51 protein-coding genes and 1 pseudogene (2 of these 52 cut by a window edge) are annotated in these 57,671 nt (G+C 39.3%); 25 read left to right on the top strand and 27 right to left on the bottom strand.

Annotated features, from left to right (window positions below; genetic code table 11):
* Together H4O18_RS11695 and H4O18_RS11690 are read right to left on the bottom strand one after the other, a co-directional pair.
* Window positions 1-733 carry the 5' portion of a response regulator gene (locus tag H4O18_RS11695; RefSeq protein WP_187584758.1) on the bottom strand. It extends 320 nt beyond the left edge of the window, so the window shows 733 of its 1,053 coding nt (coding positions 1-733); its start codon is at window positions 731-733; its stop codon lies beyond the left edge, outside the window.
* A gap of 7 nt (window positions 734-740) precedes the next feature.
* Entirely contained in the window at window positions 741-2,252 is a 1,512-nt protein-coding gene (locus H4O18_RS11690) for a sensor histidine kinase (RefSeq protein WP_187584756.1), read from the bottom strand.
* Between the two features lie 92 nt (window positions 2,253-2,344).
* On the opposite strand from H4O18_RS11690, the gene H4O18_RS11685 reads away from it, so the two are divergent.
* The gene (locus H4O18_RS11685; RefSeq protein WP_187584754.1) at window positions 2,345-2,746 is read left to right on the top strand and encodes a hypothetical protein; all 402 of its coding nucleotides are present in this window, start codon (window positions 2,345-2,347) and stop codon (window positions 2,744-2,746) included.
* 37 nt (window positions 2,747-2,783) lie between these two features.
* On the opposite strand, the gene H4O18_RS11680 is transcribed toward H4O18_RS11685, so the two are convergent.
* Complete coding sequence (locus tag H4O18_RS11680) at window positions 2,784-3,608, bottom strand: universal stress protein (protein WP_187584752.1); 825 nt, start codon at window positions 3,606-3,608, stop codon at window positions 2,784-2,786.
* 28 nt (window positions 3,609-3,636) lie between these two features.
* Window positions 3,637-3,783 carry a hypothetical protein gene (locus tag H4O18_RS11675; RefSeq protein WP_187584750.1) on the bottom strand — a complete coding sequence of 49 codons (147 nt, stop codon included), beginning with the start codon at window positions 3,781-3,783 and terminating at the stop codon, window positions 3,637-3,639.
* Between the two features lie 247 nt (window positions 3,784-4,030).
* Here H4O18_RS11675 and H4O18_RS11670 point away from each other — a divergent pair, with 247 nt between their 5' ends.
* The 6 genes from H4O18_RS11670 to upp all read left to right on the top strand — a co-directional run bounded on the left by H4O18_RS11670 (window position 4,031) and on the right by upp (window position 10,797).
* Window positions 4,031-4,669, top strand: coding sequence for a WG repeat-containing protein (locus tag H4O18_RS11670; RefSeq protein WP_187584748.1), 639 nt, complete (start codon window positions 4,031-4,033; stop codon window positions 4,667-4,669).
* 2 nt (window positions 4,670-4,671) lie between these two features.
* Complete coding sequence (locus tag H4O18_RS11665; protein ID WP_187584746.1) at window positions 4,672-5,433, top strand: SDR family NAD(P)-dependent oxidoreductase; 762 nt, start codon at window positions 4,672-4,674, stop codon at window positions 5,431-5,433.
* 10 nt (window positions 5,434-5,443) lie between these two features.
* Window positions 5,444-5,962, top strand: coding sequence for a hypothetical protein (locus H4O18_RS11660; protein ID WP_187584744.1), 519 nt, complete (start codon window positions 5,444-5,446; stop codon window positions 5,960-5,962).
* Window positions 5,963-6,209: 247 nt separating this feature from the next.
* A complete protein-coding gene (locus tag H4O18_RS11655) occupies window positions 6,210-7,298 on the top strand; it encodes a site-2 protease family protein (RefSeq protein ID WP_187584742.1) in 1,089 nt (362 codons plus the stop codon).
* Between the two features lie 181 nt (window positions 7,299-7,479).
* Window positions 7,480-10,044: an alpha-glucan family phosphorylase gene (gene glgP / locus H4O18_RS11650; protein ID WP_187584741.1), complete on the top strand. Its 2,565-nt coding sequence runs from the start codon at window positions 7,480-7,482 to the stop codon at window positions 10,042-10,044.
* A 99-nt stretch (window positions 10,045-10,143) separates the two neighbouring features.
* The gene (gene upp / locus H4O18_RS11645) at window positions 10,144-10,797 is read left to right on the top strand and encodes a uracil phosphoribosyltransferase (protein WP_187584739.1); all 654 of its coding nucleotides are present in this window, start codon (window positions 10,144-10,146) and stop codon (window positions 10,795-10,797) included.
* Window positions 10,798-10,830: 33 nt separating this feature from the next.
* Here the strand turns inward: upp and H4O18_RS11640 are convergent, their stop codons facing one another.
* On the bottom strand, window positions 10,831-13,335 hold the full coding sequence (locus H4O18_RS11640) for a cation-translocating P-type ATPase (protein WP_187584737.1): 2,505 nt from the start codon (window positions 13,333-13,335) through the stop codon (window positions 10,831-10,833).
* A 218-nt stretch (window positions 13,336-13,553) separates the two neighbouring features.
* On the opposite strand from H4O18_RS11640, the gene H4O18_RS11635 reads away from it, so the two are divergent.
* Both H4O18_RS11635 and H4O18_RS11630 read left to right on the top strand, forming a co-directional pair.
* Window positions 13,554-14,018: an Hsp20/alpha crystallin family protein gene (locus tag H4O18_RS11635; protein ID WP_187584735.1), complete on the top strand. Its 465-nt coding sequence runs from the start codon at window positions 13,554-13,556 to the stop codon at window positions 14,016-14,018.
* A gap of 109 nt (window positions 14,019-14,127) precedes the next feature.
* Complete coding sequence (locus H4O18_RS11630) at window positions 14,128-16,782, top strand: cation-translocating P-type ATPase (protein ID WP_187584733.1); 2,655 nt, start codon at window positions 14,128-14,130, stop codon at window positions 16,780-16,782.
* Between the two features lie 252 nt (window positions 16,783-17,034).
* Here the strand turns inward: H4O18_RS11630 and H4O18_RS11625 are convergent, their stop codons facing one another.
* Window positions 17,035-17,844 (bottom strand): patatin-like phospholipase family protein, encoded by an 810-nt coding sequence (locus H4O18_RS11625; protein WP_187584731.1) that lies wholly within the window; start codon window positions 17,842-17,844, stop codon window positions 17,035-17,037.
* A gap of 274 nt (window positions 17,845-18,118) precedes the next feature.
* Between H4O18_RS11625 and H4O18_RS11620 the strand changes: the two genes are divergently transcribed.
* Both H4O18_RS11620 and H4O18_RS11615 read left to right on the top strand, forming a co-directional pair.
* The gene (locus H4O18_RS11620) at window positions 18,119-20,872 is read left to right on the top strand and encodes a sensor histidine kinase (protein ID WP_187584729.1); all 2,754 of its coding nucleotides are present in this window, start codon (window positions 18,119-18,121) and stop codon (window positions 20,870-20,872) included.
* On the top strand, window positions 20,850-21,917 hold the full coding sequence (locus H4O18_RS11615) for a response regulator (protein ID WP_187584727.1): 1,068 nt from the start codon (window positions 20,850-20,852) through the stop codon (window positions 21,915-21,917). Before H4O18_RS11620 ends, H4O18_RS11615 begins: the two co-directional genes overlap by 23 nt.
* A gap of 30 nt (window positions 21,918-21,947) precedes the next feature.
* On the opposite strand, the gene H4O18_RS11610 is transcribed toward H4O18_RS11615, so the two are convergent.
* Genes H4O18_RS11610 through H4O18_RS11600 form a run of 3 tightly spaced genes read right to left on the bottom strand, consistent with a single transcriptional unit; the run spans window position 21,948 to window position 22,854 of the window.
* Window positions 21,948-22,169 carry a DUF6327 family protein gene (locus H4O18_RS11610; protein ID WP_187584725.1) on the bottom strand — a complete coding sequence of 74 codons (222 nt, stop codon included), beginning with the start codon at window positions 22,167-22,169 and terminating at the stop codon, window positions 21,948-21,950.
* A gap of 4 nt (window positions 22,170-22,173) precedes the next feature.
* Window positions 22,174-22,518 (bottom strand): hypothetical protein, encoded by a 345-nt coding sequence (locus H4O18_RS11605; protein ID WP_187584723.1) that lies wholly within the window; start codon window positions 22,516-22,518, stop codon window positions 22,174-22,176.
* 6 nt (window positions 22,519-22,524) lie between these two features.
* Window positions 22,525-22,854, bottom strand: coding sequence for a YtxH domain-containing protein (locus H4O18_RS11600; protein ID WP_187584721.1), 330 nt, complete (start codon window positions 22,852-22,854; stop codon window positions 22,525-22,527).
* Window positions 22,855-23,024: 170 nt separating this feature from the next.
* Here H4O18_RS11600 and H4O18_RS11595 point away from each other — a divergent pair, with 170 nt between their 5' ends.
* From H4O18_RS11595 to H4O18_RS11580, 4 genes are all read left to right on the top strand, one after another.
* Entirely contained in the window at window positions 23,025-23,516 is a 492-nt protein-coding gene (locus tag H4O18_RS11595; protein WP_187584719.1) for a hypothetical protein, read from the top strand.
* A 136-nt stretch (window positions 23,517-23,652) separates the two neighbouring features.
* Window positions 23,653-24,420, top strand: a complete 768-nt coding sequence (locus tag H4O18_RS11590; RefSeq protein ID WP_187584717.1) for an RNA polymerase sigma factor — start codon at window positions 23,653-23,655, stop codon at window positions 24,418-24,420.
* A gap of 27 nt (window positions 24,421-24,447) precedes the next feature.
* The gene (locus H4O18_RS11585; protein ID WP_187584715.1) at window positions 24,448-24,846 is read left to right on the top strand and encodes a hypothetical protein; all 399 of its coding nucleotides are present in this window, start codon (window positions 24,448-24,450) and stop codon (window positions 24,844-24,846) included.
* Between the two features lie 243 nt (window positions 24,847-25,089).
* Window positions 25,090-25,455 (top strand): hypothetical protein, encoded by a 366-nt coding sequence (locus H4O18_RS11580; protein WP_187584712.1) that lies wholly within the window; start codon window positions 25,090-25,092, stop codon window positions 25,453-25,455.
* Here H4O18_RS11580 and H4O18_RS11575 read toward each other — a convergent pair.
* The 3 genes from H4O18_RS11575 to H4O18_RS11565 form a co-directional block, all read right to left on the bottom strand.
* Window positions 25,452-26,216 (bottom strand): exodeoxyribonuclease III, encoded by a 765-nt coding sequence (locus H4O18_RS11575; RefSeq protein WP_187584710.1) that lies wholly within the window; start codon window positions 26,214-26,216, stop codon window positions 25,452-25,454. The genes H4O18_RS11580 and H4O18_RS11575 overlap by 4 nt on opposite strands.
* A gap of 173 nt (window positions 26,217-26,389) precedes the next feature.
* Entirely contained in the window at window positions 26,390-28,072 is a 1,683-nt protein-coding gene (locus tag H4O18_RS11570) for an ABC1 kinase family protein (protein WP_187584708.1), read from the bottom strand.
* Between the two features lie 5 nt (window positions 28,073-28,077).
* The gene (locus H4O18_RS11565) at window positions 28,078-28,464 is read right to left on the bottom strand and encodes a hypothetical protein (protein ID WP_187584706.1); all 387 of its coding nucleotides are present in this window, start codon (window positions 28,462-28,464) and stop codon (window positions 28,078-28,080) included.
* Between the two features lie 277 nt (window positions 28,465-28,741).
* Here H4O18_RS11565 and H4O18_RS11560 point away from each other — a divergent pair, with 277 nt between their 5' ends.
* Window positions 28,742-28,951, top strand: coding sequence for a YgaP family membrane protein (locus H4O18_RS11560; protein ID WP_187584704.1), 210 nt, complete (start codon window positions 28,742-28,744; stop codon window positions 28,949-28,951).
* Window positions 28,952-29,045: 94 nt separating this feature from the next.
* On the opposite strand, the gene H4O18_RS11555 is transcribed toward H4O18_RS11560, so the two are convergent.
* Together H4O18_RS11555 and pta are read right to left on the bottom strand one after the other, a co-directional pair.
* Window positions 29,046-30,242: an acetate/propionate family kinase gene (locus tag H4O18_RS11555; protein ID WP_187584702.1), complete on the bottom strand. Its 1,197-nt coding sequence runs from the start codon at window positions 30,240-30,242 to the stop codon at window positions 29,046-29,048.
* A gap of 23 nt (window positions 30,243-30,265) precedes the next feature.
* On the bottom strand, window positions 30,266-32,359 hold the full coding sequence (gene pta, locus H4O18_RS11550; protein ID WP_187584700.1) for a phosphate acetyltransferase: 2,094 nt from the start codon (window positions 32,357-32,359) through the stop codon (window positions 30,266-30,268).
* A 251-nt stretch (window positions 32,360-32,610) separates the two neighbouring features.
* Here pta and H4O18_RS11545 point away from each other — a divergent pair, with 251 nt between their 5' ends.
* Complete coding sequence (locus tag H4O18_RS11545; RefSeq protein ID WP_187584698.1) at window positions 32,611-33,474, top strand: universal stress protein; 864 nt, start codon at window positions 32,611-32,613, stop codon at window positions 33,472-33,474.
* A 67-nt stretch (window positions 33,475-33,541) separates the two neighbouring features.
* Here the strand turns inward: H4O18_RS11545 and glk are convergent, their stop codons facing one another.
* The 5 genes from glk to H4O18_RS11520 form a co-directional block, all read right to left on the bottom strand.
* Window positions 33,542-34,618, bottom strand: coding sequence for a glucokinase (gene glk / locus H4O18_RS11540; protein ID WP_187584696.1), 1,077 nt, complete (start codon window positions 34,616-34,618; stop codon window positions 33,542-33,544).
* An 86-nt stretch (window positions 34,619-34,704) separates the two neighbouring features.
* On the bottom strand, window positions 34,705-35,646 hold the full coding sequence (locus tag H4O18_RS11535; protein WP_187584694.1) for a 1-phosphofructokinase family hexose kinase: 942 nt from the start codon (window positions 35,644-35,646) through the stop codon (window positions 34,705-34,707).
* Between the two features lie 449 nt (window positions 35,647-36,095).
* Entirely contained in the window at window positions 36,096-36,662 is a 567-nt protein-coding gene (locus H4O18_RS11530; RefSeq protein ID WP_187584692.1) for a cupin domain-containing protein, read from the bottom strand.
* 220 nt (window positions 36,663-36,882) lie between these two features.
* Entirely contained in the window at window positions 36,883-39,291 is a 2,409-nt protein-coding gene (gene ppsA / locus H4O18_RS11525) for a phosphoenolpyruvate synthase (protein ID WP_187584690.1), read from the bottom strand.
* A 102-nt stretch (window positions 39,292-39,393) separates the two neighbouring features.
* Entirely contained in the window at window positions 39,394-39,846 is a 453-nt protein-coding gene (locus H4O18_RS11520; protein ID WP_187584688.1) for a pyridoxamine 5'-phosphate oxidase family protein, read from the bottom strand.
* A gap of 278 nt (window positions 39,847-40,124) precedes the next feature.
* On the opposite strand from H4O18_RS11520, the gene H4O18_RS11515 reads away from it, so the two are divergent.
* From H4O18_RS11515 to H4O18_RS11500, 4 genes are all read left to right on the top strand, one after another.
* A complete protein-coding gene (locus tag H4O18_RS11515) occupies window positions 40,125-40,634 on the top strand; it encodes a nicotinate-nucleotide adenylyltransferase (protein WP_187584686.1) in 510 nt (169 codons plus the stop codon).
* 383 nt (window positions 40,635-41,017) lie between these two features.
* A complete protein-coding gene (locus H4O18_RS11510; protein ID WP_187584684.1) occupies window positions 41,018-42,100 on the top strand; it encodes an efflux RND transporter periplasmic adaptor subunit in 1,083 nt (360 codons plus the stop codon).
* Entirely contained in the window at window positions 42,097-43,359 is a 1,263-nt protein-coding gene (locus tag H4O18_RS11505) for an ABC transporter permease (RefSeq protein ID WP_187584682.1), read from the top strand. Before H4O18_RS11510 ends, H4O18_RS11505 begins: the two co-directional genes overlap by 4 nt.
* 9 nt (window positions 43,360-43,368) lie before the next feature.
* A complete protein-coding gene (locus H4O18_RS11500; RefSeq protein ID WP_187584680.1) occupies window positions 43,369-44,043 on the top strand; it encodes an ABC transporter ATP-binding protein in 675 nt (224 codons plus the stop codon).
* A 38-nt stretch (window positions 44,044-44,081) separates the two neighbouring features.
* Here the strand turns inward: H4O18_RS11500 and H4O18_RS11495 are convergent, their stop codons facing one another.
* Window positions 44,082-45,458 carry a Gfo/Idh/MocA family protein gene (locus H4O18_RS11495; RefSeq protein ID WP_187584678.1) on the bottom strand — a complete coding sequence of 459 codons (1,377 nt, stop codon included), beginning with the start codon at window positions 45,456-45,458 and terminating at the stop codon, window positions 44,082-44,084.
* Window positions 45,459-45,575: 117 nt separating this feature from the next.
* On the bottom strand, window positions 45,576-46,286 hold the full coding sequence (locus tag H4O18_RS11490) for a DUF1003 domain-containing protein (protein WP_187584676.1): 711 nt from the start codon (window positions 46,284-46,286) through the stop codon (window positions 45,576-45,578).
* Window positions 46,287-46,398: 112 nt separating this feature from the next.
* On the opposite strand from H4O18_RS11490, the gene H4O18_RS11485 reads away from it, so the two are divergent.
* The gene (locus H4O18_RS11485; RefSeq protein ID WP_187584674.1) at window positions 46,399-48,129 is read left to right on the top strand and encodes an APC family permease; all 1,731 of its coding nucleotides are present in this window, start codon (window positions 46,399-46,401) and stop codon (window positions 48,127-48,129) included.
* A gap of 154 nt (window positions 48,130-48,283) precedes the next feature.
* On the top strand, window positions 48,284-48,541 hold the full coding sequence (locus H4O18_RS11480; protein ID WP_187584672.1) for a heavy-metal-associated domain-containing protein: 258 nt from the start codon (window positions 48,284-48,286) through the stop codon (window positions 48,539-48,541).
* Window positions 48,542-48,562: 21 nt separating this feature from the next.
* Here the strand turns inward: H4O18_RS11480 and H4O18_RS11475 are convergent, their stop codons facing one another.
* From H4O18_RS11475 to H4O18_RS11460, 5 genes and pseudogenes are all read right to left on the bottom strand, one after another.
* Window positions 48,563-50,551 carry an amylo-alpha-1,6-glucosidase gene (locus H4O18_RS11475; protein WP_187584671.1) on the bottom strand — a complete coding sequence of 663 codons (1,989 nt, stop codon included), beginning with the start codon at window positions 50,549-50,551 and terminating at the stop codon, window positions 48,563-48,565.
* 7 nt (window positions 50,552-50,558) lie between these two features.
* On the bottom strand, window positions 50,559-53,195 hold the full coding sequence (locus H4O18_RS11470) for an MGH1-like glycoside hydrolase domain-containing protein (protein WP_187584669.1): 2,637 nt from the start codon (window positions 53,193-53,195) through the stop codon (window positions 50,559-50,561).
* Between the two features lie 301 nt (window positions 53,196-53,496).
* Complete coding sequence (locus H4O18_RS22590; RefSeq protein ID WP_425489135.1) at window positions 53,497-53,709, bottom strand: hypothetical protein; 213 nt, start codon at window positions 53,707-53,709, stop codon at window positions 53,497-53,499.
* Between the two features lie 90 nt (window positions 53,710-53,799).
* A pseudogene (locus tag H4O18_RS11465) lies at window positions 53,800-54,765 on the bottom strand (NAD(P)/FAD-dependent oxidoreductase); the annotation flags it as partial.
* Entirely contained in the window at window positions 54,762-55,112 is a 351-nt protein-coding gene (locus H4O18_RS11460) for a hypothetical protein (RefSeq protein WP_187584667.1), read from the bottom strand. The pseudogene H4O18_RS11465 and the gene H4O18_RS11460, both read right to left, overlap by 4 nt.
* Before the next feature lie 231 nt (window positions 55,113-55,343).
* Here H4O18_RS11460 and H4O18_RS11455 point away from each other — a divergent pair, with 231 nt between their 5' ends.
* A complete protein-coding gene (locus H4O18_RS11455; protein ID WP_187584664.1) occupies window positions 55,344-55,853 on the top strand; it encodes a hypothetical protein in 510 nt (169 codons plus the stop codon).
* A gap of 243 nt (window positions 55,854-56,096) precedes the next feature.
* Window positions 56,097-57,413, top strand: coding sequence for a Gfo/Idh/MocA family protein (locus tag H4O18_RS11450; protein WP_187584662.1), 1,317 nt, complete (start codon window positions 56,097-56,099; stop codon window positions 57,411-57,413).
* Window positions 57,414-57,501: 88 nt separating this feature from the next.
* On the opposite strand, the gene H4O18_RS11445 is transcribed toward H4O18_RS11450, so the two are convergent.
* Window positions 57,502-57,671, bottom strand: the final stretch of a protein-coding gene (locus tag H4O18_RS11445; protein ID WP_187584660.1) for an alkaline phosphatase D family protein. Its footprint extends 2,449 nt past the window's final position; only the last 170 of its 2,619 coding nucleotides appear in the window; the start codon falls outside the window, past its right edge; it ends in the stop codon at window positions 57,502-57,504.

The raw sequence follows: 57,671 nt of genomic DNA, 5'->3' as shown, positions 1-57,671 counted from the left end.
CCAACACCTGCTTTAAATTTTCTTTGGAAATACCAGCCAGTTCCACATTTTCAATGGCCGTTGCCGATTCCTGATACGGAACATTATCTAGAAAAGATGTAAATCCCAAAAAGTCGTCCGCCCTGTAAAGCGAGGTGATCAATTCCTTCCCATCCTCGTCCATGGTATGGCATTTTACCACTCCTTTTAAAATAAGGTATATTTTATGGCTATATGAACCTTCTTGATATATGGTGCCACCCTGCGCAATATTTACAGGTTCACCGTTATCGTCAAAAAAGTTCTTCAACTCGTTTAAAGTGCGTATTTGGTTGTCAGTGGCCAGTGGATTTAATGCGCCCTCTTGCGACATCCTCCCCAGAAGCTCCACTTTCGCCAAACGGCTTTCAATGGCGCTTATTAAATCCTCTTCTTCAAAAGGTTTGGTAAGGTAGTCGTCCGCACCCAGATCCATTCCTTTTCGTATTTCTTTGTGTTCCGTTTTGGCAGACAGAAATATAAAGGGAATTAGCCTAGTCTTTTCATCGGAGGACAGATCTTTTAAGACCCCATAACCATCCAACTCTGGCATCATAATATCACAGACAATGATATCCGGTATTATTTCCTTGGCCATTATAATGCCAACTTTTCCGTTAGGTGCCGTTGTCACGGAATAACCTGAAAGTTCCAATAGCTCTTCGGTGTTCTCGCGTAAGGCCCTATCGTCCTCGATCAATAAAATAGTCTTCATTGTTCTCTTAATTTATGTTTTCCAGGGGGATAACTATTGTAAAAATAGATCCTTTGTTTTCTTCACTGCTAAATTCAATGGTAGAGCCAAGATTCTCCAAATGTTGTTTGGCAATGTTAAGGCCAATGCCAGTACCTTGGTTCAACAAGGCATTTTCTGCCCTAAAATAACGATTGAAAATATATTTTTGTTCTTTGATAGGAATCCCAATACCACGATCAACGACCTGTATTAGTATATTACCGGCTCCATTGCTCACCACCAGATCAATGGTCGTGTCCTCTGGGGAATATTTTATGGCGTTGTGAATTAGGTTGGACAAGGCGAGTTCCAAGGTTCTTTCATCAAATCTGATGAAAATATCATCTATATTCTCGGGGTATGTGATTTGCTGTCCCGATTTAAGCAGCATATTGGCCCCGTAAACCACTTCGTTTATAACTTTGCTTAGAGGGAAGTCCTCGATGTTATAATTTACCTTTCCGGAATCCAAACGCTCTACCGAAAGAAAATCGGTTAGAATGGTATCCAAGTACCGCACTTTGTTCTTTATAGTATCTACATGTTTGTCCCGTTTTTCCTGTTGGTGGCCCTCAGTGTATTTGGCCAATAAAGTTATAGAGGTCAGAATACTGCTCAAAGGGGTCTTAAATTCATGGGAAACCAAGGACAGAAAACGTGTTTTTAATTCGTTCAGTTCTTTCTCCTTGGCGAGGGCTTCCGTGAGTTGTTTGGTACGTTCCTGAACCTTTTTCTCTAGTTTTTCCGTGTAATTTTTTCGTTCTGTTATATCGAGTATTATGGCAACAAAAACCTGCTCTTCTCCAAGAATTGATAGTTGAATATGCACCTCTACGGGATAAATAGATCCGTCCTTTCTTTTGTGGTCGGTTTCAAACTTAACCTTATCCCTTTCTCCCCTCAACAACGGGTCTATAAGAAGCTTAAATTGCGGTGGATCCATATTGGGTTTAATGTCCAATGGAGTCAGGGCCTTAAATTCCTCTAGGTCATAGCCCATATTCCGCTGAGCTTCCTTGTTGACATTTAAAAAATGTAATGAGATAGCATGGAACACGTAGATTTCATTCAGTGATTCATCAAATATCCTGGCCCAATGGCTAAGTTCCTTTTCCTTGATCTTACGTTCCGTAATATCAATAACAAGGGCCATAACATAGGTCTCGTCATATAGTTTAAAGGGATTAAGCCCTGCTTCGACCGGAAATTCATCTCCATTTTTACGTACTCCATGTAGGTCCCTTCCCTGGCCCATTTGCCGTCGTTCGCTTTTTTCAATAAAGTGTTCCACGTTTTGACCGTGGTTATGATGGTACCTTCGCGGTATCAGGGTCTCCAAAGGTTTTCCCAGAAGTTCACCCTTTTTGTAACCAAACATTCGCCCCGCCGAGGAATTGGTAGCGACTATTAGCTGTTCGGTGTTAACAACTATAATCCCTTCGGATACACCTTCAGAAAGAAGATTGAATATTTCACTGTTTTTTTGAAAGGCCTGCATTATCCAAAGATAAAATTTTAAAACTGATTATTGTCATAGAAAATAACTACGTCATTCTCTATTTTTAAATTATTCACTTCAATCATTTAAAAATGGAAAATATAAAGAAAGTTGGTAAGAAGTTCTATGAGAATTTAGGAAAGTTGTTCTACGCTGTAGCAATGGCAGACACACGTATACATAGGCAGGAAATTGACAAGTTAAGGGCCTTTATTCGAAAATATTGGTTGGAGGTAGATGAATTGGAGGATGAATACGGTACCGATGCCGCCTTTCAGATAGAATCGGTGTTCGATTGGTTAGTGGACAATGAAAGGGATGGGGATGAATGCTTCGAGGAATTTAGGGAGTTTTATAAGGACAATGCCAGCATATTTAGCCCATTCATTAAGGTGTTGATTATGGATACGGCCAACGCCATTTCCAATAGTTTTGCTGGAAAAAATAAAGCGGAATTGGTACTGTTGGGAAAATTGGAAATATTACTAAAGTAACAATACTGGGTTACTGGAAGGCAATTCCCATATATAATCAGATCTTAAGCGTCATCACAGGTAACTTGGCATGGTTGGCAATATCCTCGCCAATACTTCCGAGTAGGAAATGTGCAAGACCTTTTCTGCCATGTGTAGGTAGGGCCAATAAATCAAATTTTTCCGTCTTGGTGAAATTTAGCAAACCGTTTTCCACAGTATAATCGTTGTAAATTTCCACTTTATAGTTGGTCTCCTGGGCCTTCGACATAAAATCTGCTATACGTTTCTCGGCTTCCGGGGTACTTAAGAAATCCTCAAAAGGGGTGTTGATGTATACCAATTTAAGTTTGGCGGAAAATTTTTGAGCCATGGACTTAACCTTTCTATAGGCCAAAACCATATCCTCCGAAAAACTACATCCAAAAAGGATGTTCTTAATTCTAAAATCTGAATTTTGCTGCTTAATAATCAAAACGGGGACATCGGAAGTACGCACAACCTTTTCTGCATTGGAACCTATAAAAATCTCGTTGAAACCTGTGCTACCGTGGGAGCCCATTACAATTAAATCTATATTTTGTTCCTTGGCTACATGATTAAGTTCACTAAATACCTTATAGTTCTGCACTATTTTATGTATCACAATACCCTTTAAATAAGGCTTGTCCAAGAAACTTTTAAATCTTTGCTTGGCTAGTCCCATAAAGTATTTGGCCTCCTCATACTCTAAAAATTCCTCTTCGGCAATAACCGCCTCCGAAATTCCAATCATATGAATAACTGTAATATCGGCCTTCTGCTGCCTTGTAATGCCTGCAGCAACCTCCAACGCATAGGCGGAATGTTTGGAAAAATCTACAGGGACCAATATGTGCTTCATCTTAGTGTACTTTAAAGATTGCTTTAGTTTAAGGCGGCTTACCAAGGCCATTGCTGTCTACTACTACTACTACTACTACTACTACTACTACTACTACTACTACTACTACTACTACTTTATAGGCCTTGGGTTCCTGACACTTCCTTGCTCTTGCACTACGGAGTAGTAGTATCAAAATTAAAGAGTTTCAGTATCAACTGACATGATATTGGTCATTAGCTATGTTTTTAATACAAGGCGATCTAAATAACTTATAATTGTTGGGAAGCCTTCTCTCGTCTAACTAATACTTTACAACCTTCTTCAAACTGGAACACCGTAAAAACATAAGGATTAGGGTTATTTATTTGTGGGCTACTGACATTGGTCATTTTGTACTGGTATTCTGTAAACTACTTTAGTGGAAACTAAAATTCGAAGTCATGAAAATATATTTTATTACGGCATGTGCAATGCTAATGCTTTTCAATATTATGTCTTCCCAATCAGTCAAAAATATTGATGAAATTGCTCCCTTTAGTGAAGGTTTGGCGGCTGTTCGACAAGGAGATCAATGGGGATTTATTAATGAAGAGGGGACTATGGTCATCAATTTTCGGAACGATATCTATTGGAACAAGGATGCCGATACTTCAAAAGATGATATTTCTGGGGTCCGATGGCCAATGTTCAATGAGGGCAGGTGTTTGATTACCAAAAATGTCGAGGAGGATGTTCCCGTTTTTGGATTTATCGATACAAAAGGAAATGTAGTCATTGAACCTGAACTATTAAATGTGTATCCCTTTAAGGATGGCTATACCACAGCTGTTCTATTTGAGAAGGCCATGAAAGGCAAAAACGAATTCAATCTGAATATTTACGAATTTAAATTTCACGATGTTATGCTGGACACTTCTGGGGAAATCATTGAATTTTTCAATAGAAGGTACAATATCCAAATGACCAAAAAAAGATATCAGAGGCCTACAATAGGGGTAAAGAGATTGTCCGACGGTCTTGTTGCGGTACATACTCAGGATCAAGGTTGGGAATTAAGAAATATAACTTTAAACAAGTGATAATGTCAGGATTAAAAGATAAAGTAGCCGTAATTACTGGAGGTGCAGGTGGAATAGGACTGGCCACAGCCAAACTCTTTTTGCAAGAGGGTGCCAAGGTGGTCATCGTGGACATAAGTAAGGAAGTTCTGGAAAAGGCGAGCTACGGGTTAGATCATAAGAACCTGTCATATTGTGTGGCCGATGTTTCAAAAGTTAAGGACACGGAGAAGTTTGTGGAAAATTGCCTAGAGGTTCATGGAAAGATCGACATTTTCTTTGCAAATGCTGGGATCGAAGGTACTTCAAAGCCAATAACGGATTATCCGGACGAGATTTTCGATAAGGTTATAGGTGTAAACCTAAAAGGGGTTTGGTTGGGATGTAAATATGTGATCCCAAAAATGAAGGATGGAGGTAGTGTAATAATCACCTCGTCGGTTGCGGGTTTAAAGGGTTTTGCCGGACTAGGAGCCTATGTGGCCAGCAAACATGCCGTGGTTGGTTTAATGAGGGTAGCAGCCCAAGAAAATGCAAAGCGTAAAATTCGCGTAAATACTATTCATCCGGGCCCGGTTAACAATAATATGATGCGGCGTATAGAAGTGGATATGTCGCCCAGCAGTCCCGATGAGGTTATGAAAGGATTTGAGGCGGCCGTACCTTTGGGGCGTTATGCGGAATCCAGCGAAATTGCTGAGATGGCTCTTTTTCTGGCCTCGGACCAGAGCAAATATATTACCGGAACTATCCATGTGGTAGATGGTGGAATGTTATGTTCATAAGTTTGGAAAATTGGAAACTACAGCTAACATAAAGAAATATTTGGAAGGTGGAGATCTTAGATCAATAGGAAGGGTAAAGTTTCTGATACCTTTAATTCGGAATCAGCAAGACTTCGATCTTCTATTTCGTTTTCTTCATTCCAAGGATCGGATAATACTTATGAGGGCGGCAGATGCCGTGGAAAAAATTACCATTGGGAGGCCCCAATATCTTCAAAGTCATAAAAGTGAGATATTGGATTTTTTCCAAAGCGCTGAGGACAAGGAATTTAAATGGCATTTGTCCCAAATGGTGCCAAGGCTTTCACTTACAGAGCAAGAGTTGGAAATTGTGTTGTCCAAACTAAATCAGTGGGCGGGCAACCCTACCGAAAGTAGAATTGTAAGAGTGAACGCATTACAGGCCATTTCTGAAATTGTAGAGGAAAACCCTGAATTGGAAAAGGATTTTAAAGACCTTATTGAGAAATTACAAAAGGAGGAAATAGCCTCGATCAATGCCCGAATACGAAAATTAAGTATTAAGTGATATGGAAAAGGCAGAGAATTTCCTACTTCTCTTCATGATAGACCATCTCGTTGGATTACAGTTATAAAATTGTAAGGCTATTCATGTAGATCTCTCTAATGACCAATTAATCAACAGCCCTAACCTTGCCGGACTTATAATGATTTAAACTTGTGCCACTTTATATTTAAAAGGGCAATATAACCACTTATGACAATTGTCATTGTCAAAGTCGCACTGTGCGAATATCTTCGACAAAATATTGCTTATGAAGGGTTTTTTAAGGTTGGGAAAAATTGCAGGAATCCAATTGGAGGTACATTGGACCTTTGCTTTATTGTTGATTTGGGCCGGGTTCGTTGAATTTCAGAATAGCGCTGATTTTACAAGGGTAGCGGTAAATCAGGGTTTTATTTTGGTGTTGATGGCTTGTGTGGTGCTACATGAACTGGGCCATGCCCTTACAGCCAGAAAATTTAATATTAAGACACAAAGGATTATTCTTTTACCTATAGGGGGCGTAGCAACCTTGGACAAAATGCCTGAAAAACCTGGGCAGGAACTTCTTGTGGCCCTTGCCGGACCTGCCGTAAATGTTGTAATTGCCCTACTATTGTCTTTAGTGATACCGCTAAAGAGCTATTTTAATTTTGATAATGTGGTGGTAGAGGAGATGCTTTATGCACCCAACTTGCAGAATTTCCTTTTCTATTTGTTTATAGCGAATGTTATGCTCGTGCTTTTCAACCTTATTCCAGCGTTTCCTATGGATGGAGGTCGTGTTCTTAGGGCTTTATTGGCTTTTAGGCTAAGTAGGGTAGAAGCCACCAATATAGCCGCTGCTATTGGCCAATCCTTAGCTGTAGTATTTTTTATTTTGGGCTTTTTTGTAAATCCTTTTTTGATATTGATTGCCTTTTTTATCTTTTTTGGCGCGTATGGCGAAAACAGAATGGTAAAACAGAATTCGTTGCTAAAGGGGCATGTGGTAAAGGAGGCTACCTTAACCAATATTACAGTGTTGCGTCCGGATAATAATGTACAAGAGGTTATAGAAATCCTATTGTCAAGTACGGAAAAGGATTTTGTAGTGGCGCTGGACAAGGAAATAAAGGGAATAGTTACTCAAAAGGATGTCATTAAACACGCCAAGACCCCTTCCATTTTAGTTAAGGATATTATGGATAAGAACTTCACCGTAATTGATGAATCTGCAGAAATAACCAAGGTATTGGAACTTGTTGGCAAGGAAAAGAAGAGTTTTTTTCCGGTGACAAGTAATGAAAAATTGATCGGCGCAATTGACATGGTGAATATTAGTGAATTTATTTTGTTGAAAACCGAATCTTCAAATTAGGGATTCTTCTTTTCAAGAAATATTTATGATTTAAAGGGTGTTTTACCACCGAAGTAACTTTATTATAATCCGAAGGAAGAAGTAACTACCTAAAGAAGAATATGTTCCAAATGCCAACTTAAAAACTATGTTCCAAAGGAATACAGGCTTCTACTATTTACTGGTTTCGAAAAACTAACACATGGCTGGCAAAGAAAAAATTAGTACTCGACAACCTCTAATAAACAATCAGGTATATGGCTTTATACCTACGGATATTGATGGGGTGGACGATTTAGCGGAACTCGCTCTTGATCTGCGTTGGTCATGGAACCATGCGGTAGATGAATTGTGGTACCAATTAGATCCGGATCTTTGGATGGAAACCCATAATCCATGGGTGGTTTTGCAGAACGTGTCCCGGGACCAACTCATATTTCAAATGGGAAATGCGGCTTTCCTGAGCAAGCTGGACGAAATGATGAAGCTTAAGGAGAAATCCCGCAATGACCCAGCTTGGTTCCAAAGAAAATATCCCATCTCAGACCTAAAATGTGTAGCTTATTTTAGTATGGAATTCATGCTAAGCGAAGCATTGCCCATTTACGTAGGTGGTCTTGGCAATGTTGCGGGGGACCAATTAAAATCGGCCAGTGATCTAGGGGTGCCCGTTATTGCCGTAGGGCTGCTTTATCAACAGGGATATTTTAGACAGTTGATCGATCAATTTGGTACCCAACAGGCACTTTTTCCCTATAATGATCCAGGGCAATTACCCATTTCACCCCTGCGGTTACCAAATGGGGAATGGTTGCGGATCAATATATCCTTGTCTGGTTATACGGTTTGGTTGCGGACATGGCAGGTACAAGTTGGCCGTGTAAAACTTTACCTGTTGGATAGTAACGATCCGGTTAATATGCCACTGCACAGGGGAATTACCAGTGCGGTTTACGGTGGCGGTACGGATCTTCGTATTCAGCAGGAAATTATTCTGGGCATAGGGGGATGGAAATTGCTCCGCGCAATGAATATTGCACCCGATGTGTGCCACATGAACGAAGGTCACTCCGCCTTTCTTGTACTGGAGCGGGCGGCCGATTTTATGAGGGAGAATGGCGTTTCCTTTGAGGAAGCCCTGGCGGTTACCCGTGCAGGAAATTTGTTCACCACCCATACTGCGGTGGCGGCAGGATTTGATAATTTCAGTCCGTCATTAATGTGGCAGTTTTTTGGAAACTATGCCAAAAAGGAATTGCATATAGATTTTAACGATCTGTTGGCATTGGGAAGGGATGATCCCCATAATTCAGCCCAGTATTTCAATATGGCCTATTTGGCCATTCATGGCAGTAGTGCCGTAAATGGGGTAAGCAGACTTCATGGGGAAGTAAGCCGAAATCTATTTGGAAATTTGTTTCAAAGATGGCCTACAGATGAAGTGCCGGTAGGTTATGTTACCAATGGAGTTCATATGCCAAGTTGGGATTCGGTATACGCCGATAAAATCTGGACACAAGCCTGTGGAAAGGAGCGGTGGAGAGGTCATTTGGAATCGGTTGAGCAAGATATTTTTACAGTATCCGACCATGATTTATGGCAATTTAGGAACGATTCCAGATATCATATGATAAATTTTATCCGCGAAAGATTCCAAGGGCAGACCGAGGATGCCGGTCAGTCCCCAGAAATAGTTGAAATGGCCAAGCATATTTTTAACAAGGAAACCTTGACGCTGGGTTTTGCAAGGAGATTTGTTCCCTATAAAAGACCAAACCTGCTATTATACGATGAGGAAAGATTTATTCGTATCCTTACAAATCCTCAGCGACCGGTACAATTGGTGATTGCCGGCAAATCTCCTCCATATGATGAGTCCGGAAAGGCATTGATAAGACAATGGGTACAATTTATTAAACAGCATAACTTACATAAGCATGTAGTTTTCTTAAGCGATTATGATATGTTGTTAACGGAACATCTTGTTCAAGGGGTAGATGTTTGGATAAATACACCTAGGCGTCCTTGGGAGGCCTGTGGTACCAGTGGTATGAAAGTTTTGGTAAATGGTGGAATCAATTTATCGGAGTTGGATGGTTGGTGGGCGGAGGCCTTTACTCCGGAAGTTGGTTGGGCATTGGGTGATGGTCGCGAACATGGCGGGGATCCTTTCTGGGATGCTGACCAGGCCATTGAACTTTACGAATTGTTGGAACAAAAAGTTGTACCGGAATTTTATAATCGCAATAAAGATGGGATACCAGAACAATGGGTAGCAAAAATGCGAAATAGTATGTCTATCTTAACTCCAAAGTTTTCAGCTAATCGTGCCGTAAGGGAATATACTGAAAAGTACTACCTCCCTGCTGCGGACAATTACCAAAAAAGAGCAAGTCAAAAAGGAATTGCCGGCAGGCAGATGATAAATACATTTCACGATCTTAGGAAAAAATGGTGGCAAATGCGCTTTGGGCAAATTCAAATTGAAAATATAGAAGGAGGGTATCAATTTAAAATAATGGTCTGGTTAAACCACATAAGCCATGACACCATTTCTGTTGAGCTTTTCGCCGAGGGCCTTAATGGCAGCCCAAATGAAATTATAAAAATGGAGATTGGTGGCCTTGCAGAGAATGGGCAAGATCATGAATGCTCTGCATGTATAAGTACCACTAGACCTGCCTTTCATTACACAGCCCGAATAGTTCCCTGTTATGCCAATATATCCGTACCCTTGGAAAACAACTTAATTCTATGGCAGCGATAATGTATAGAAGAAGAAAAAGACAATATAGGGCAGCGGGTACTGAAAATTTTATGGAGTTTGTAAAGCAAATTCTGTATCTTGAAACTAAATGACCAATAGATGATCATACACAGCTTAGGTAAAGGAAATTCACTACTCAATAAATTTGTCGCGGAAATCAGGGATGCTAAAATTCAGAAAGATAGCATGCGTTTTAGGCGGAATATAGAACGTATTGGGGAAATTCTGGGATACGAGTTAAGTAAGGCCCTAAACTATAGGAGTCAAAAAGTGCATACCCCTTTGGGAACCAAAGAAATGTCATTGCCCAGTGATGATTTGGTGTTATGTTCGGTTTTACGAGCCGGACTCCCCTTGCATCAGGGCCTTTTAAATTATTTCGACAATGCTGAAAATGCATTTATTTCTGCCTTTAGACATCATCGTGGTGATGAGGATGCTTTTGAAGTTATAGTGAAATACTTTGCTGCCCCATCTCTGGAAAATAAAACCTTGGTGCTAACAGATCCAATGCTGGCCACTGGAAAAACTTTGGAAAATGTTTTAAAGGCCTTAAAGGACCACGGTAAACCCAAACAAATCCATATTGTTTCTGTTATTGGATCCCAATCCGGCATAGATCACATACGGGAAGTCTTTCCCGAAAATACGCAATTGTGGATTGCTGCGATCGATTTAGAATTAAACAATAAAGGCTATATAATACCCGGTATTGGCGATGCAGGGGATTTGGCATTTGGGGAGAAACTGTAGCCATTTTTGTTGATATGATTTTCCCGATTTTCCCTATTTTTTTCCAGCACGTTTTATTCCTTTCACAAATTCATACCAGAGTACGGACAACATTCCGGCCAGCACGGAAATTCCAAGTTGATTCCCATTTAAAGTTTCAAATTGAAAAAATTGGGTAAAAGGCGGTACAAAGAGCAATAGTACAGCCAAAACCAAAGTTATACCTATAATTATTGGTACCAGGTTATTCTTGTATTTTAAGGTGGTCCAAATGGAATAATAAAAGGAGCGGTTAACCAAGGTCAGAAAAATATTGGCGGATATCAAAACCATAAATACCATAGTCCTGGTGATAGCTTCGTTATGATCTAGAAAAACAGCGTATTGATATACCGACAACGATCCCACGGTAATGGCCAATCCTTGTAAGATGCTGGTAAACAATTCTCTAAATTTAAAAAATGTAGTGGTGAATGGCCTAGGCTTTTTGATCATCGTATTTTTCTCCATGGGCTCGTTTTCATAAATTATGGAGCAGGTGGGCCCCATGATCAATTCCAGTAGAATAACATGCGAAGGTGAAAAAATAGAAGGATAGGCCCAGCCCAACGCCAAGGGAATAAATACGGTTAATATAATAGGGATATGAATGGATATGATATATTGGATGGCCTTCTTTAAATTGCCATAAATCTTTCTGCCCATGGCAATGGCATCGACCATTTTGGACAGGTCGTCGTCTACCAGGATCAAGGAGGCGGCTTGCTTGGCAATTTCAGTCCCTTTCTTGCCCATGGCTATACCAATATGCGAGGCCTTAAGTGCCGGACCGTCATTTACCCCGTCGCCCGTCATGGCTACTACTTCGTTGTTCGCCTTAATGGCGTTAACTATTCTTAATTTGGCTTCAGGGTACATACGCGTAAAGACTTGCGTTGCCATCACTTTTTGTTGCAATTCTTCATCGTTCAATTGCATTAGTTCGTCCCCCGTCATGTTCTTTTCATATCCAGGAAAATTTATTTGTTTGCAAATAGCCATGGAAGTTGTGGGATTATCCCCTGTAACCAATTTCACCTTGATTCCTGCCAGATCAAAATCTTTTAGGACCTGGGATATGTTTTCCTTAGGAGGATCATAAAAGGCTACTATACCCAGGAACGAAAATTCAAAATCCTGTTGTCTTTTGGGATAATCGTATCCTTTAAAATTGGCTTGTCCCACACCTAGCATACGGTAACCTTCCCGACCTAAATTGGTCAGGATATCCTTGATCTTATTTTTTTGGGCATCCGTTAATTGGGAAACCGCCATAATGGCCTCTGGGGCTCCTTTGGAGGCAATAATGCGCTCGCCAACACTGTTTTCGGAAAGATGTGTCATCATTGGGGGTTTGCCTCCTAGGGGATACTCGTGTACCATTTTATACAGGGGTCTCAGGTCCACTGAAACCATGTTGCCATAAGCCTCGTGCAGTGACTTTTCCATGGGGTCGAAAGGTATGGGTTCACTCGCCCACATTGCCATTGTTAGTAGATGTTCAAGGGAGCTATTAAGTGGGCCTTCGGCCGCAACAGTCTCTCCTGTTTCAAGGCTATAAAGTTTAGCCAGTTCCATTCTGTTCTGGGTAATGGTACCGGTTTTATCGGCACAAATTACGGTAGCACTTCCCAGAGATTCTACCGTTTTCATATGTTTTACCACAATACCCATTTTCATCAATCTGTAGGCACCTAGGGCCATAAAAGTGGTAAAGGCCACTGGAATCTCTTCAGGTAATATGCTCATGGCCAAGGTAAGGGCTTTAAGCAGACTGTCTAAAACTTCCTTGGACTGAAAATAATTTATACCCCAAACCAATAGAAAAATAATGCCACCCCAAATGGACATGTTTTTTACGAAACTGGAAATCTGTCTTTCCAGGGGTGTCTTTTCGTCCTGTATGCCTTCAAGGCTTTTTCCAATTTTACCCAGTCGGGTTTCGTTGCCGATCTCGGTGACGGTTGCAATGGCCAATCCGCTTGCTACCGTGGTGCCACCAAGTATGTTATTGTCCAATTTTGTAGCATCCTTAAAAACGGAAAGCGATTCTCCGGTGAGAATGGATTCATTTACCGAAAAATCGTTTGAATGTACAATGGTACCATCTGCCGGAACAGTATTGCCTTCCTCGACCATTAGACTGTCGCCGACAACCAATTCCTCACTGGGGATTTCCATGACTACACCATTCCGTATGACCTGACTATTGGGTTGGGTAAGATTTTTTAATTTTTCCAGGGCCATTCTACTTTTGGAATCCTGATAAAGGGAGATAGAGGCTACCAATATAATCGCGGAGGCCATAAATATTCCGTCCCCGTTATTACCTGTAATAAAGTATATAGAGGAGGCTACAATTAATAAGATAACCATAGGCTCCTGGGCAATACTTTTTAAAGCATCCAAAAAGCTATTGTCCTTTTTGTAGCTCAGGCTATTTTTGCCGTGCTTTTTTCTGGATTGTTTTACGGCTTCATCGGAGAGACCGTGAATGCCAAAATCGGTTGGATTGATCATAGGATCTTGAATAAAAAATGTACCGAGCCCTGTCTTAAAATTGAACCGCACTTGCTATCCCGAAAATAGACAGGGAAAAAATTATTTTTATGCGATTATTGGATATAGTAAAATTAAATGTAAAGAAATTTTATGGGACTGACCTAAATCATTTTGTACTAGGCTAGTTGGATGTACTTTAGAAGCATAATAAATATAACCCTTAAAAATAAAATATTATGACACTAGTAAAATTTAAGAGAAGGCCATTTGGCAATTTAATGACCCAGGATTTTTTTGACATGGACGATTTTTTTGATAATCGCAGATGGGTCAGAGATATGTTGCCAGATCGTTTCTGGAATGGTAAGAGAATAGAGCCAGCATTGAACATTAAAGAAACCGATGACCATTTTGAGATAGAGCTTGCCGCACCCGGATTTCAAAAGAAGGATTTTGAGGTTACCATTGATGATGGATGTTTAAATATTGCTGCAGAGAAGTCCGAGTCCAAAGAAGATAAGGACGAGAACTATACCCGTAGGGAATTTAGTTATAATTCCTTTGAACGTTCCCTACAGTTGCCGGATACTGTTAAGCAGGAAGCCATTAAGGCGGCATACAAGGATGGTATTTTGAGCTTTAATTTAACCAAAAAAGAAGAGGCTAAAAAAACACCTCCCAAGAAAATACTTATAGGATAGCAATTTGTTGGTTATTTGTTAGCAATGCCTTCCCGTTAAAACCCAAAATATGTCCATGTGGGTGGTTGCGACGGGAAGGCATATTTTTTGTTATTTAATTATTATCCTTATGCTGCAAAATGCATTTTTTACTCCTGTGCAGGATATTAGTGCCCATTTGGGCAGTGATTTGGAACGGGGTTTGGATAAGGAGTGTATTCCAGAACGTTTGCAGAAATATGGCCCTAATCAAATTCCAGAGCAAGGCACAAAGAAAAGATGGACCATTTTCTTGCAACAGCTCATGGATTCCATAATCTACATTCTTTTTGCAGCAGCAATTCTTGCCTTTATTTTCAGCGATAAACTGGAGAGTGCCGCTATTTTATTCGTAATACTTATTTCCGTCGCCATTGGATATTTTATGGAACTGAAGGCAGTTAGATCCTTGGAGGCCCTGGTAAAAATGGGGCAGGCAAGTACCCATGTAATAAGATCTGGACAAAGAATACATATCAAAGCGGCGGAAATTGTACCTGGTGACCTTATTGTTTTAAGCCCTGGAGATGTTGTGCCGGCCGATGCACGCCTGATATATGTAGATAACCTTCTGGTGAAAGAATCCGTATTAACGGGGGAGAGTCTAGCGGTAGCAAAGGTAACGGAACCACTACCAATGAATACACCGATTACCGATCAGATCAATATGGTCTTTAGGGGTACGGTGATTAGTTCTGGATTTGGGAAGGCCATAGTTACAGCATCCGGAAAGCATACCCAATTGGGGACCATTCAGCAAATGGGTGTGGATGCCGAAAAGGAGCGCACCCCTTTGGAGAAGAAATTAAACCAATTAAGCAATTGGCTTATTGGGTTAACGCTCGGTATTGCGGGATTAATTATAGTCATAGGCTATTTCAGGGGCAATGATCTTTTTTTTATGATCGAAACGGGAGTGGCTTTGGCAGTTGCCGCTATTCCCGAGGGTCTTCCAATAGTAGCTACCATTGCCTTGGCGAGGGGCATGATAAGGTTGACCAAAAAACAGGTCATCATAAAAAAAATGGAAGCCGTACAGACATTGGGTGCAACAGATATCATTTTTACGGATAAAACGGGTACCCTGACCGAAGATCGGATGATGGTATCTGCAGTGATATTTGGTGAAACATATTTGGATAATCCCTATCAAAAGGAAAAATCCCATTATACCTCCTTAAAGAATAAGCCTGTTTTTGATAAAATGATGATGGCTGGGATACTTTGCAACAATGTGGATCCCACAGCCATTATTGAACAGGCCGATTCCATTGAATTGGCATTGATACACTTTGCTATACATTTGGGCTATGATCCAAAAGCTGTAAAACAAGATAATCCGGAAAATCTGGAGTTGCCATTTGATTCTGAAATAAAGTTAATGGCAACGGCCCATAAAAAGCAAGGAGGCTATACGGTATATGCAAAGGGGGCATTTGAAAGTTTGGTAGACCTATGTAATTTTGATTTGTATGGGGAAGGAATAGGATTTGATGAGCATAAACTATTGTGGAAACAAAAGGTAGATACTCTTGCTTCCCAGGGTTTACGCACCCTAGCTTTTGCATATAAGGAAGAAGAAAAAGCACCCTCAAAAGACAATATTTTAAACGGACTTACTTTTCTGGGAACTATAGGATTTCTTGATCCTGCCAGGAAGGATGTGAAAGCAGTGATCGATATTTACAAGAAGGCGGGTATAAAGGTGATTATGGTTACCGGTGATCATCCCGGTACCTCAAAGAAAATAGCTCAGGATGTTGGGATTTTGGAGGTTAATGATATTCCTGATAAAATATGGCATGGCAAGGACCTCAATAAAAGTTTGGATGGGGCGGATGGAAATGATTTGTCCTTGTTAAAAGCCTCGGTCTTTGCCAGGGTTGGTCCGGAGCAGAAGTTGAATTTAATAGGCTATTATCAGAGACATGGCCATATAGTTGGAATGATCGGCGACGGCATCAACGATGTCCCTGCATTAAAAAAAGCGGACATCGGCGTGGCCATGGGCATTAGGGGCGCGGAGGCTGCCCGTGAAGTGGCCGACGTTATTTTAAAAAATGATAAGTTTACGGCCATGGAATTGGGAATCAGGCAGGGCAGGGTAATATTTCAGAATATTCGCCAATTTGTAGTTTACTTGTTGAGCTGTAATTTAGCAGAAATACTTACAGTAGGTTTTGCCGCCTTGTTAAATTTGCCGGCTCCCTTATTGCCCCTACAGATTTTGTTCCTGAATTTGGTAACTGATATTTTTCCTGCTTTGGCCTTGGGATTTGGAAAGGGAGAGAAGGATATTATGGAACAGCCTCCCAAAAGACCTAAGGGCCCTATATTGGACCGCAATGATTGGAATTTTGTAGTAGTGTACGGACTAAGCATAAGCATAGCTGTTGTGGGTATTGTAGCCTATGCCGATAGGATTCTAAAATTGTCCCCTGAAACCATTAATAATATGGCTTTCTATACCTTGGTATTTGCCCAATTGCTAAACGTGTTTAATATACCCAAGCATAGGGAGTCCTTTTTTGTAAATGAGATAACAACAAATTTATGGGTTTGGGGGGCAATTGCATTGTCTTTGGCCTTAACTTTGGGTGCCAACCTTAACACTCATTTGGCAGCGGCATTTTCGTTACGCATGCTTTCATTGGAACAACTGGGATATTCCATTCTATTTGCTTTTGGGGCACTGTTACTGGCACAATTCTTTAAGCGGGCAAGGATTTTATATTTTCGTTCTTGACCCAATATTGGAATTCCGAAAATTTTTGGTTTATAGTTGGATCGGGAAAAGGGTTCGCCATGTCCCGGCAGGGGGAATTGAAAATTCAGAAAGGATATAAGGGTATGTCATTATTTCCATAAGCTTATAAGGCGGATTATAGGGGGGCTTTTCAGTCTACGTATATAATTAATAGTAATCTTTTCTGTTTTACATAATAGGACATAAAAAATAAAAGGTAAGCTTTGCGTTCCAATACTATAGGTTCAAAGTTTACATTGAAAAACCATTCATAGCTTCCAATTCTGCAGCAGATAACAATTCTGAGGCCAAGGGACTTTTGCTCAGTACTTTTAGGGTTGCGGTATAGCCCAATTCAAAAATGATGTCCAAATTTTTTAGGGTAAACATACTATATCGATCCATATTCATTGGGCGTATCAGTAAATCACAATCGTTAAATTTACGGGTCGTTTCATTGGCCACCATCACATGATAAGCTCTTTCCAAGACCTTGTCCACACGATTAAGTTCTTGGATGCTTACCTTGTTGAACGGATTTACATAAACTCCTACAAGGCTATCACAGTAGGGTCTTATAAGATCCACAGGAAAATTGTTTAATGTACCACCATCTACATAATAGCCATTTTTAATCTGTACTGGGGCAAAAAGACCGGGAACCGCTGCGGATGCCAATACTGGTCTTATAAGCTCACCGCGACTAAATACCTTTAAAGTACCATCAAGAAGGTTGGTAGCGGTAATATAAAGTGGTTTTTCCAATGATTCAAAGGTGTCATGTGGCAAGTAGGCTTTAAATTGATCATAGAATTTTTCTGTATCCAAAAATCCTGGTTTACCCTTGGCATAATTGTTTATACTGAAAATCTGTGTTGTCTTAAAGAAATCCAACATTTCCTCCCAGGTGCAGCCAGCGGCATACAAGGCTCCTACTATGGCCCCTGCACTTGTCCCAGCAATATGGGACGGGAAAATACCATATTCCTCCATAGCCTTTATGGCCCCAATATGGGCAACACCGCGAATACCGCCTCCAGATAGGACCAAGCCCGTTGTCATAAGTCTTTAATTTTAAATTTTATTCAAAATTATTCCATATTAACAAATACGCATATGACCTTTATCAGGTTTAAAGAATCTATTGAATTGATATGTTGTATTATGACGGATGTCATTTCTTACAGCTTAGGATACCAATACATTTGTGGAACTTGGTAGGAACAGACTAAAAAAGTTTACAATAGTGTTGGTTTACTAGAACCAATAACGCTCAACTGGTCTTTCCTTTTCTGTTTGGTGAAGACATTTTTTAGTAAAATTCCACAAATCGACAATGAACGAAAAAATAACAAATACCGATCTTTTTCAAGTCATTTTTGATGCTTCGTTAGCAGGATTGTTCGTGGTCAATGAGCTCGGTTTTATTTTAATAGCAAACCAAACCGCTGAAAATCTTTTCGATTATAGTGCTGGGGAATTGGCGAACATGAATATTCATATGATCGTTCCCGATTGGAAGAAAAATGCAGAGGCTGCCCAATCAAAGAAAAATAGAGCAGAACCAATTCAGTTTTTTGGCCTCAAAAAAAATGGAATTAGCTTTCCATTGGATATTAGGTGTGCCCCAACAGTCTTAAAAGGTCAAAATTTATTTGCACTCTATTGTAAACCAGCGGACACCCCTGTTTTTGAAAGTGATAGAAGGTTTCGGAATTTGGTGTCCAATGTAGCGGGAATAGTGTATAGTTGTAAGGCTCACAGTCCCTATTATATGGAGTTTATCAGCGAGACATGTAAGGCTATAAGTGGTTATTCACCCCAACAATTTTATGACGACCCTGAACTTAGTTGGGAAAATTTAATTCACAATGAAGATCTGCCAAAAGTTCTGAAGGAGCTTGGCAGGGCAGTTAAGGAAAAAAGAGCATATCAGCTTTCCTATAGGATAATTACCTCCCTAAAGGCAATAAAATGGATATGGGAGCAGGGTTCATTTGTAACTGATGACCAAAATGTTCCTTTTAGAAGGGAAGGATTTATGCATGATGTAACGGACTTAAAGACAGTGGAAAATGCCCTGGTAAAGGAAAAAAAATTGCTTCGCCAATATATGGATACTTCTCCTTCTATGTTTCTGGTCATCAATAAGGACCATACCGTTGAACTTGTTAATAAAAGGACCTGTGAAATATTGGGAATTGAACAAGATGCTATTTTGCACAAAGACTGGTTTACGGAATTTATACCTAAAAGGAACAAAAAGCAATTGATCGAACTGTTTGAGTCTATTTTTGAGGATAAATTAAATCTGCCCAATTTTTACGAAAACCATGTTGTTTCCAAAGGTGGGCAAGAGCGCTTAATTCAATGGAACAATGCTGCCTTGAGGAATGGTAATAATGAAATTGTTGGGGTCGTAAGTTCTGGATTGGATATAACCGATACCAAGTTGATACAGAATACCTTGAATATTAGAAATAGGGCCTTGGAAGCTGCAGGCAACGGAATCGTTATTGTGGATGCCCATGACCCCGAACTACCTATTATTTATTGTAATCAGTCCTTTACCCATATAACTGGTTACGAAGGGAGTGAGGTTATAGGGAAAAACTGTAGGTTTTTACAGAATGATGATCGCGATCAACCTGAAATTAGGGACTTGGCAATAGCTATTCAACAGGGAAGGCCCTGTAGGGTGGTGCTGCGAAATTATCGTAAAGATGGCACCCTTTTTTGGAATGACCTGTCCATTACCCCGCTATATGATGAAGATCAAAAACTGACACATATTATTGGGGTCCTGAACGACGTGACCGAAATACAGCAGAACAAGAGGAAATTGGAGGAATATGCCCTACAATTAGAGTATAAAGTGGAAGAACAGACCAAGGAAGTGCAATCAGCCGTTCAGCAACTGGTAACTACCAGCTTAAACCTGGAAGACCAGGTAGTGGAAACTAATAGGGCGGAAAGAAAGGCCAAACTTAGTCAGGCATTGTTTACGGCCATAGCTCATAATTTCCCCAATGGAGTAATAATGATCTTTAATACAGATTATGAACTTGTATATGTGGAAGGAGAGGAAATGGACCGTATTGATATTATGAAGTCCCATTTTGAAGGGATTCCAATATATGACATCCCTATTTTTTCAAAACAGCAGCTAAAAAAGATAAAGTCGGATATAGAAAAGACATTGGAGGGGGCAAATATTTCCTTCGAAATAGAATTTAAAGATCAATACTATGCAGTTAATTCCACACCCCTCTATTCCGATGAAAAAGAAATTAAGTGGGCCTTGTTTGTCTATAACAATGTTACCGAACAAAAAGAAGTTCAGTATAAATTGGAAAAGACGCTGTTGGTGGAAAAGGAGCTAAATGAGTTGAAATCACGTTTTATCTCAATTGCCTCCCATGAGTTTCGAACTCCGCTGAGCGCCATACTTTCATCTGCCATCCTAATAGGAAAACAGAATGAACCGGGAAAGGAGGATAGAAGGATGAAACATGTAACCAGGATAACGACAAATGTAAGGGACCTTGTTGTTATTCTAAACGATTTTTTATCCCTTAGTAAGCTGGAGGAGGGTATGGTACAGGTAAAACCACAGATTTTTGATTTGATACAATTTGTAAAAATATTGATTGATGAGATGGAACCAAACAAAAAAGAGGGTCAGAACATTTTTTTAGAGCATTCCAAGCCTGCAATAACCGTTTTTCTGGATCCTAAATTATTGAGCCATATCTTAATAAACCTGCTCACCAATGCAATAAAGTATTCGGAACAGCAACAAATGATCAACATTAAAATTTCAATAAAAAGGAAAAGCTTATTCATTGCTATTAAGGATAATGGCATGGGCATACCCAAGGAGGAGCATAAAAATCTATTTAACCGTTTCTTTCGGGCTGAAAATGCAACTAACATACAAGGAACAGGTCTTGGACTTCATATTGTAAAGCAGTATACGGAACTATTGGGTGGCAGCATAAGTTTTAAAAGTAAAATGGGAGAAGGAAGCACGTTTAGCCTAAAACTCCCTGTAAATATAAACGAGTATGAAAAAAATTCTGTTAATTGAGGACAACAAGGATGTAAGGGAAAATACGGCCGATATATTGGAATTGTCCAACTATGAGGTGGTTACGGCCGAGAATGGGAAAATAGGGGTCGAACTTGCCGAAAAGTTTAGGCCAGACATAATTATATGTGATATTATGATGCCGGAACTGGACGGTTATGGGGTATTGGAACAAGTGGGTAAAAACAGTACAACTTCTAGTATACCCTTTATATTTTTGACTGCAAAAACTGATAGGGCAGAGGTGAGATTGGGAATGAATTTGGGGGCAGATGATTATTTGACAAAACCCTTTGAGGAAAAAGAACTGTTGGAAGCCATTGCCTCACGTCTACGAAAAAGCGACTTTCTTAAAAAGGAGATAGCCAAAAATATGGAAGGGCTCAATAAATTTATGGACGAGGCGTCACAATACAGTGATCTTAAAAGTCTTTCCAAGAACTATTCCCTTAAAAAGTATAATAAAAGGGATATTATCTTTAGGGAAGGTGACAATGCCCATTCCTTATTTTTTATAGAACAGGGCAGTGTCAAGACTTATAAAGGCACTGAAACTGGAAAGGAATTTGTGACGGGAATTTTTGGACCAGGAGATTTTATCGGGCAACTTTCCCTGTTAAATTCCAAAATAGCATATGTTGAAAGTGCTATGGTTTTGGAGGACTCCGAATTGTGCACCATACCTAGGGATGATTTTACGAAATTGCTTTATGGCAACTCGGTGGTTTCGCAAAAATTCATTGGAATGATTTCCAATAATCTGATGCACATGCAGGAACAATTAGTGGATATGGCTTTTGCTTCCGTAAGACAGAGGGCTGCAAAGGCCCTTTTGGAGCTTTACGATAAGAATGTTATACTGGATAAACCAAATGGTGGATTAGGAATCCCCAGAGAGGATTTTGCCGGAATGATCGGTACGGCCACGGAAACGGCCATCCGCACTTTGTCAGATTTTAAAGATGAAGGTTTAATTACCACCGATCATGGAAGAAGGATTATTATTTTAAACGTAGAGGGACTGAGAACTGTGGCAGATTTTTAATATTGGTTTTAATTTAGATCAAGTTTAAGGCTATTGTTTCCTGTTAAAAATACCCTTAAGCTTCTTTATGGCAAAAGCCAATAAGATTTGTTGTATGCTACCCTTAAGGCTTCCCGCCAATTGCAGAGGCCGGAGATTTGCCTTGGCCTGATTGAGGTTCAATTTTAGGCTTTCTATTTCAATTTTACGCTGTAATTTTAAGACCATTAGTCTTTCATCAATCTCCTTAAAAGAGTTGTAGTGCTTTCCCATAGTTTCAATCAAAATAATGTTTGGAAAATTTGCGAAGTAAAGGTGCATTGATCTTATCCCTGAGATAATAACAGATGATAGCAATAAGGATATAGCCCATACCTGTAAACAAAAATCCAAGGTAGGCGCTTTCCAAAACTACGTTCAGGGCATTGGATGCCGCCCACGATAATAAAAACAAGGCCAATAGGGCCAAGGCGCCTACTAAAAGAGTAATTGCAAAAGTGGTCACAAGCTCCATAAGAACCTTAAATATCTTTAGCTTGGCATACTCCTCGCTATTTTCTAGATAAGACCTTACATCGGCTTCTGCCTCTGTAAGGTCTTTCTTAAGTTCAGTCAAGGCCATGCTACCTTATTTTTGAAATTGTGCGTTTTTCTTTTTAAGGTCTTCCAATTTACGCTCCAAGGTAGCAATAATGTCATCTGCCTTATAACTCATTGTGGAGATGGCTTCATCCAATTTACGGTCAAAAGCATCCTTTTTCTCGTTTGCGGTTTTGGTAAGTTCCTCTTTGGCATGTGAGATTCTATCAGTTAAGTCATGGGTAGTTTCCCCAACCTTACGCTTTATTTTGTGCCTAGTTTCTATGCCTTTGTCTGGAGCATATAAAATCCCAATTCCTGCTCCTATAGCAGCCCCTGTCAATAAAGCCAAAAGAATATTTCCGTCGTTGTTTGTCATGATTTTTATTTTTAGTTTTAGATCTCTGTGAATGTATTTTACATACTTCCCAAAGTTAACGCTATCAAATTCCTTTTGAAATGATTTAAATCATATCCTAAATTCTATTAGATTCTTAACTTGGAATTAGACTAATATACCAACCCGACCATTTCATAATTTATGAATAAATGAAATCTAAGGTTAACATATCGGTGAGGAGGTTTTTTGCAATATTGGATTTTCAGAATTTACGAATGTTGAAAAAGGCTATCGAGGTAATTCAGGCCAACGTGGATAAACCCCAGATGTCTATATTGGGTAAACTTGATAACAGCAAAATTTCCCTGGATGAAATAAAGACCAATTTTGAACAAGAGTTGAAAGATTATTGGAATGGGGTTTTAAAATCCAAGGTACCTTTTGGGATATTCCCCAATGCAGAATTAGGAACTCTCTTTATTGCGGGCAACTTGGCCTCACAATTCTTATTGGATATATCGGGTATACCACTTGGTTCAATGTCCGCTGGCCCATATGGAATTTTAAGGGGATTGGGATTATCGGAGTATAAGGTGAATTTTCATCTAAAATTGCTGAAAGAAGGGCATTTTCTTCTTTTGGTGCGCGACAGCTCCATGAAGTTGGAGCTAATAGAAGAAGAATTGGAGAAATTAAGCTAAGTAATCAGCTGAACTCCAAGGATTTTTATCTAGTTTTTTGGTCCAGAGCGGCTAGGGAGGAATGATATTAATCATTTTTTTTGAAGTAGGAAGGTGGCATTTTTGAAGTACAGTAATATTGGATAATTAAAAAGCTATGGAAGATTCTGTAAATATTTATCAAAGTCAAAGGGAGTTTCATCTGTTTGTGGCCAATTCCTTTGTTGATTTAAAACGGTTAAAGAAAGAAGGAAACCTCAAGGCATTCAATCAGGTTTTATTAAAAACGATGCCAGAGGTCAGGCGATATGTCCAAAAAAATTTGAATCGAGCCTTGGTAATGCGTAAGATCGATAGGAACAAGTATAAGGCGGACGATTTAATTGACCAACTTTTTATAGAGGTATATGACCATTTGGACGAGATTAAGAATGAAAATGAGTTGCATCCCTGGATGTTCAAAAGAATAGACAAATTGATGGATGATATACTGGTAGAAGAAGAATTCGATTCGGTTTTCTTTGATAATATAGATACCTATTCCAAACCCGAATGGGATGCAATGCAGGAAGAATATTCTACAGATGGCGATGGTGATCTTGTTATGACCGAAGAACTGGACGATATTTCCTATGCCAAGAACGACTATGTTCTAAACCAAATTTTTATTGGGGATGACGATGAAAAAGTGATACTCCAATTGGATAAGGAATTGGGAGCCCAGAACATTAGAAAACATGCTGAAATGGTACTATGTCATATGCCCATTCCCATGCGACGGGTATATGAACTATTTACGGAACATCAGTTTGAGGTGGCGGAAATTGCCAAAATACAAAATAGTACCATTAAAGAGGTGGAAACCCTATTGGAGGCTGCCAGAAAGGGTTTGCGTACTAGTTTTTTAAAAAGATATATAGGATAGGTAGGGTATAACTTAAAATGTAAGCTAATGGCGGCCAAATCATCAGGTTCAAAAAAGTCAATAATATTAGGTGAAGCATTGGATGCTTTACACCATGAAAGTAGGGAATGGTTGAATATCGTTGCATTTTGGAAGGATGAGTCCAAATTTTTCACTGATCTGCTGGACAGGGAGCAAATAAATGCTTCGGAATACGGACAGATGCTCCAATATCTGGATAAGATCCATGAAACCCTATTTGATTATTTGGCCGAAGATATTGTAGCGCATGAAAAGCAGTTGGCCCATTTACTTAGTGCAGAGAAAGGGGTATCCGATCAGGACTACCGGGAAAAACATGCAACCCTTAGGGAGCAAATGGGTTTATTTGCCAACGATTTTAGGGAGTTTAAAAAAATGGTGTTTGGGTACGCCAAGAAATTGTAATCAGCACGTTAGCTAGGGTACCATGGCTAAGAAAAGGACAAAAAATAAGGAAATATTGGCAAACAGATTTAAATCAATGAATTACAAAATTACCTTAATGTTTCCTTGAGCAAAGTGGAGAGCTAATTGTTTTGGAAATCAGTAATAAAAATAAGGTCTCGACTCCGCTCGACCGGACACTACCAAGAGTTTAATAATTTTTGTCAATTAATAAAGTGACAAGAATAAATACCCACGAAAGTTATGGAGATTTCTATTTTTAATTCGGACAATAGAGCTATAGACAGTATTGCCAATTTTTTGGATTTCTACTATAGTTTTCGTTTAAAGCATTTGGCCAGCGATCTTCTGGAACAAGGCTTATCTCCTGAACAGATTACGGAAGCCGTGGTCAAGGCTATGACCGTTGGGAAATCTTCGGGTTTGGAAATCGATCAACACTTTAGGCCTGTATTCACAGGAATAGAAAAGCAGGTGGTTAGCGACTGCAAGCTGTCCCACTTGGCCTATGGATTGGTACTTATGAATGCGGATGTGGAACTTCCTGTTGTAGGCGATTTTCAGGTTAGTGTACTGCAACAATATATAAGGGGGCACCAATCTTCTTAGAGTTCCAACTCCAAGGCTATAGGGCAGTGGTCCGATCCAAAATAATCCGATAGGATTTCAACAGATTTTATACACTCTACCAAAGATTTGCTTACCAAAAAATAATCTATACGCCAACCGGTGTTTCTTTCCCTCGATTTAAATCGATAACTCCAGTAGGTATAGGCGACTACATCAGGATGAAAATGTCTAAATGAATCTACAAAACCCGATTTGATAAAATTATCCATTCCATCAATTTCAATTTGGGTGTATCCTGCCGTTTTGTTATAATTGCTCTTATCATTCTTAAGGTCAATAGGTCGATGGGCCACGTTAAAATCTCCGCAAGCAATTACGGATTTTGTCTTTTCAAGATTTTTGAGGTAGTTTAAAAAATCGGCATCCCATTGCTTACGGTAGTCCAGACGGTCTAATTGCTGCCCTGAATTGGGCACGTAGACGTTCACCAAAAAGAAGTCATCGTATTCCGCACATTGTATACGACCTTCGGTATCATGTTCAGTAATATTCATATCATTGGAAATGGCAATAGGAGCTATTTTACCCAAAATTGCGGTACCGGAATATCCTTTTTTATCGGCCGAATTATAATTTATGTTGTAATGTTCCAATGTGGAAAGTGTTTCCTCAACTTCGTGGTCCTGAGCCTTGGTTTCTTGAAGGCATAGAATATCAGGGGCCATTTTTCCCACTGTTTCAAAAAAGTCTTTTTTTGCAATGGCCCTAATGCCGTTGACGTTCCATGAAATAATTTTCATTGCTTCAATTTAAATTTTGGATATGGCTCCTTAAATAGGGGCGGGAATAAAGATAATAATTGGGTCCTGTTTAAAAAAAACGATAGTTGAAAGTTTTTAAAATCTGAAATAGACCAAGGTATGGAATAAAGCATGGTTTATTGTTGTAGGAATGCAAAATTAAATGTGTCGGTTCATTCTTCTTTGTTCCTATGAATGGAAATCAATATAACTACTCCAATTATTGCGGAAAGTATAAAACCTATGGCACCCAATACCGGTATTCCGCTAATCTTCGGAGGCATATCTGCCATTACCAAAAGGGCAGAGCCAATAGACAAGGCAGCAATAATAACTGCATAGACCAAACGGTTAAAAGCTGTCTTAAGGGAAACTCTAAACTCGTTGAGGCCTTTGTGCTCATGTACAATGACCAATTTCCCGTCTTTTATCTTATCCACAATTTCATTAATATCTGCTGGTAATTTGTCCAGAAGCGTATTGTAATCCTGGAATCGATTTAGATTCTTTTGAAAAAGTCGTTTTAGGCCAAATCGTTTTCTGGTTATTTTGGCCATATAGGGTTTTAGATTATCAGTAATGTTGAATTCAGGATCTAGTTTTAGGCCTACACCTTCAATAATGACCAATGCCCTAATAAGTATATACAGGTAATGTGGTATGGTAATCCTGTTCTCGTAAAGAACATTTTTAAATTGTTCCAAAGTTATTCCCAACTTAATGTTTCGAATAGATGTATTGCTAATGCCCTCGACTAATTCATACAAATCATATTCCAGCTTTTTTTCATCCGGGATATCGGTCTTTAAGGCAATTTTTTTAAGAATTGGAATTATTTTCTTTACATCTTTTTTTATGAAACAAAGAAGAAGTTCCATTAAGGCTTCCTTGTCATTGGGCATTATGGTGCCCATCATCCCAAAATCTATAAAACAGATTTTTTGGACTTCTGGGAGTACAAATATATTTCCCGGATGCGGATCGGCATGAAAAAAGCCATGTTCCAAAACCTGTTCCAAATACAAGTCCACCCCAACTTTTGCCACTGCCCTGGAATCAATATTTTGTTCTCTTAATTTTTCAAGTTCGGATACCTTAATTGCGTCAACCCAGTCCATACATATAATCTGGTCAGTGCTAAGTTCCCGATATGCCTCGGGAACGTATATGGCATCGTTACCCTCAAAATTTTTGGCAAAATGTTCCAAATTATCCATTTCCCTTAAAAAACTAAGCTCTTCAGTGATGCTTTTTTCAAAGGATTCCACCAACTTCAGGGGCTGGAAGGCCTTTACCTGGGCACTATATTTTTCCAGGGCCATAGCTACTTCTTTCATAATGGAAATATCGGAGGCAATTATTTCCGATATGTTTGGTCGCTGAATTTTTAACACAACCCAACTGCCATTGAGCAGCTGCGCCTTATGAACCTGTGCCAAGGAGGCGGCTGCAAGTGGTTTGGGTTCAATGGACAGGAAATATTGGGAACAATCAATATCCAGTTCTTCAGAGATGACTTTTTCCACTTCAAATTTTGGTAGAGAAGGTGCCTGATCTTGTAGTTTTTCAAGCTCTTTAATTAGACCTGGTGGTAACATATCGTCACGGTTGCTCAAAATCTGCCCCATTTTTACATAGGAAGGTCCAAGCTCTTCAAGCACCATTCGGATTCGCTCAAAAGTAGATACTGATAACAGCTTTTCGGTCTCCGGATGTTTAGCGAGGTAATTTTTAGGGATGAACTTTTTGACCTGACTGTTGGCCATAACATCCTCAAAACCATATTTCGTAAGCACACCAAAAAGAGTGTTATATCTTTTGAGGTTTTGTTTCTTGGGAAGTTTTATTCCAAACATATAAATTATAGATATTTGGTCAAAAATCGGAAGAAGTCTTTTTTAAGATCGGCATAAACCTGTTCCTGTGTCTCCATTTTTTCTCTGAACTGAATATGCTTTTTTACCATTGCCGTATCCATAGCTTCATTTGACTCTAAATCTTGTCCAGCTAGGCGGGTTTCGTGGATTTCAATTGCTTCCAATAAATCCTCTATGACCCCACCATGAAGTATAAATTCGTTTTGAAAGTGCTCCAATTGAACAAGGAACTCCTTTTTAGTCCATCTTGTAACCAATTCGCTAAGCCTATTATTGAAAAAAATTAGTTCATCCCTCCAAAAGAAGAGTTCCCGTCTCCAAATTTCGTGTTCAAAATGCAGGCTTGAATTATATATAATTTCTTTTTCCATGATAATTTATTTTTATACACTGAGGTAGATTCCAAATTTATCTAAACCTAATGACCCCTGAAATGACATATGTCATTTGAGGACGTATTCATATCCCTTTACTTTGAAGTGTTGTATAGAATATTTGAAAGATTGGGAAAGGTGTTGGAACATTAGTCTTAAGGTATAGACCAATTCAATTCCTAACTTAAAATTAAATCAACCATAATGGAGTATCAGAAGCTATACAAAGTTGCTTGTTGACTCTATATTTAATGTCTAACTTAGAATTATAATTATGAAGAAAAACATGGGTAATTTAGACCGAACCTTGCGGTTTGTAGTCGCTGCGGCATTAGTTGCACTTTATTACAATGGTACTATTTCTGGAATACTGGGCATTGTCCTAGTTGTTCTGGCCATTGTCTTTTTCCTGACCAGTTTTATGGGTTTTTGTCCTTTGTACTTTCCTTTTGGAATAAAAACGTGTAAAGCAAAAAAAGAGTAAAGGTTAGGCCTGTCATTAGTTTTTTTGTTTAGTACTAATAATCGGGAATGGTAAAAATTGGATTTCTCCGCTAATGGACTTGGAACATATCGTATTAAAATCCTTGATCTTGAGATAAACTATATGCCTGTTTGGCTATCTCCAACTCCTCGTTAGTAGGTACTACCAAAATTTTGACCTTGGCCTTGGCGTTGCTAATTTCCCGGATGTCGGATGATTTTATATCGTTTTTACCGGCATCCAAGACTATGCCATAATACTCCATTTCTGAACATACAAGTTTCCTAAGTGTACTGGAATTCTCCCCGATACCTGCCGTAAAGACCAGGGCATCCAAACCGTTCATAGCAGCTGTATAGGCGCCTATATATTTCTTTATGCGGTAAGCGTTCATTTCCAAAGCCAGTATACATTCCTTATTCTCCGATGCTGCTTTGGCTTCTATATCCCTTAAATCGCTATGGCCCGTAAGCCCTAGCATGCCGCTTTCTTTTGTGAGCAGTGTGTTTACTTTTTCCAAACTATATCCCAAACTATTTACCAAATAGAAAATTAGTGCATGATCTATATCCCCACTTCTAGAGCCCATGATAAGTCCGTTGGAAGGAGTGAAGCCCATAGAATGGTCAACACTTTTACCATCCCTTACCGCGGTCATACTGCAGCCATGGCCCAAATGGATGGTAATTATTTTGGATTTTTTCAATTCTAGATGGGAAATGGCCTTTTCGGACACATATTTATGACTGGTGCCGTGAAAACCGTATGCTTGGATACGGCGATCGGCATAAAGTTCATTGGGCACTGCATATTTTTTAGCTTTTACTGGCATTGTATGATGAAAAGCGGTGTCAAAAACAGCAATTTGTTTGGCGGAGGGAAAAACCTCTTCTGCCAATACAATTCCTTCCAGGTTATGTGGATTGTGCAATGGGGCCAAGACCGACAATTCTTGGATTTTATCTTTTACCTCCTGTGTAATCAAGGTTGTTTTGATAAAGGTATTTCCACCATGTACCACCCTGTGGCCTACAATTCCGATATCGTTGACATTTTTAATGACCCCTTTCTTGGGGTCCATCAATAGCTTGGCCATTTTTAAGAACCCTACATTGTGATTGGGAATTTTCACTATTTCCTCAGAATCCACAGTATTGGTTTTATAGTTCACTGTGGAGTTTTTTGAGCCAATACGTTCTATCACCCCCTTACAGATCAATAGCTCCGAAGGCATTTGAATCAATTGATATTTTATGGAAGAACTGCCTGCGTTGATGATCAGTATGTTCATAGTTTTGAATTTATCTTTTAAAGTTAAAGGCCTTGTGCCTGTATGGCAGTAATTACAACCGTATTAAATATGTCATCGACAGTACAGCCACGACTTAGATCGTTTACAGGCTTGTTCAGGCCTTGCAACATTGGACCAATGGCCAAGGCACCTGTTTCCCTTTGTACGGCCTTATAGGTGTTGTTTCCGGTGTTGAGATCCGGAAAAATAAAAACACTGGCCTGACCGGCCACCTCAGAATCCGGAAGTTTACTTTTGCCCACATTTATATCCACTGCGGCATCGTACTGAATGGGCCCTTCCACTTTTAGATCGGGCCGTTTCGTTTTTATAATTTCTGTAGCCTTGCGGACTCTATCCACATCTTCACCGACCCCGGAGGCCCCGGAGGAATAGGATAGCATGGCAATCTTGGGTTCAATGCCAAAAGCGGTACTGGTAGCTGCCGAAGAAATAGCAATTTCAGCTAATTGTTCTGCTGTAGGATTCGGATTTATGGCGCAATCCCCAAATATGGTAACTCGGTTGGGGAGGCACATAAAGAACACCGAGGAAACTATAGAGACTTCTGGCCTAGTTTTAATAAATTGCAATGCCGGCCTTATGGTGTGCTGGGTGGTATGTATAGCTCCGGAGACCATCCCATCGGCATGGCCTTTGTAGACCATCATGGTTCCAAAATAGGAAACATCCTCCATAAGGTCTTGCGCCATGGCAAGATTAACATTTTTATTCTTGCGCAGTTCGTAGAGGGTGTTGGCGTAGTCGAAAAAATTAGGGGATGACTTAGGATCTATGATATTGATGCTGCTGGAATCCAAGTTAATATCCAACTCCGTAATTTTTGTCTTTATTTGCTCGGGGTCACCCAACAATGTAATGGTAACGGCATTGGTATCTATTAGTTTTTTGGTGGCCAATAGGATACGCTCATCCGCGCCCTCTGGGAGAACAATATGTTTTTTGGCCGATTTTGCCCGTTTAAGAAGATTGTACTGGAACATCCGAGGGGTAATCCCCTCGGCCTTAAAGGTAATAAGGCGTTCGGCCAATTCATTGATTGGGACATATTTTTCGAATTCTTGTATAGAGGTTGTAATTTTTTCCTTGTTCTCAGCGTATATTCTGGGTTTTATGGTGCCAATGCGGTTGGTTACGGAAAAAGTGCCGTCTGCAACTGAAATGATAGGAATAATATCGGACAGACCCTCAATAAGTTTAATGATAGAATCCTCTGGCAACAGACCACCCGTTAGTATTATCCCTGATAGATTTGGATAATTTGTGGAGATGTTGGCCTGTAATGCACCCAAAATGATATCTGCCCGATCCCCTGGAGTAATTACCAAGCTATCCTTTTTTAGGTGGGTGAGATAATTTCGGAGTTGCATGGCTCCCACACTAAATTTGCCGGCTTGATTGTTAATAAAATCCTCACCAAACAATATCTTGCCCGAAAGCTTTTGTGCAATTTCCTTTACTGTCGGATTTCCCAAAATGGGATTAAGGGGAATAGCCCCTACCAGTACTTTTTCGGGTAGTTTTTTCTTAAGTCCGGAAACCACTAGTTCAACATCCTCTGGCTGGACTTTATTGGCTACTGCTAACAGTACTTCCACACCTTTTTCCTTAAAGGAATCATAGGCCATGTATATATTTCCGACTAGTTCTTGAAGGGTCTTGCCCTTTCCGTTGGCAATGATGACTGCGGGAATTCCCAAGTTTTTTGCTATAAGTACATTGATGTCCCATTCTATGATGGCACCCTCCCCGGAAAAATCGGTTCCTTCCACCAAGACAATATCGAACCGATCTTCAATAGCCTTATATTTATTGATGATTTTACCTATTATTTCATCATCCTTGTCCAAGTTTTTGAGTTGTACCACCTGACTACGGGTGTAGGCAAAGGAATCCTCAAATTTCTGATCCACCTCAAAATGCTTAAGTATGGCATCGATATGGTCGTCGATATTGTTCTTTTCAAAGTCATCTATAATTGGTCTGAAATAACCCACTTTGGCAGTTTTTCCCAATAATAGTTGCATAAGACCCAAGGATACGATCGATTTTCCACTATTGGGTTCTGTGGTGGCTATATATATGGCTTTACTCATAAATCAAATGGATTTCTTAGACTTTATAATTAAACGAATCATTTTCCAATTGCGAAGATCGGGCTTAGAAAGATCACCTTATATGACAGATGTCATTTATTGATCCAACATAAGGCTCTAATTTTATTGCTCAAACATTATCCCACTATCAAATTTGCTGTTGGAATAAACCATATAATTCGGGACAAATTATAATAGCAATAATAATTGGCCAGCAAGTTTAGCCCATAATATTTCAATACAACTCAAAAATGAAAACACTGCTTTATGCCACGGATTATTCAGAAAACTCAGTCTCTGCTTTGAAATTTGCGCATGCCTTGAGTCAGAAACTCGGTGCACGTTTGGTTATTACCCATATATTTGAATTTCCCAGTATCTTAGGGGCCGAAGCACTTGATAATCCCCTTCCACATATACAGGAAGTTGCTTTTAAAACCAACCGTTCCAAGTTGGAGGAATTATGTAGCGAACATCTTGGCATCAATTGGGATAGCCCTAACATAAGATTGGAGGCAGCAGAAAACAGTTCTGTCATTAAAGGGATAATTTCCAAGGCAGAAGAATGGCATGCCCAAATGATTGTGGTTGGCACTAAGGGAGGAAGCGGTTTGGAGGAATTAATTTTAGGCAGTACCACCAAGAAGCTTATTGAAAAAGCGCCTTGTCCTGTATTGGCCATACCTAAGGATGTGGGTCGTATGAATATCCGTACCATAGTCTATGCAACAGATTTTGAGGAGGAAGATATACACGCCATCCAAAAACTAACTGAAATTGCCAAACCATTAAAGGCTAAGATCAAGGTGGTACATATTTCCACGAATGAAGAATATGGTGGCGACTTGTTGATGGAGTGGTTCAAAGATTTGCTCAAAAGCAAGGTAGATTATCCAGAGATTGAATTTGAACTATTGTTTTCAGCGGATGTTTTTGATACACTGAGAGTATATCTAGGAGTAGTTAATGCGGATATTATTGTTATGTTGGAAAGGGAAAAGAAGGGGTTTCTTAAAAAATGGTTCCATAAAGACCTTGTTAAAAAAATGGAGGACTACGGCAGGGTAAGCTTGATGAGTTTTAATGAGCAAAACCATCAGACCCTACATTTTTAAACTTATTCAGAATACCGTTTCTTTAATTCCAAATCAATAGGAGGTAAATTCAAAATTTCAATAAACCTTAATCATAACGAAGTGCCATAGCACCATAATAAGCGGCTCCAAGGAGCGGTGTTTTTTCATTAAGAATTACTTTTACCGGCACCATTTCCAAGAGAAAGTTTAAACGCCCGGACTGGATAAAGTTGTTGTAAAAAACTTCCCGTTTAACCCCTTTAATAATCTTTGGTAAGATGCCCCCGCCTATATAGATACCACCGGTAGCCTTAAATTTTAGAGCGAGTTGTGCAGCTTCAGTGGCCAAGAATCCTATGAAAAGGTCCAATGTTTCTACACAAACAGAATCTTTTGCTTCCATGGCTATCTTGGTAATAGTGGCGGAAGGACTTTCCTGCGACATTTGATCAGTCAACCATTGAGGCTCCTTTAAGCCACTAATTGACCGTAAGAACATATATAGATCTAATATTCCGGGACCAGATAATAATCTTTCCCAGCTAACATGGCCGTATTTTTGTTGGAAGTGTTGCAAAATCTTTATGTCCAATTCATTCCGAGGGCTAAAATCGCAATGACCACCCTCACAGGCGAAAGGGTGGTAGTGGGATCCGTCCCAGAACATCCCTGCCTCCCCAAGTCCTGTACCTGGGGATATTAGAGCAGCATTACCTGGTATTTTGGGGCCGTATTTCAATGTTTCAAAATCTTTTTCTTGGAGTGCCGCCAGTCCATAGGCATTGGCCTCCATATCATTGATTAAGGAAACGGAACGAATATGTAGTTCCCGACTTATTTCTTCGCTTTCTATGGCCCAGGAAAAATTAGTTCCAGATACTTTGCCTTGGGTTACAGGGCCGGCAACCCCTAAGCAAACCCCATTTATCCTTGGCAACTCTTTGGTTTGAAAGGCAGCCACTATCTCCATAAAGGATTTATATTTTTTAGTGGGATACGATTTTTCCTTTAACGGAACCAGTTCGCCGGCATGGATTTTAAAAAGCGCCAAATTTGTTTTTGTACCGCCAACATCAGCGGCCAAAATCACCCCTTTATCATGGGGAGCATTGGTGTTCATGAATGCCAAAGGAATCTCCCCTTCATGAAGGGCAGGTAACGCGAATTTTTGAATATTTTCCATGGTAGGAATCTTTTATGCAATGACTATGTACTTGTCCATATTAATGTTCTGAATTGGATGTAGCAATTTATCCACTTCTTACTGGTTTACTTTTGTGTTTTAAGAACCCATTGGTACAAATTATCCGCATCGTTTTTATTGCACAGTTGAGTACCTTCATGCATGGTAGCTGCAGTACCGCAGGCTACACCATACTTTGCCATCTCACTATAGGTTTTGCCCTGAAGCAGACTCACTATCATACCGGCCACCATACTATCACCTGCTCCAATGGTACTTTTTTGCAGGACAGTGGGAGCGGGAATATGCTCCATTAGGTTTTTAGTTGCCAATAAGGCTCCTTTTGCCCCCAAAGAGACCACCAGTACCTCACAATCATGCTCATTCAAAAACTTTTTGGCAAGTTTTTCCAGTTCCATAGCGGATATGGATTTTACCCCGCATAAGGAGCTTAGCTCGCCCAAATTGGGTTTCAGCATAAAAACTTTGGATTTAGTAGCCTTTACCAATGCCTCACCCGAAGTGTCCAGTACAAACCTTGACTTTTTCTTTTTGGCCACTTCGGCTACTTGTACATAAAAATCATCGTGCATTCCAGGCGGTAATTTACCACTGGCCACTAAATAATCTTCTTCATTTAAATTTTTTTCCAATATTTCCAATACATCTTCCCATTCCTTTTTTTCAACCTGTGGCCCCGGTACCCCAAAACGATATTGTAAATTGGTAGTAGTATCTGTAACAGCAAGATTATCGCGTGTCCATCCCTTAATGGGAATCGCTAATTGGTCAATACCTGCCTTGTCCAAAAGCTGCTTTAAATGTTCTCCGGTAGAACCGCCTGCCAGATATATACAGAGTGAATCCATTCCCAATTTTTTAACGGCACGGGATACATTTATGCCACCTCCACCCGCATCGTAAGTTGGAGCAGTACAACGAAGTTTCGTGTTGGGGCTAATGCCAGCTACTGTAACGCTTTTGTCCAATACGGGATTTAAGGTAAGTGTTACTATTTTTTTACGCATGTTAGTCGGAGTTTATAATTATTCACGTTTCAATTAATTTAGATTTTGCAACAATTGGCAAGCACCAATTCGAGGGTTTTCCTTAGATCCAAATCAGTGGGCACATGAATTGCCGTTACAAAATGGGATGTTCCATGTTTTTAACATATGTTTTTCTATTTTCATTGGGTTTAAAAACCCCTTTATTTTACAGGAAAGTCCTTTTTCAATAAAATCGGGATTCTTAATCCTTGTTTGAATAAGATTGGATTACGGAACACGATACGGTGTTCTAATTATAATCACAAAGGAAGTATTTATGAAGCTTAGGTAACATGATATAAGTCATCATGCGTTTGGTAATATCAATATTATACTGTAAAGAAAGTCACGGACTATGCTTCTATATAAAGCTGTACAGGCAATAAGTAGAATATTTTTCAATTTGTCCCAATGTCTTGGTGGATGAATCAATCGATTTTCAAGGGAGGCCCCACAACCTGCATTTCATTTTCTGCAAATAGTTGCGCAATCTCTTCTGGACTAGGCTCGTGATCCAATGCTGCCATGGAAACAAAAAAATTCTCCATTTTGCCAGCTGGCTGAAAAATTACTAGCATCTTACCTTTCTTAGATACTTGAGTCCAGGCATGTGGAACTTTTCTTGGGAGATATATACTATCGCCAATCGTAAGATTATAGGTTTCGTCCCCGACCTTAAAATAATATGCTCCTTCAAGGACATAGAATATTTCGTCCTGCCGGGGGTGTATATGCAATGGAGTGCCTTTACCTTGGGTAAGGGAAGTTTGTTCAAATATAGCTAGGTCATTATCATTATCACTACCGGATATTTTCACATCCATTATATTGGAATTTACGCCCTTTAGTTTTATATGGCCATGTATTCTTCCTTCCCCTGCATTAATTTTAAAGCCCTTGGTCTTTCTTTTTATTACTTTATCCAAAGAAGAAAATGATATTAAAGGAAGAGTGGCGAGTGCAGATAGGGCTGCAATGAAGCTGTTTCTTTGCATACGTTACAAATTTAAGATTGGAAGGGGAAGTGGGAACGTACCTTGTTGTTCCAATATCTAAGTTACGGAATAATTGGATCCAGTCAGTGAAATTCTAAGGATAAAAATGTAAAATATTTTTGTGCAGATTTTAACCCATTTTATAAGTTTAGTCAATTGGGGAATTACAAATAATTAAGTTTAAATATTGATTATGGATCCTTGACTTTTGGCTGTAAATTCAATTACTACTTTCCGCCATTCCAAAGCTGATCTTACTTTCCTCAGCCGTATTTATATTTTTAATTCCAGCGATAAGTGCATCAGGGTTAAAGGATATGGAGTTGATTCTTTGTTCTACAAGAAATTGGGCAAACTCGGGATAATCACTTGGTGCCTGTCCACAGAGTCCAATTTTTGTGTTGGTTTTACGGGCCGAGGCGATGACCATTGCGATCATTTTTTTTACTCCCGGATCTTTGGGGTCAAAAATATCGCTTAGGAGCTCTGAATCGCGGTCCACCCCCAAGGTCAATTGGGTAAGATCGTTGGAGCCTATAGAGAAGCCATCAAAAAATTGTGAAAACTCCTCAGCGAGAATTACGTTGTTGGGAATTTCGGTCATCATATACAGTTGTAGGCCGTTTTCTCCCCTTTTTAATCCATAATCTTCCATAATACCAACCACTTTTTCAGCTTCCTTAAGAGTACGACAAAAGGGAATCATGATCTTTACATTGTTAAAACCCATGTCTTCCCTAACCATTTTCATAGCCTTGCATTCCAACTCAAATGCCTCCTGGTATTTGGGATGATAATAACGAGACGCTCCCCGAAAACCGATCATAGGGTTGGACTCAATTGGCTCAAATTCCTTACCTCCTATTAAATTGGCGTATTCATTGGATTTGAAATCACTGGTACGCACAATAACATCTTTGGGGTAAAAGGCTGCCGATATGGTAGCAATGCCCTCTGCCAGTTTATGTACAAAATAATCGGCCTTGTCAGGGTAGTGGTGGGTTAGTTTATCAATTAGCTTTTTGGCTGATACATCTTTTAAAGTATCAAAACGTTTTAGGGCCATGGGATGGATTTGGATGGAATTGTTGATCACAAATTCCAACCGCATCAGACCAACGCCGGCAGTTGGATAAAACGACAGCTTGAAGGCCTGCTCCGGATCTGCCAGAATAAGCATGGGTTGGGTTGATGGTTTTTTCAATGTTGTGGTATCCACCACTTTTTCATCCCATTTTAGTATTCCTTCGTAGACTACCCCGGTATCCCCATCCGCACAGGAGATGGTAATATATTGGCCATCAGTTATCGTTTTAGTGGCATTTAGTGTACCCACAATAGCTGCCGCGCCAACCTCTCGGGCAACAATGGCAGCGTGACTTGTTCGTCCACCTTGGTCGGTAATAATACCGGCCGCCTTTTTAAGAATGGGATCCCAATCGGGATCGGTCTTTTCTGTTACAAGAATTTCTCCTGGTTGTAGCTTATCGGATTCTAGTGGACTATGGATAATCCGTGCTTTCCCAGCGGATATTTTGTTGCCCAGACCCATACCGCTCGTAATTTCCCTACTTTTTTCGAGTAGGGTATAGGTTGCAATTCTAAGCTTGTTCTTTTTTGCACTTTGCACGGTTTCGGGTCTTGCTTGTACAATGAACAGTTCATTGGTCAATCCGTCCTTGGCCCATTCTATATCCATTGGACGTCCATAATGCTCCTCAATGATTATGGCCCATTCAGCCAGTTTAATTACCTCAGGCTCCGTAAGTACAAATTGTTCCTGTTTTTCTATTTTGGTATTCAGGTTAAGGGTGCCACTGCCCGAAGTGTCATAGATCATTGTTTTTTCCTTGCTTCCCAATTTTCTTGAAATTATGGGTTGGCGTATGCCCTTTTTTACACTGGGTTTAAAAACGAAGTATTCGTCCGGATTTACACTGCCTTGTACAATATTTTCCCCTAGACCCCATATGCTGGATATAAGAACTACCTGATCAAAACCACTGTCCGGATCTAAGGTGAAATTTACACCTGAACTGGCCAAATCTGAGCGTACCATTAATTGGATACCTATGGATAGGGCTACGGTGGTCTGGTCAAAATTATTGTCTTCTCGGTATTTAATGGCTCTATCGGTAAACAATGATGCATAACATTTATGAGAGGCAGCAATCAATTCATCAAAACCCCTCACGTTAAGATAGGTTTCCTGTTGCCCTGCAAAACTGGCATTGGGAAGATCCTCTGCCGTAGCACTACTGCGGACGGCCAAGGAGATTTCAGGTCCATATTTCTTCACCATAGTGATGTATCCTTTTTCAACGGAAGTTTTAATGGCCTCAGGAAATTGTGCTTTGGCAATTTTGTTCCGTATAGCGGTTCCAACTTCCCTCAAATTGGAAAAATCTTTTTTATCCAATTTTTCCATTTCCATGAAAATGAAGTCCTTTAACCCTGCCTCCTTTAAAAAGAGCCAATAAGCTTCCGAAGTAGTGGCAAACCCATCAGGAACTTGAACTCCCTTCGAAGTCAGTTTTTGATACATTTCACCCAATGAAGCATTTTTACCTCCCACTTCTGGAATATTGCTTATGTCTATTTCGTTAAAGTGTCTTATGTAGTTTTTCATCACCAATGCAATAAATGGTTTCTTGAAATTACTTATACAAGAATGTACAGCTAATTACAAATAGCTGGAAAAATAGGGGAACCGACCTGCGGGTTTTATATTCTAGGTCTCTTTTCTTTTTCCAGTAATCTCTAAAATTTTAATACGGTAGACGGTTGGGATTCCCCTAGAGTACAATTTGCTGGAAAATTCACTAATAAATTCTGTTTCTCTATGCTCCTTGGCAAGGATAAGGCTTTTGACCCCCTCCGTAAATTGATGCAATTTAAACTTGGCATCGGTACCCTTAAGTTCTTCATAAGTTCCATGGGCCAAAACGGATTGCCAGTTGTTTATTGATTTTATTTCCTCCACTAACAGGGAAACCGCATTGTTTTTTCGCATGGCCTCTATCTTATGGCCATCCGCGGAATAACTTATTATTGAGTGATCTTCCTTATCATAATAATAGGTGATAGGAAGTACAAAAGGTTGATCTTGGGTTATGTATCCCAAGTGACCCGTGTAATTATCCTTAAGTAAACGAATACTCTCGCTAGTGGTTAAATTTGTCATATTCCTTTTTAAATAATTTATATACTTCCTTAGAAAATTTTGAAGAGAATATTCTCTAAAATATTCCCATCCAAGCATGATTAGATCAAATCTAGTTCCTTCTTTTTGGGTATAATATGATATTGGTCAGTTGTAATTTCTGAATGTAGGTATTTTCTTAACTAATAGTGACAGAATGACTTAAGTCATTGTAGTAGCTATTAAAGTGAGGTACTTTCAAAAGCATGAACAATACTACGTTCATGCGAACACTAATTATTAATCTAAATTTATTGATCATGAAAAAAATTCTATTAGGTTTATTAGCTTTTGGACTAACCACCCAAGCCTTTTCTCAAATTATTCCAACAGTGGAGCTATCGGAGGTAACCGTTTATGCTACGAACTATAAGTATCTGAACAATGTAAATACCCAAGAGTTGGCCTCGATACCAGTGAAGCTTTTGCAGCAAAAGGTAGCATCCTATGATGTTAAAAGTTCGGAATACTATCAGGACGATTATGACCTTTATAATATTACTTTCTTTATTCCTGAAGGTAAAATACTGGCTGCCTATGATGGTGATGGGAAGCTGCTACGTACTGCTGAAAAGTTTAAGGATATTAACCTGCCCACCACGGTAAAGAATGCGGTTTTAGATCGTTTTCCAGAATGGACTATTACGAAAGATATATACGTAGTCTCTTTTAACGAAGCCAAAGGGGTTAATAAAACCTATAAGCTAAAATTGGAAAATGGGGATAAAATGCTAAGGGTAAAGTTGGATGAAACAGGAAAATTTCTATAAGAGTTAAGAACATTGCCCTGAGCTTATATTAAATAGGGAACAGGGTAAAAGATTTTGTTTCCAATTTAAGTTAATGGACATTTTCAAGACGGTGGGTTTGAGATTCCCGTTTTGGTGATGTCCTTTTTCTGTGGGTAAATTGTACCTTCTGTTTATATCCTGTCAATTTTATTGGTTTATAATGAATTATTGTCAATCGGCCTTGTGGAAATGGAATCAGATGTTTAATAATTGTAATGTATCCAATTACAAGGTCATGTACTTTCTTGATGGAATTTTCAAGAAATAATTGGGAATACCCTTAGGATTAACACATTTATGACTTTTCTCATATTCTCCATGGTTAAATTCCCTTTATTTTGGACTATCCTAATTTTATATCAATGAGGAATTTATTCTGTATCAATTTTCTTTTTCTTTTCATATCCTGTGGAAGCCAACAAGAAAAGATACTCCCTACCAAAAAACATTTAACGGAATCGGTATATGCGTCGGTAACGGTACAACCAGATAGTCTTTATCAGGCCTATGCCCCTGTAGGCGGTATTTTGGATCTTAATTTGTTGGAGGAAGGAGATTTGGTAATGAAGGGAACACCAATTGTTCAGATAGTTAATAATACCCCGAAAATCAATTCGGATAATGCCCGTTTGGCCTTGGAATTGGCAAAGGCAAATTATAATGGAAGCTCGGCAGTATTGAGTTCGTTGAAAGATGAGATCCAATCGGCAACCTTATCCTTTAAAAACGATTCCATGAATTATTTCAGGCAAAAGAGGTTGTGGGATCAGAATATTGGGTCTAAAGTGCAGTTCGAGAACCGAAAACTTGCGTATGAAATTTCCGGGAATAATTTAAAGCAGCTTAAAAATAAGTACGTTCAGACCAAGAACGAACTCTCCACACAGGTTAAACAAGCATTGAACAATTACACTACCTCCCAGATTTCTAACCAAGATTTTACCTTAAAAAGCAAAATAAACGGAAAGGTTTATGCCCTTTATAAAAATCCAGGGGAAATCGTCAGTACCATGGAACCTTTGGCAGCGGTAGGTAGTGCTTCTGATTTTATTATCGAATTGTTGATAGATGAGGTCGATATTGTAAAATTAAATTTGGGACAAAAAGCCCTAATTACCTTAGATGCCTATGGAGATGAGGTTTTTGAAGCCAAAGTAAGCAAGATTTATCCCAAAAAGGACGAGCGTTCCCAGACGTTTAAGGCAGAGGCCACTTTTGACAACCCTCCAAAAGCACTTTACCCTGGCTTGGCAGGGGAGGGGAATATTATTATTTCTGAAAAAGAAAGTGCCCTGACCATTCCTAAGGAATTTTTAATAGACGGGAACAAGGTGATGACCCATAACGGTATGGTGGAAGTAGTCATTGGACTGAGAAATATGGATAGTGTCGAAATCCTGGATGGCATTAACGAGAGTACAGAAATCCTAAAACCAGAGGAATGATCAATTGGAAAGTCATATTGAACATTGCCAAAACCCATTTGTTGACCAAGATGAAATCTACGGTCACGGCTTCTTTGGGGGTTACCTTTGGTATTGGGGCCTATATTACCCTGGTGAGTTTTATGACCGGACTTAATGAAATGCTGGACAGTCTTATTTTAAATCAAACGCCGCACATCCATATCTACAATGAAATTGAGCCTTCGGAAAAGCAACCTATTGCCCTGTACCAAGAATTTGAGGATGCCTTTAATGTGGTAAGTTCCATAAAGCCCAAACAAAGTCAAAAGAAGATTCACAATGGACTGCCGATCCTTAACTATTTAAAAAATGACAAAAATGTATATGGTGCCACACCCCAACTAAGGGCACAGATTTTTTATCTCTCCGGATCCATAGAACTGGGGGGTAATCTACTTGGTGTGGATATTATGGAAGAAGCGCGAATTTCCAATATTGGCGACTATATTATACAGGGTACACCGGAGGATTTAAAAAATAGCGAAAATGGAATTCTTTTGGGAGCAGGGCTAGCAAAAAAAATGTCGCTCAAAGAAGGGGATCGGGTACAGATTAGCACAATTAGGGGAGATGTGTTTCCACTAAAGATCGTGGGGATTTATCAAAGTGGTATTGCGGAAATAGATAATATTCAAAGTTATGCCAATCTAAAGACGGTGCAGCGTATTTTGGGAGAGGCAAAGAACTACGTAACGGATATAAATGTAAAATTAAATGATATCGAAGCTGCCACGGCCATGGCAAAGGGCCTTGAAAAGCAGTTCCAAGTAAAGGCGACCAGTATAAACGAGGCCAACGCCCAATTTGAGACGGGGTCCAATATCCGGAACCTAATTACCTATGCCGTTTCCATAACCTTATTGATTGTAGCGGGCTTTGGAATCTATAATATCCTTAATATGCTCATATACGAGAAAATGAAGGACATCGCCATTCTAAAGGCTACTGGATTTTCGGGTACCGATGTGCAGCTAATCTTTATGAGTCAGGCCATGATCATAGGAACCGTAGGTGGTATTCTTGGACTTGCAGTTGGATTTGTACTTTCCAAACTAATAGATAATGTGGCCTTTGAAACCGAAGCATTACCTACAATTACCACTTATCCCATTAACTATAATGTGTGGTATTATATAATTGGGATTTCCTTTGCTTTAATTTCTACTTTTGTTGCTGGCTGGCTACCCTCCAATAAAGCTAAGCGCATAGACCCAGTGCGTATAATTCGGGGAACTTAACCAATATCCATGAATCTAGTTTTAGAAACAAAAAACATAAATAAGCATTTTTTAAAGCCCAAGGATTTTCATGTGCTCAAGGATATTTCATTTGGCGTTGAGGCTGGTGAATTCGTCTCTATAATGGGTAAATCTGGATCTGGAAAGTCTACACTGCTTTATATTCTTTCTACTATGGATACCGACTATACGGGCGAACTTTTTCTCAACAATACATTAATTACGGGTCAAAAACATCAGGAATTGTCACGCATCCGCAATAAGCACATAGGCTTCGTATTCCAGTTCCATTATTTGTTGTCCGAGTTTAGTGTACTTGAAAATGTAATGCTACCTGCCAAAAAATTGGCAGAGAAGTCCGTAGCAGAAATAGAACACGACGCTATGGAAAAATTAATAATGTTGGACATAGAAAAATTGGCCCATCAACGTGCTTCAAGGATATCCGGTGGGGAAAAGCAACGGGTGGCTATAGCTAGAGCCTTGATAAACAATCCTTCCATTCTTATGGGCGATGAACCCACTGGGAATTTGGATAGCCATAATTCCGAAAACGTCTTCAGTATATTTAAAAGGCTAAAAGAGGAGGAAGGTCTCTCCCTTTTGATTGTGACCCATGACGAGGATTTTGCAAAACGTACGGATCGCATCATCCAGATGGAGGATGGGCGTGTTTTGGATTAAATTTTGTTTACCTAGAACTAAAGGGGACTGCTAAAAGTCTATCTAAAATCATTGGGATGTGGATGTTTCCACGGGGCACGGTAATCCCTTTGCAAAAGTGCCGTTGCTTCCGCATCATTGACCACAACAATATTTTTAGGGTCATAGATTAATGGCCTTCCTGTAGCCATGGCCATATTGGCCAAAATGCAACTGGCAGTTGAGACATGGCCCTCCCGAATATCGGCAATAGGTAAAGTACCCTTATCAATGGCGGCAAGGAAATCCAACATATGTAATCTGGTAGCCGGTGCTGCGTTCAATTCTATATCTTTTTCGGTAAGGTCCTCGGGATATTTTTCTTTTTCATAAACAACATCCATATGTATCTTTTCTCCATCGCCATGGGGGACAAAATCTGCTCTCATAGTGCTGCCGGACAATGTTCCTTTTTCTCCATAAAGTTTAAAGGACCATGGATAATCAGGGTCTGCAGGGGTTCCCCAGCTTCTATGCTGCCATACGCAGTTGAGTTCTTCATATTCAAATATTGCGGTTTGGGTATCGGCTATATTGGATTTACCGTCCTTTTGGACATAGATTCCGCCTGTAGAACTAATCCTTTTGGGCCAATCCAGCTCTAGCATCCATCTAACGGTATCCAGCATGTGTACGCACATATCGCCCATAATTCCATTGCCGTATTCCATGAAAGTTCGCCACCAACGTCTGTGGGGAATTCCATCATAAGGTCGTAGGGGTGCGGGTCCGGTCCACATTTCATAATCCAAAAACTCAGGTACACTTTCTATTGGTGGATTGCCATTGGCCCGCATGTGGTAGTAACAACACATTTCCACATGGGAAATTTTCCCCAACAAGCCAGCGTCCACTATATTTTTTTTGGCATCAATAAGGTGGGGAGTACTTTTGCGTTGTGTTCCCACCTGAACTACCCTGTTGTATTTTCTGGCGGCAGCGACCATAGCTTCGCCCTCAAGGACATCTACACTTATAGGCTTTTGTACATAAACATGGGCGCCCGATTTTAAAGCCTCTATGGCCTGTAATGCATGCCAATGATCTGGGGTGCCAATAAGCACAATATCCAGATCCTTCTCGGCCAGCATTTTTCTATAATCCCTATAGGTTCTGGGGGCTTTTCCTGAAGGTTGTCTAAGTTGTATCAGGTTTGCTGCTTCCTTAAGCAAACGTTCGTCCACATCACAAATGGATACCACGTTTACCTTGGTTACTTGCATAAGCCTAAAAAGGTCACTTTTTCCATACCAACCTGTGCCGATCAGTCCAACACGTAGCGGCTTATCCCGATATAGGAGTTCCATACCATAGGATCCAAAAGAGGAAAGTGCCAAGGATGCTGCAGTGCCCTTTATAAAGTGTCTTCTATTGATGTTAAAAATCTTGGTTTCCATGGTAGCGTGATTAATTTGATCGGTTATTAATTGGTTCTCAAAAAATACAAAATATCTTAACTCCTAGGGATGATTTTCCAGAATATCTCAATATTTGTCGTATTCTTAAACAGGTCCTCAGCTTTTCTGTTGCCTCTTTATTTGGTTCATTATATCTTCCATCATCTCCACTTGTATTTGTTGGATGTTTAATAGCTCTTGTTGCTGATGGATTATAAGGTGGTCCAATTTCTCGTGTAGGATTCGAATTTCCAATTCGGCCTTTAAATTGACCATATAATCTTGTTTGGACCGTTCCCTGTCCTTTTCCTCCTGCCTATTTTGGCTCATCATTATTACGGGGGCCTGCAATGCCGCCAAACAGGACAAAATTAAATTCAAAAGGATAAAAGGGTAGGGGTCAAATCCTTTATCCATTAGGAAGATAATATTGATGACCATCCAAATAAAAATAAAAATGGCAAAAAGAATTATGAATCTCCAACTTCCGCCGAAAGTGGCTACCCGATCTGCCAGGCGTTGTCCATAGGAATATTCAGTTGATTCATCCAATAATTCCCTTTGGGTGGTAATTATTTTCTCCTGCTGGATCGTCTTTAGTACATCTTCCTCAAGTGTGGACAGTTCCCCTACTTCATGAATAAGATATTCTGCCAAATATTTTTGTCGATAAGAATTGAGTTCGGATACGGCAATGGATTTTTTCGAATTTATGTCTGGATGTTCTTTTTGGATAAGATCCATTATGGATTTTCGAATTGTTTTTACAGGAACCTGTTCGCTGATCGGAAATTCTTTTAGGGAAATGGCGCTTGTAAAGGTCTTCATGGGTAGCGTATTTTATATCTTAAAAGTAATATATTTTCTACCTCATATAAACAAATAGTACTTGTTTTACACCTATCTTTAGGTAAGGTTTCTTTACCCCAATAATGATTCAATGAAGAAAAAATTAAATCAACTGGAAGCCACGGCCATATGTGGAAACGACATTAGCTCCTCTTGTTTATATGTTTCCGCCCTAGCCATTGTCTATTCCGGTCAGTATGCCTGGATTTCTCTTTTGGTAGTGGCCTTTGTATTATTTCTTTTTAGAAAAATCTATGGGGAAGTGGTGGGGGCGCTACCTTTAAATGGAGGAGCCTATAATGCCCTATTGAATACCACCAAAAAGTCGACCGCTTCCCTTGCTGCCGCTTTGACCGTTCTTTCTTATATGGCAACTGCTGTGATATCGGCAAGTGAGGCAGTAAAGTATGCCTACAGCATATGGAACTTTATCCCGGTCTTACCGGTAAGCATAATCTTGATGTTTTGTTTTATGGGATTGGTTATCATAGGTATTGGTGAATCTTCCAAGGTGGCAATAATCATTTTCATATTTCATTTAATTTCATTGACATTATTGTGCGTCTTCTGTATCGTCTACTTTGCGCAAAACGGGTTTGAAACCCTCTTAGCAAATTTCAAGACTCCGGTGGAGGGTAGTATATTTAGCGCTTTGTTTTTAGGGTTTTCAGCAGCTATGTTGGGGATTAGTGGTTTTGAAAGTTCAGCCAATTATGTTGAGGAACAGAAGGAAGGCATATTTCCGAAGACCTTACGTAACATGTGGGTGGTAGTTACTATTTTTAATCCATTGATCGCCTTTTTGGCCCTTGCCATTATCCCCATCCATTTTATTGAAACCAATCAAGATGCCCTACTCTCCCATATGGCAGATGTTTCCGGAGGCAATTGGCTTTCCTTACTTGTGGGTATAGACGCTGCTTTGGTTTTAAGCGGTGCTGTGCTTACTTCCTTTGTAGGTGTGGGTGGACTTATGGAACGCATGGCCTTGGACCGTATTTTGCCCAAATTTTTATTGAAGAAAAATAAGGCTGGCAGTTCTTATATGATTTATACTTTATTCTTTTTTTTATGTGTGTCCATATTGATGGTAACCCAAGGAAACCTGGCAAAATTGGCAGGAGTTTATACCATAGCTTTTTTATCGGTGATGGTATTATTCGGAATTGGTAACATGATGCTTAAAATAAACAGGGCGAAATTACCACGTCCGGAAAGATCTAGCTGGTTAGGTCTTATGATAGCCATATTTGCGGTATTGGCTGCCATGGCCGGGAACATTATATTAAATCCTTCCTATTTGGGGATATTTACCGAATATCTCATTCCTACTCTTCTTGTTGTGTTTTTCATGTTGTACCGCACCTATATTTTTAGGGGATTTCTAGATATTCTAAGTTTTATCTTTCCTGATAAGGGCCAACTATTTAAGACCTTGAACGTACATACCAAAAAATTACTGGCGGCAATTAATAAACAACAGTTCGTTTTTTTTACAAACCATGACGATGTGGCTACCTTAAATAAGGTGATGCTTTATATTAAAAATAATGAACCAACCAGGATACTCAAAATTGTTGCGGTAGTGGATGAGGAACATTTTATAGCACCCAAATTGAAAGAGGATATTGGGGTATTGGATCGTGCCTACCCAGATATTCATATTCATTTTGTAGAAGAGAAGGGAGTATTTGGTCCGGAGAAAATTAAGGAATTGTCCAAACGCTGGGGAATTCCCACCAACTTCATGTTTATAGGTTCACCAGGGGATAAATTTCCCTATAAGATTCAAGAATTGGGAGATGTAAGACTTATTATTTAAGACTATTGAATATATGCTTAAAAAGTTATGGAAATTATAACCCTTGTTCTTTCCCGTTTTTTGTAAATTTATATTAGGCCTGAAATGTTTAAATAACTACTGATTTTGAAGATGGGTTGGCCAATATATTATTTTTATTAAACATATATTAATTATGAGTATTATAACAGAAAATGTAATTCCTGGCAATCATGGTAAAATCTTCGGAACTAATGCGAAAGAGGCAAACGACCTAAAGAGAATTGAGGATAACTTGTTAAAAATTGATGGTGTAAAAAATGTAATTTTCAATGACAGCTACCCTGTGGAATTTACTGTGCATACCACAAAAATGGTGGAAATAAAAGAAATTGAAAAGATGGTTAGAGGATTAGGATTTCATGCAGTTCCCAAGGGGTTGTTTGCTTTATAAGGCGATAGATAAAATACGTTTTTATTCCTTATTTAAGGTTTGTCCCAATTTAACTGATACTTCACTTTCACTTTTATTTTCAATTTTGTCCAAGCCATAATCTACATATAGTTTAATAATGGCAGCAACGGACCAGGCCTGATGAATACATCCTTTTCCTTCCTTAGGGTCATCCCCGTTAAAGACTTCGGAAATACAATGGATACCATTATAGAAATAGAAATGCTCTTTTAATTGTTCCAATTCGGACAGGACCTTTTTTTTATTCTCCAAGGAAGTTCCGTAAATGGTGAAAAAGGACTGAAAATATTCATACAGTAAAAACGGCCATACGGTCCCTTGATGATAAGCATGGTCACGTGACCATTGATTTCCTTCATAGTTCGGCTTATAATCCGGATTGTCCTGATCCAAAGTGCGAAGTCCAAATGGGGTATAAAGTCTATCTTTCACAGCTTCAAAAATGGACTTTTGTTGGTCATTATTAAGAACGGTGAAGGGTAGGCTCAGGCAATATATTTGATTGGGACGAAAGGTGTTGTCCTGTGAAATCCCCGGTACGATTACATCGTATAAAGTGCCTTCGGGATTAATAAAGAAGTTTGTAAAATTAGTTTCAAACTTAGTTATTAAATTCAAATAACAGGCATCAATTTCCACTTCAAGAACACTACAGAAATTCTCGTAAATTTTAAGGGCATTGTACCAAAGCGCATTAATCTCCACCGGACAGCCAATTCTAGGCGTAATAACCTTTCCGCCAACGATCGCGTCCATCCATGTAAGCTGAACATCGGGCTCCCCACCACTAATAAATCCTTCTTCAGTAATGTGAATATTGTAACGTGCTCCGGAAATATGTTGGTCCAATATATCCTTCAATATTGCAATATGACTTTTTAGAAATTGAAGATCTTCAAATTTTTGATGGTAATCATAGCTCGCAACAAAAAGCCATAAGGTTGCATCAATAGTATTATAATGAACTGGATCTTTGGCGTTATCTGGAAACCGGTCCGGAATCATGCCTTGATCAACACTTTTGAAAAAGGTATTCAATATAGAATTTGACAACGCTTTGTTGCCAGTTGCTATGGTCAATCCGCGCATAGCGATCATGGTATCCCTTCCCCAATCCGTAAACCAGTGATAGCCTGCAATTATAGACATACTATTGGTAGATTTTCTTTGGACCAAAAATTGCTCTCCCGACACCATAAGGTCTTTGAAAAACCCATCTTGAAGTTCCTTATTGTGGGATTTTTGTTTTTCGTTGGCAATGGCTAGAAGATTTATTAGTCCTTTTTTTATGATGTCTTCTTCAACTGTGAAGTACAAGGTAAGATCTTCCCCGGGCAGCAGCTCGTGCACAAGATATCCAATTCTGTAATAGTCGCAAACAGAGCCTTGGCCACGGGCTTTACCCATTGGAAGAATAATATTTTTAAACCAACAACGGTCTTCTAAAAACTTTCCCGATGTCCAGCCCGTAAAAACTGGCTGACTTCCGTATTTGGGGAATGTTTTTAAGTGTCCCTCATTGAATTCTGTAAAAAAATTATAGCATGAGGCTTCGTGAAAGGTAGTATGAAAGTCATTGTAAGCGTAGAGAGGATGTAGTTCCAAAACCAATGGTGTTTTTCCATTGTTCGTATAGGTCACCACCGTGGTGTTGGACCCGGGTACCATTTTTACATTTTTATACAAATCCCAATCCTTGCCTGCAAATTGCCAGGAAGGAGTAGGGCTGATATCAAAATTATTTAAATAGTGACCGCTATCGGGGAAAACTACTTTGGGATATTGATTGGAGGATAAATTATGGTATTGGCCATCTAAAAGGACCCGTTCTTCTATTTTGGCAACTACCACCATTCTATCGGTAGGCGGTTCCAGAGCAGCTACCAAAAGACCGTGGTACTGTCTAGTATTGGCCCCGTTGACAGCCCCGGAAGCATATCCTCCCAGTCCGTTAGTAACCAACCATTCCTTTTTAAAAAAATCTTCCAAATTACAATTATATTTCTTCCATTAAATTCGCTACCAAAGCGGTCCATCCGGTTTGATGTGACGCCCCAACACCTCTACCGCTATCTCCATGAAAATATTCATAGAATAGGATAAGGTCCTTAAAATGGGGGTCTTGGTATTTCTCTTTATGTAAAAGGTGAATAGGCCTGTTGCCGTCTGCATCCTTTTCGAAAAGTGTTATTAATCTCTTGCCAATTTCATCACTAATATCTTTTAAATTCATCGTTTTTCCGTTTCCGGTTGGGTAGGTGAATTTTAACTTGTTCCCAAAATAGCTGTGATATTCCCTTAAGGAATTAATAAACAAATAGTTCATCGGCATCCAAATAGGCCCTCGCCAGTTGGAGTTCCCACCAAAAAGCCCGGTGGAGGATTCTGCAGGTTCATAATTTATCCCATAAGTAGTGCCATCGATGGCGATGGTATAAGGATTTTCATGTACCTTGGATAAGGACCTAATGCCATATTGGGAAAGAAATTCCTTTTCGTCCAAAATGCTTCCTATCAATTTTTTTAAGCGATCCTTTGGTACCAAGGACAATAATACATCCTTGTCTTTCGAATATTCCTCCATCACCTGATATTTAGCGTTTTCTATGCGGTGTCTACGAAACCATTCCATACTTTTTCTAAATCTCGGAAGTTTGTCCAAATATTCCTTTTTTATGTTCAATACCGCTGTAAGCGATAACAATCCCGAAATGGAACGTACTTTAATGGGCATAGATTCCCCATTAGGGAATATTAATTTATCATAAAAAAAACCTTCGCTTTCATCCCATGACCCGTTATAATCCTGACTTATGTTATTCAATGCTTCTGCGATAAAGACAAAATGGCCAAAGTACTTCATGGTCATATCCTCAAAAGATATGTCTTGCAATGCTATTTCAAGGGCCATCTCCAACATATTTAGGCAGTATAAGGCCATCCATGAGGTTCCATCAACCTGCTCCAAGACTCCGCCTCCGGGAATATCCCGACTACGATCGAAGACACCTATATTATCCAACCCTAGAAATCCTCCTTCAAAAACATTGTTTTCAAGACTATCTTCCCTGTTTACCCACCAAGTAAAATTTAGGGCCAATTTGTTGAACATTCGTTTTAAAAAGATAAGATCTCCTTTGCCGGTCCTCTTTTTTTCCATTTGATAAACCTGTAGGGAGGCCCAGGCTTGGACAGGTGGATTAACATCGCTGAAATTCCACTCATATGCAGGTATCTGTCCGTTGGGTGCCATATACCATTCTTTGGTGAATAACAACAGTTGATCCTTGGCAAAACTGGAATCAACCAAAGCTAGGCTAACACAATGGAATGCGGTGTCCCATGCTGCGAACCAGGGATATTCCCATTTGTCCGGCATAGCGAGGATATCGTGGTTCCTCAGTGTTTTCCATTCCTTGTTTCTACCTTTAAATCTATTTTGTGGGGGAGGCATTTCCTTATGGTCTCCGTTCAGCCACTTTTCCACTTCATAATTGTAATATTGTTTGGACCATAAAAGTCCGGCAATAGCCTGCCTTTGTGTTTCTTTAGCTTCTTTGGATGCCGTTTTAAAAGTGGCATCAAGGAATTCTTGGGATTCTTGGATTCTTTTTGCAAAGGCGATATCAAATCTGTTATCGAATGGGTCTTCCGAAGAGGAGGCGGTCAGCCTCAATTTAATTGTTTTTGTTTCCCCGCCCTTAAGGTTCATCTCGTACAAGGGAGCAAATTTGGTGCCTTGGTTATTTTTGGAAATTATGGAATAATCATTGTTCACCACAGAGGTGTGAAAAAGATCCTTTTTAAAGGGGTGATCATTGGGTTGCGCGTAGACCTTTTCCATATTGGTCTCATTCTCGGTAAATAATAAACGGGAAGGCTCTTCAAAATAAAGGTTATAGTTACCTACATAAATATGATTAATGGAAACATAGGTTTGACCTTTATGACTTTGTTTTTTAATAAGTGGTTTTTTGGGCATCCCCACAAAACTCCATAAGTTCCTGGTCCAAAGGGTGGGTAGAACATGTATGGGAGCAGACTTTGAACTTCTATTGCTAATGGATATTTTTATGAGAATGTCTTCGTTGTCAGCCTTGGCATATTCTGTAATTACATCAAAATATTCATTGTTGTCTAGAATACCGGTATCCAAAAGCTCGTATTCAAATTCGTTTTTCCCCCGCTTCCTGTTTTCTTCTACCAATTGTACATATGGAAATTCATTCTGCGGATATTTGTACAAATGCTTCATATAGGAATGGGTAGGAGTATTCTCTAAATAGTAATACAATTCCTTAACATCCTCCCCGTGGTTTCCCTGGGGTCCAGTTAAACCAAAAAGTCGCTCCTTTAAAATACCATCCTTACCGTTCCAGAGGGCTATTCCAAAGCATATATTGCAATATCGGTCAGAGATTCCGGCAATCCCATCTTCTCCCCATCTATAAGCCCTACTCCGGGAATCTTCGTGAGAAAAGTAGTTCCAGGCATCTCCATCCGGACTGTAATCTTCCCTAACCGTCCCCCATTGTCGCTCGCTTAAATAGGGACCCCATTTATGCCAATCCTTCGCTTTCGATCGGGAATCGTCCAATCGCTTTTGTTCCTTGGTTGTTTTATTTTTAGTCATTCAATTATTGCCGTATAAAAAGTTCAAGGTTGTTGATCAAAAGAGGTATTATAATATGAACCTTAAACCTACAATTAAAGATAGTATATGTTGGAGACATAATTACCAACTACAGGTTATCGATTTGTAAATTATTTTAAGGTAGACAGATTTGCGATCTGTCTTTTTATGTTGGGGAAATGCATATGCAGTATTAACAAAATGCCTTAAGATGAATAGTAGGTACAACAGGTTATTGGCTTATTCAACTTAAGGATTATGCATGGGCAGGGATCTCTTATCTTTTCAGAATAACCTATAATTACTCCTTTCTATTGTAGGGTCGTATTATGAGTCCCAAAGGTCTGTCATAGGTAAAGTAGTTGGACATCCAATCAAGGAAGGCGACAACCTTGTTTCTATAACCAACCAAGGACATAATATGAATTAGCATCCATACTATCCAGGCAAATGTTCCGTGAAACTTCCATTTGGGCAAATCTACTACTGCCTTCTTTCTTCCCACAGTTGCCATAACGCCTTTGTCATGATAAACAAAAGGCTGTAGGGGTTTGTTGTTGTATATGTTTAAAATGTTCCTTGCCAAATGTTCACCTTGCCGTTGTGCTACAGGCGCCAGCATAGGAAGGCCTTTGGGGTTTTTCGAATCAATATGTGCGGCGACATCACCAATTGCAAAAATATTTGTGGTATTTAATACCCTATTAAATTCATCCACGGAAATCCGATTCCCGCGCAGAATATTTTCTTTGGTTATTCCCTCAACAAGTGCACCTTATACTCCAGCAGTCCAAATTACGGTTTTTGTCAAAAAAGAAGTGCCATCGGCCAATTGGATATTACTGCCATCATACCCATTTACCATGGTTTTAAGATGTACATTCACCCCCAAATTCTGTAAATACTCCAAACTTTTGGCCGAGGCCTGTTCGGACATGGCCGAAAGCAGTTTTGGTTCTGCTTCATACAGGTTGATCGACATTTTGCTTAGGTTAAGATCAGGAAAGTCCTTAGGCAAAACATAGCGTTTCATTTCTGCGAGTGCACCAGCCAATTCCAAGCCTGCTGGACCACCTCCGATAATGGCAATATTCATAATTTCTTCAAGCGGATCCCCATCAGTGTTGGCCATAGCTTTTTCCAGATTTTGAAAAATAAAACTTCTCATGTTCAGGGCATCAGGAATTGATTTTAAAGTCAATAATTTATCCTTAACTGGTTCAAAATTGAAAAAATTGTTTTCACTGCCAGTGGCAATAACTAAGAAATCATAATACACTGGTCCTATTGAAGTAGATAATTGATTTTTCTTTTGGTCTATAGAGGTTACTTCTGCCATCCTAAAGGCAATATGCTTGTGTTTTCTAAAGATCCTTCGTACGGGATAGGCAATACTATCCGGTTCCAAACCTCCGGTCGCCACTTGGTACATAAGGGGCTGAAAGTTGTGATAGTTGTGTTTATCGATCAATAGGACATTTACTTTTCTATTTTTAAAGGATTTGGCCATGGCTATTCCACCAAAACCAGCTCCAATAATTATTATTTTGGGTATATTTTTATTTTTCATGTATCCTGCAGATGTAAAATATGAAGTAATCGGTGTGCGATCGGGGCAAAAATAACGGCAAAAAAACCTAGAAATGCTATTCCACTATACAGAGCGAAGAAGGATGAAAACAGTTTGGCCCCGTCAGTTTTCATTTCGTTCACAGGTCCCATACCTGTCAGAATCATTGAGGCATTGTAGAACGAATCTATTATAGACAAACCGCCAAAATAATTATAGCCAATGGTCCCTATGCCCAAAGAAAAAACAATTAATATGAAGGAGAAAAGAAAGTAGGTCAAGACCCTAATTATAAATTTGCCAAAAGGCAATATTGGGTTTGATTTATGTTCAAGATGTACAGACATTCTATTCGTGTTTTCAATTTTATAGGGTTACTTTAAAAGTACTGCTTATACTTTAATTTTGAGTGTCGCGCATGAAATATCATTAATGGAATTTGGAATTTTTTATTAAAATATGGTCCGCTATCGTTTAACACATTTTTAACCAGACAAGGTTCTGGATATCAGTTCTATTGGCATTTTTTTTGTGGCTAATTATCTAAAAAAAAGGAAGTTCAATTAAAAATTTTTAAAATGAAAAAATTTGTGTTCGCCCTTTTGTTGGGCTTTATGGTGGTTGGAGGCCAAGCACAGAACGACAGGAACAAATCTAAAGCTGATTTGGCAGAAAAAAATACGGACAGTCTTTCTATAGATAAACCGAAAATAAGCTGGAAGGTGGATAAAAAATATGACGAGGAAGGAAACGTTATAGGCTATGACTCCATTTATTCCTTCTCCTATGACAATCTTGGCAACTTGCCCAAGGAGATGAATCTGGATAGTATTATGAATTCAATGAAGTTTTTTCCCCAAGGCAATTTATCATCGTTTTTTGAGGACCGTGATTTAGGTCGGTTTTTTGATCAGGATTCCCTGATGAACGGAAACCAATTTTTTGATGATTTTTTTGAAAGACAACGAACCAATAATTTTTCGGATATGCGGCAATTATTCCAACAAATGGATTCCCTTCAGAATATGATGATGGAGAAACACAGGAATTTTGTGCCGGATGAAACCAAAAGTAAATCCAAAATATAGGAAAGCTCCCGTCTTATTGGAAAGAATATATAGAGGCTATTTTTTGATGTAAAGTAAATTAATCTCTGCTATTTTAAGATAATAATGAATATTTAACATAATTCATACCATTCTGTAAAAATGTACATTGTACGTTTCCAAATTAATCTCTATCTTGACCACCCGTACTTGTCCTTAAAATTTTGGGGCGAGTCACAGCACATTTAATTTTTAACTGTAAAAACTAAACAAATTAAAAAAGCCATGACCAATATTAAAAATAGTAGAAGAGATTTTGTTAAAAGCAGTGCCTTGGTAACAGGGGCAATGATTTTACCTACCATGCAGATGGATGCTATGGTAAATGTAGCCAATGATAAAAAATTAAAGATTGCCTTAATTGGTTGTGGTGGTCGTGGTACCGGTGCTGCCCAACAGGCATTGCGGGCAGATCCCAACGTGGAATTGGTGGCTATGGCCGATGCTTTTGAAGATAGATTACAAGGCAGTCTAATGAATTTGCAAAAGGAATTCAAAGACACTAAAAAAGTAAATGTGCCCAAGGCAAATCAATTCGTAGGTTTTGATGGGGCTGAAAAAGCAATAAACCTGGCAGACGTGGTTATCTTGGCCACTCCTCCTGGATTTAGACCACAACACTTTGAATATGCAGTTAATGCTGGTAAACATGTGTTTATGGAAAAGCCTGTAGCTACAGATATACCTGGAGTAAGGAAGGTATTGGCAGCAGCGCAAGTAGCTAAGGATAAAAAGTTAAATGTGGTTGTAGGTCTTCAAAGACATTATCAGGACAACTATTTAGCTGGGTTGCAACAAATAAAGGATAACAAAATTGGAAAAATAGTATCTGGCCAGGTTTATTGGAACAGTGGGGGAGTATGGGTTAGAGAGAGACAACCTGGACAATCCGAGTTGGAATACCAGATGCGTAACTGGTATTATTTTAATTGGTTGTGTGGTGACCATATTTTGGAACAACACATTCATAACATAGATGTTGCCAACTGGTTTATTGGAGAGTATCCAATTTCAGCTCAAGGATTTGGAGGTAGACAAGTAAGAACTGGAAAAGACCATGGTGAAATTTTTGATCATCATTTTGTAGAATACACCTACCCAAGTGGTGCTGTAATCGCCAGTCAATGTCGTCATATGCCAGAGACCATGAGTAGGGTAGCGGAAACTTTCCAAGGAACCAAAGGGACTATTGAAACTTACGGGGACAATACTTTTATTAAGAATTACGATGGAGGGGAAATATTTACACATCGTGGTAAAGATGATCCAAACCCTTACCAAGTGGAGCATATTAAACTTTTCGAATCTATCAGAAACAAGGGAGTTATCACAGATGCGGAGAATGGCGCTATGAGTACTATGAGTGCCATTATTGGTAGAATGGCCACCTATTCCGGCCAAGTAATTAAATGGGAGGAGGCAATGACTTCCAATATTGATCTTGCACCGGATAACTTAACTTGGGATTCACCGGCACCGGTTCAGCCTAATGCGGATGGTACTTATAACATACCAATTCCAGGCAAGACGGTCGTGATCTAAAAAGTAGGTTCAGTTAATATAAAACCCCAATTTTTCTTAAGTATTTAAGAAAAATTGGGATTTTTTCTGTTGCTCAAATAGCTATTTATTAAATAAGGTCAATTTCAATAACCTTTTTATTTACTCTTTTAGCCCTGATATTTTTTAAGGTCCTACTTTTATCGTTTTCCACATCCTGGATAACGATGGTATATTTTCCTCCATCGAAGACTTTGGGGGCAAAGGTGTTTGTTGCCATTCTTATTGAATAAACCAGCC

It is taken from the genome of Arenibacter arenosicollis (assembly GCF_014397245.1).
In the GTDB taxonomy this organism is placed as follows: domain Bacteria; phylum Bacteroidota; class Bacteroidia; order Flavobacteriales; family Flavobacteriaceae; genus Arenibacter; species Arenibacter arenosicollis.
This window is presented reverse-complemented; position numbering and strand designations above follow the sequence as displayed.

Coding starts and splice junctions, on each gene's coding strand:
- H4O18_RS11495 (WP_187584678.1), bottom strand. CDS start 45,458: ATGGAAACCAAGATTTTTAACATCAATAGAAGACACTTTATAAAGGGC.
- H4O18_RS11620 (WP_187584729.1), top strand. CDS start 18,119: ATGAACGAAAAAATAACAAATACCGATCTTTTTCAAGTCATTTTTGAT.
- H4O18_RS11450 (WP_187584662.1), top strand. CDS start 56,097: ATGACCAATATTAAAAATAGTAGAAGAGATTTTGTTAAAAGCAGTGCC.
- pta (WP_187584700.1), bottom strand. CDS start 32,359: ATGAGTAAAGCCATATATATAGCCACCACAGAACCCAATAGTGGAAAA.
- H4O18_RS11470 (WP_187584669.1), bottom strand. CDS start 53,195: ATGACTAAAAATAAAACAACCAAGGAACAAAAGCGATTGGACGATTCC.
- H4O18_RS11690 (WP_187584756.1), bottom strand. CDS start 2,252: ATGCAGGCCTTTCAAAAAAACAGTGAAATATTCAATCTTCTTTCTGAA.
- H4O18_RS11500 (WP_187584680.1), top strand. CDS start 43,369: ATGAATCTAGTTTTAGAAACAAAAAACATAAATAAGCATTTTTTAAAG.
- H4O18_RS11630 (WP_187584733.1), top strand. CDS start 14,128: ATGCTGCAAAATGCATTTTTTACTCCTGTGCAGGATATTAGTGCCCAT.
- H4O18_RS22590 (WP_425489135.1), bottom strand. CDS start 53,709: ATGGCAACTGTGGGAAGAAAGAAGGCAGTAGTAGATTTGCCCAAATGG.
- H4O18_RS11580 (WP_187584712.1), top strand. CDS start 25,090: ATGGAGATTTCTATTTTTAATTCGGACAATAGAGCTATAGACAGTATT.
- H4O18_RS11570 (WP_187584708.1), bottom strand. CDS start 28,072: ATGTTTGGAATAAAACTTCCCAAGAAACAAAACCTCAAAAGATATAAC.
- H4O18_RS11505 (WP_187584682.1), top strand. CDS start 42,097: ATGATCAATTGGAAAGTCATATTGAACATTGCCAAAACCCATTTGTTG.
- H4O18_RS11520 (WP_187584688.1), bottom strand. CDS start 39,846: ATGACAAATTTAACCACTAGCGAGAGTATTCGTTTACTTAAGGATAAT.
- H4O18_RS11530 (WP_187584692.1), bottom strand. CDS start 36,662: ATGCAAAGAAACAGCTTCATTGCAGCCCTATCTGCACTCGCCACTCTT.
- H4O18_RS11490 (WP_187584676.1), bottom strand. CDS start 46,286: ATGAAGACCTTTACAAGCGCCATTTCCCTAAAAGAATTTCCGATCAGC.
- H4O18_RS11515 (WP_187584686.1), top strand. CDS start 40,125: ATGAAAAAAATTCTATTAGGTTTATTAGCTTTTGGACTAACCACCCAA.
- H4O18_RS11595 (WP_187584719.1), top strand. CDS start 23,025: ATGAAATCTAAGGTTAACATATCGGTGAGGAGGTTTTTTGCAATATTG.
- glk (WP_187584696.1), bottom strand. CDS start 34,618: ATGGAAAATATTCAAAAATTCGCGTTACCTGCCCTTCATGAAGGGGAG.
- H4O18_RS11625 (WP_187584731.1), bottom strand. CDS start 17,844: ATGACAACGGGCTTGGTCCTATCTGGAGGCGGTATTCGCGGTGTTGCC.
- H4O18_RS11460 (WP_187584667.1), bottom strand. CDS start 55,112: ATGTCTGTACATCTTGAACATAAATCAAACCCAATATTGCCTTTTGGC.
- H4O18_RS11605 (WP_187584723.1), bottom strand. CDS start 22,518: ATGGCCTTGACTGAACTTAAGAAAGACCTTACAGAGGCAGAAGCCGAT.
- H4O18_RS11485 (WP_187584674.1), top strand. CDS start 46,399: ATGAAGAAAAAATTAAATCAACTGGAAGCCACGGCCATATGTGGAAAC.
- H4O18_RS11670 (WP_187584748.1), top strand. CDS start 4,031: ATGAAAATATATTTTATTACGGCATGTGCAATGCTAATGCTTTTCAAT.
- H4O18_RS11665 (WP_187584746.1), top strand. CDS start 4,672: ATGTCAGGATTAAAAGATAAAGTAGCCGTAATTACTGGAGGTGCAGGT.
- H4O18_RS11565 (WP_187584706.1), bottom strand. CDS start 28,464: ATGGAAAAAGAAATTATATATAATTCAAGCCTGCATTTTGAACACGAA.
- H4O18_RS11510 (WP_187584684.1), top strand. CDS start 41,018: ATGAGGAATTTATTCTGTATCAATTTTCTTTTTCTTTTCATATCCTGT.
- H4O18_RS11615 (WP_187584727.1), top strand. CDS start 20,850: ATGAAAAAAATTCTGTTAATTGAGGACAACAAGGATGTAAGGGAAAAT.
- upp (WP_187584739.1), top strand. CDS start 10,144: ATGATCATACACAGCTTAGGTAAAGGAAATTCACTACTCAATAAATTT.
- H4O18_RS11680 (WP_187584752.1), bottom strand. CDS start 3,608: ATGAAGCACATATTGGTCCCTGTAGATTTTTCCAAACATTCCGCCTAT.
- H4O18_RS11610 (WP_187584725.1), bottom strand. CDS start 22,169: ATGGGAAAGCACTACAACTCTTTTAAGGAGATTGATGAAAGACTAATG.
- H4O18_RS11535 (WP_187584694.1), bottom strand. CDS start 35,646: ATGCGTAAAAAAATAGTAACACTTACCTTAAATCCCGTATTGGACAAA.
- H4O18_RS11590 (WP_187584717.1), top strand. CDS start 23,653: ATGGAAGATTCTGTAAATATTTATCAAAGTCAAAGGGAGTTTCATCTG.
- H4O18_RS11635 (WP_187584735.1), top strand. CDS start 13,554: ATGACACTAGTAAAATTTAAGAGAAGGCCATTTGGCAATTTAATGACC.
- H4O18_RS11655 (WP_187584742.1), top strand. CDS start 6,210: ATGAAGGGTTTTTTAAGGTTGGGAAAAATTGCAGGAATCCAATTGGAG.
- H4O18_RS11585 (WP_187584715.1), top strand. CDS start 24,448: ATGGCGGCCAAATCATCAGGTTCAAAAAAGTCAATAATATTAGGTGAA.
- H4O18_RS11575 (WP_187584710.1), bottom strand. CDS start 26,216: ATGAAAATTATTTCATGGAACGTCAACGGCATTAGGGCCATTGCAAAA.
- H4O18_RS11480 (WP_187584672.1), top strand. CDS start 48,284: ATGAGTATTATAACAGAAAATGTAATTCCTGGCAATCATGGTAAAATC.
- H4O18_RS11560 (WP_187584704.1), top strand. CDS start 28,742: ATGAAGAAAAACATGGGTAATTTAGACCGAACCTTGCGGTTTGTAGTC.
- ppsA (WP_187584690.1), bottom strand. CDS start 39,291: ATGAAAAACTACATAAGACACTTTAACGAAATAGACATAAGCAATATT.
- H4O18_RS11640 (WP_187584737.1), bottom strand. CDS start 13,335: ATGATCAATCCAACCGATTTTGGCATTCACGGTCTCTCCGATGAAGCC.
- H4O18_RS11455 (WP_187584664.1), top strand. CDS start 55,344: ATGAAAAAATTTGTGTTCGCCCTTTTGTTGGGCTTTATGGTGGTTGGA.
- H4O18_RS11600 (WP_187584721.1), bottom strand. CDS start 22,854: ATGACAAACAACGACGGAAATATTCTTTTGGCTTTATTGACAGGGGCT.
- glgP (WP_187584741.1), top strand. CDS start 7,480: ATGGCTGGCAAAGAAAAAATTAGTACTCGACAACCTCTAATAAACAAT.
- H4O18_RS11685 (WP_187584754.1), top strand. CDS start 2,345: ATGGAAAATATAAAGAAAGTTGGTAAGAAGTTCTATGAGAATTTAGGA.
- H4O18_RS11545 (WP_187584698.1), top strand. CDS start 32,611: ATGAAAACACTGCTTTATGCCACGGATTATTCAGAAAACTCAGTCTCT.
- H4O18_RS11555 (WP_187584702.1), bottom strand. CDS start 30,242: ATGAACATACTGATCATCAACGCAGGCAGTTCTTCCATAAAATATCAA.